Source organism: Desulfomonilaceae bacterium, assembly GCA_041662605.1.
GTDB lineage: Bacteria > Desulfobacterota > Desulfomonilia > Desulfomonilales > Desulfomonilaceae > CAJBEZ01.
The window spans coordinates 57,672-99,817 of record JBAZSD010000014.1; the positions used below are offsets into that span (position 1 = coordinate 57,672).

Annotated in this window: 42 protein-coding genes (1 of these 42 only partly in view); 23 read left to right on the top strand and 19 right to left on the bottom strand. The window is 47.2% G+C overall.

What is annotated here, in order from left to right; translation table 11 throughout:
• The 12 genes from WC647_12160 to WC647_12215 all read right to left on the bottom strand — a co-directional run.
• On the bottom strand, window positions 1-577 hold the 5' end (the start) of the coding sequence (locus WC647_12160; protein MFA6223057.1) for an ATP-binding protein. Its footprint begins 1,133 nt before the window's first position; 577 of the gene's 1,710 nt are visible here — the first part of the coding sequence; the start codon lies at window positions 575-577; the stop codon falls past the left edge of the window.
• Between the two features lie 184 nt (window positions 578-761).
• Window positions 762-1,196, bottom strand: coding sequence for a response regulator (locus WC647_12165; protein ID MFA6223058.1), 435 nt, complete (start codon window positions 1,194-1,196; stop codon window positions 762-764).
• 15 nt (window positions 1,197-1,211) lie between these two features.
• Window positions 1,212-1,712 carry a CBS domain-containing protein gene (locus WC647_12170; protein ID MFA6223059.1) on the bottom strand — a complete coding sequence of 167 codons (501 nt, stop codon included), beginning with the start codon at window positions 1,710-1,712 and terminating at the stop codon, window positions 1,212-1,214.
• Between the two features lie 121 nt (window positions 1,713-1,833).
• Entirely contained in the window at window positions 1,834-2,265 is a 432-nt protein-coding gene (locus WC647_12175; GenBank protein MFA6223060.1) for a response regulator, read from the bottom strand.
• Between the two features lie 49 nt (window positions 2,266-2,314).
• Entirely contained in the window at window positions 2,315-4,054 is a 1,740-nt protein-coding gene (locus tag WC647_12180; GenBank protein ID MFA6223061.1) for an ArsB/NhaD family transporter, read from the bottom strand.
• A 56-nt stretch (window positions 4,055-4,110) separates the two neighbouring features.
• The gene (locus WC647_12185; protein ID MFA6223062.1) at window positions 4,111-5,595 is read right to left on the bottom strand and encodes an SLC13 family permease; all 1,485 of its coding nucleotides are present in this window, start codon (window positions 5,593-5,595) and stop codon (window positions 4,111-4,113) included.
• A gap of 37 nt (window positions 5,596-5,632) precedes the next feature.
• Entirely contained in the window at window positions 5,633-6,190 is a 558-nt protein-coding gene (locus WC647_12190) for a CBS domain-containing protein (GenBank protein ID MFA6223063.1), read from the bottom strand.
• Window positions 6,191-6,257: 67 nt separating this feature from the next.
• Window positions 6,258-6,629 (bottom strand): response regulator, encoded by a 372-nt coding sequence (locus WC647_12195; protein MFA6223064.1) that lies wholly within the window; start codon window positions 6,627-6,629, stop codon window positions 6,258-6,260.
• Between the two features lie 262 nt (window positions 6,630-6,891).
• Window positions 6,892-7,221: a NifB/NifX family molybdenum-iron cluster-binding protein gene (locus tag WC647_12200; protein MFA6223065.1), complete on the bottom strand. Its 330-nt coding sequence runs from the start codon at window positions 7,219-7,221 to the stop codon at window positions 6,892-6,894.
• Between the two features lie 31 nt (window positions 7,222-7,252).
• Window positions 7,253-8,659 carry a sigma 54-interacting transcriptional regulator gene (locus WC647_12205; protein MFA6223066.1) on the bottom strand — a complete coding sequence of 469 codons (1,407 nt, stop codon included), beginning with the start codon at window positions 8,657-8,659 and terminating at the stop codon, window positions 7,253-7,255.
• Between the two features lie 85 nt (window positions 8,660-8,744).
• Window positions 8,745-9,842: a glycosyltransferase gene (locus tag WC647_12210; GenBank protein ID MFA6223067.1), complete on the bottom strand. Its 1,098-nt coding sequence runs from the start codon at window positions 9,840-9,842 to the stop codon at window positions 8,745-8,747.
• A complete protein-coding gene (locus tag WC647_12215; GenBank protein MFA6223068.1) occupies window positions 9,814-11,124 on the bottom strand; it encodes a glycosyltransferase in 1,311 nt (436 codons plus the stop codon). Before WC647_12215 ends, WC647_12210 begins: the two co-directional genes overlap by 29 nt.
• A 220-nt stretch (window positions 11,125-11,344) precedes the next feature.
• Here WC647_12215 and WC647_12220 point away from each other — a divergent pair, with 220 nt between their 5' ends.
• The 13 genes from WC647_12220 (at window position 11,345) to WC647_12280 (ending at window position 22,686) form a co-directional block, all read left to right on the top strand.
• Window positions 11,345-13,063, top strand: coding sequence for a sensor histidine kinase (locus WC647_12220; protein MFA6223069.1), 1,719 nt, complete (start codon window positions 11,345-11,347; stop codon window positions 13,061-13,063).
• Between the two features lies 1 nt (window position 13,064).
• Window positions 13,065-13,445, top strand: a complete 381-nt coding sequence (locus WC647_12225; GenBank protein MFA6223070.1) for a response regulator — start codon at window positions 13,065-13,067, stop codon at window positions 13,443-13,445.
• Window positions 13,446-13,459: 14 nt separating this feature from the next.
• Window positions 13,460-14,101: a hypothetical protein gene (locus WC647_12230; GenBank protein ID MFA6223071.1), complete on the top strand. Its 642-nt coding sequence runs from the start codon at window positions 13,460-13,462 to the stop codon at window positions 14,099-14,101.
• Window positions 14,102-14,221: 120 nt separating this feature from the next.
• Window positions 14,222-14,680, top strand: a complete 459-nt coding sequence (locus WC647_12235) for a response regulator (protein MFA6223072.1) — start codon at window positions 14,222-14,224, stop codon at window positions 14,678-14,680.
• 13 nt (window positions 14,681-14,693) lie between these two features.
• Window positions 14,694-15,122, top strand: coding sequence for a response regulator (locus WC647_12240; GenBank protein MFA6223073.1), 429 nt, complete (start codon window positions 14,694-14,696; stop codon window positions 15,120-15,122).
• 138 nt (window positions 15,123-15,260) lie between these two features.
• Window positions 15,261-16,217 carry a sulfite exporter TauE/SafE family protein gene (locus WC647_12245; protein ID MFA6223074.1) on the top strand — a complete coding sequence of 319 codons (957 nt, stop codon included), beginning with the start codon at window positions 15,261-15,263 and terminating at the stop codon, window positions 16,215-16,217.
• A gap of 69 nt (window positions 16,218-16,286) precedes the next feature.
• Window positions 16,287-16,715, top strand: a complete 429-nt coding sequence (locus tag WC647_12250) for a hypothetical protein (protein ID MFA6223075.1) — start codon at window positions 16,287-16,289, stop codon at window positions 16,713-16,715.
• 79 nt (window positions 16,716-16,794) lie between these two features.
• Complete coding sequence (locus tag WC647_12255; protein ID MFA6223076.1) at window positions 16,795-17,343, top strand: CBS domain-containing protein; 549 nt, start codon at window positions 16,795-16,797, stop codon at window positions 17,341-17,343.
• A gap of 67 nt (window positions 17,344-17,410) precedes the next feature.
• Window positions 17,411-18,016 (top strand): hypothetical protein, encoded by a 606-nt coding sequence (locus tag WC647_12260; protein MFA6223077.1) that lies wholly within the window; start codon window positions 17,411-17,413, stop codon window positions 18,014-18,016.
• A gap of 27 nt (window positions 18,017-18,043) precedes the next feature.
• The gene (locus WC647_12265) at window positions 18,044-18,916 is read left to right on the top strand and encodes a radical SAM protein (GenBank protein MFA6223078.1); all 873 of its coding nucleotides are present in this window, start codon (window positions 18,044-18,046) and stop codon (window positions 18,914-18,916) included.
• 55 nt (window positions 18,917-18,971) lie between these two features.
• Complete coding sequence (locus tag WC647_12270) at window positions 18,972-19,217, top strand: (2Fe-2S) ferredoxin domain-containing protein (protein MFA6223079.1); 246 nt, start codon at window positions 18,972-18,974, stop codon at window positions 19,215-19,217.
• A 14-nt stretch (window positions 19,218-19,231) separates the two neighbouring features.
• The gene (locus WC647_12275) at window positions 19,232-21,532 is read left to right on the top strand and encodes a response regulator (GenBank protein MFA6223080.1); all 2,301 of its coding nucleotides are present in this window, start codon (window positions 19,232-19,234) and stop codon (window positions 21,530-21,532) included.
• On the top strand, window positions 21,529-22,686 hold the full coding sequence (locus WC647_12280) for a SpoIIE family protein phosphatase (protein ID MFA6223081.1): 1,158 nt from the start codon (window positions 21,529-21,531) through the stop codon (window positions 22,684-22,686). Before WC647_12275 ends, WC647_12280 begins: the two co-directional genes overlap by 4 nt.
• A gap of 55 nt (window positions 22,687-22,741) precedes the next feature.
• Here WC647_12280 and WC647_12285 read toward each other — a convergent pair whose 3' ends face one another.
• Together WC647_12285 and WC647_12290 are read right to left on the bottom strand one after the other, a co-directional pair.
• Window positions 22,742-23,242, bottom strand: a complete 501-nt coding sequence (locus tag WC647_12285) for a hypothetical protein (protein MFA6223082.1) — start codon at window positions 23,240-23,242, stop codon at window positions 22,742-22,744.
• 53 nt (window positions 23,243-23,295) lie between these two features.
• Window positions 23,296-24,078 (bottom strand): outer membrane lipoprotein-sorting protein, encoded by a 783-nt coding sequence (locus WC647_12290; protein ID MFA6223083.1) that lies wholly within the window; start codon window positions 24,076-24,078, stop codon window positions 23,296-23,298.
• 327 nt (window positions 24,079-24,405) lie between these two features.
• On the opposite strand from WC647_12290, the gene WC647_12295 reads away from it, so the two are divergent.
• The 6 genes from WC647_12295 (at window position 24,406) to WC647_12320 (ending at window position 30,864) form a co-directional block, all read left to right on the top strand.
• A complete protein-coding gene (locus WC647_12295) occupies window positions 24,406-24,738 on the top strand; it encodes a hypothetical protein (protein ID MFA6223084.1) in 333 nt (110 codons plus the stop codon).
• 59 nt (window positions 24,739-24,797) lie between these two features.
• On the top strand, window positions 24,798-25,874 hold the full coding sequence (locus WC647_12300; GenBank protein MFA6223085.1) for an aspartate-semialdehyde dehydrogenase: 1,077 nt from the start codon (window positions 24,798-24,800) through the stop codon (window positions 25,872-25,874).
• A 14-nt stretch (window positions 25,875-25,888) separates the two neighbouring features.
• Complete coding sequence (locus WC647_12305) at window positions 25,889-27,073, top strand: acetyl-CoA C-acetyltransferase (GenBank protein MFA6223086.1); 1,185 nt, start codon at window positions 25,889-25,891, stop codon at window positions 27,071-27,073.
• A 13-nt stretch (window positions 27,074-27,086) separates the two neighbouring features.
• Window positions 27,087-28,103, top strand: a complete 1,017-nt coding sequence (locus WC647_12310) for a hypothetical protein (protein ID MFA6223087.1) — start codon at window positions 27,087-27,089, stop codon at window positions 28,101-28,103.
• A gap of 45 nt (window positions 28,104-28,148) precedes the next feature.
• Window positions 28,149-28,877, top strand: a complete 729-nt coding sequence (locus WC647_12315; GenBank protein ID MFA6223088.1) for an MBL fold metallo-hydrolase — start codon at window positions 28,149-28,151, stop codon at window positions 28,875-28,877.
• A 64-nt stretch (window positions 28,878-28,941) separates the two neighbouring features.
• On the top strand, window positions 28,942-30,864 hold the full coding sequence (locus WC647_12320; protein ID MFA6223089.1) for an aconitate hydratase: 1,923 nt from the start codon (window positions 28,942-28,944) through the stop codon (window positions 30,862-30,864).
• Window positions 30,865-30,890: 26 nt separating this feature from the next.
• On the opposite strand, the gene WC647_12325 is transcribed toward WC647_12320, so the two are convergent.
• Window positions 30,891-31,349, bottom strand: coding sequence for a hypothetical protein (locus WC647_12325; GenBank protein ID MFA6223090.1), 459 nt, complete (start codon window positions 31,347-31,349; stop codon window positions 30,891-30,893).
• 122 nt (window positions 31,350-31,471) lie between these two features.
• Window positions 31,472-31,864, bottom strand: coding sequence for a hypothetical protein (locus WC647_12330; GenBank protein ID MFA6223091.1), 393 nt, complete (start codon window positions 31,862-31,864; stop codon window positions 31,472-31,474).
• A 249-nt stretch (window positions 31,865-32,113) separates the two neighbouring features.
• Here WC647_12330 and WC647_12335 point away from each other — a divergent pair, with 249 nt between their 5' ends.
• The 3 genes from WC647_12335 to WC647_12345 all read left to right on the top strand — a co-directional run bounded on the left by WC647_12335 (window position 32,114) and on the right by WC647_12345 (window position 36,975).
• Window positions 32,114-34,171: an SUMF1/EgtB/PvdO family nonheme iron enzyme gene (locus tag WC647_12335; GenBank protein MFA6223092.1), complete on the top strand. Its 2,058-nt coding sequence runs from the start codon at window positions 32,114-32,116 to the stop codon at window positions 34,169-34,171.
• A gap of 71 nt (window positions 34,172-34,242) precedes the next feature.
• The gene (locus WC647_12340; GenBank protein MFA6223093.1) at window positions 34,243-35,304 is read left to right on the top strand and encodes a radical SAM protein; all 1,062 of its coding nucleotides are present in this window, start codon (window positions 34,243-34,245) and stop codon (window positions 35,302-35,304) included.
• A gap of 132 nt (window positions 35,305-35,436) precedes the next feature.
• Window positions 35,437-36,975, top strand: coding sequence for a putative sulfate exporter family transporter (locus WC647_12345; GenBank protein ID MFA6223094.1), 1,539 nt, complete (start codon window positions 35,437-35,439; stop codon window positions 36,973-36,975).
• 194 nt (window positions 36,976-37,169) lie between these two features.
• Here the strand turns inward: WC647_12345 and WC647_12350 are convergent, their stop codons facing one another.
• On the bottom strand, window positions 37,170-37,583 hold the full coding sequence (locus WC647_12350; protein MFA6223095.1) for a DUF86 domain-containing protein: 414 nt from the start codon (window positions 37,581-37,583) through the stop codon (window positions 37,170-37,172).
• Window positions 37,558-38,028, bottom strand: coding sequence for a nucleotidyltransferase domain-containing protein (locus WC647_12355; protein MFA6223096.1), 471 nt, complete (start codon window positions 38,026-38,028; stop codon window positions 37,558-37,560). Before WC647_12355 ends, WC647_12350 begins: the two co-directional genes overlap by 26 nt.
• Before the next feature lie 203 nt (window positions 38,029-38,231).
• Here WC647_12355 and WC647_12360 point away from each other — a divergent pair, with 203 nt between their 5' ends.
• Entirely contained in the window at window positions 38,232-40,787 is a 2,556-nt protein-coding gene (locus WC647_12360; GenBank protein MFA6223097.1) for a phage/plasmid primase, P4 family, read from the top strand.
• Window positions 40,788-41,207: 420 nt separating this feature from the next.
• On the opposite strand, the gene WC647_12365 is transcribed toward WC647_12360, so the two are convergent.
• Window positions 41,208-41,735, bottom strand: coding sequence for a hypothetical protein (locus WC647_12365; protein ID MFA6223098.1), 528 nt, complete (start codon window positions 41,733-41,735; stop codon window positions 41,208-41,210).
• Window positions 41,736-42,146: the final 411 nt, after the last annotated feature.

Sequence of the window (42,146 nt, forward strand, 5' to 3'; positions counted from 1 at the left end):
CAACCAGTGAATTGAACTTGTCGAAGTCAACAGTGGCCCTTAGCAACCATTGCCTGCCGTTGTCACTACCCCTGACAGCGACTATAAAATGCGGAATTCCCCGAAGCCCTGGAAAAACATCGCTGATGTAGCTGGGTTGCTGAATCGCTTCCTTGAACCAGGGGGCTTCGGCGTAATGGGCCCGTTTGAGATCGTATGGGCCCGCGTATGCGATCTGAATTCCTTGATCGTTAACTATCCCGAGGTCTACCAATGCGTCACTGGAATTCTTTTGCAGAGACTGGAGTTTTTCTTTCAGGAAATCGTTATTTGCAAGTTGATCAAGGGTGTAGGAGTCTTTCATTACTGTGATATCGGCCAGTCGTTCACGAAGAAAACTATCGATATTTTGTTTATGCTTCTTGTTTAATACCTGAAGATGTTCAATAACCTTGTCCTGGTATGATGTCTGCGAAAAATGCCTTATGGTGAGTGTGATCAAGATTAGAGGAACTACCGAAACACCGACAATTATCAAAACGATATTTCTCGTTAAAGATCTGTAATATGAATCAGTTGTCTTTTCGCTGCTATTCATAAACGGCCTCCGCCGAAAGCGAGAGTGACCCGTAAAAATGTTGATTGATAAGCCCTTAATGGAGAGGGGAGACTTGGGCTTCGAAGGATGCAGTCCGTGATTTTCGGCATTGATTTGATCTCCATCAGTCTTCCCTGATCATGCGGAAGAGTTTAGATATAAAAACTATGATCGGGATCGTGTCTCACCTGGCTCTTTGACCTCGTAACTGTTTCCCTGTGGCCTCCAATATTTTGTCGAGATGTTCCTGATGTCTTTTTCTTGCAGCGTCCAGTTTAGTGGTCAGCTCGTCAATCTCGCAAGGCTTCATCAAGTAGTCAAAAGCTCCCAGTTTCATACCGTCAATCGCCGTTTCGAAGGTGGCGTGTCCAGTGAGCATGATGACTTCCGCGATGGGATGGGCCCCTTTAATAAGCCTAAGCGTTTCTATGCCGTCCATTCCGGGCATTTTTACATCGAGTAAAACCACCTCAATCGAAGGGTCTTCATCGAGTTTATTGAGTCCCTCCTGTCCACTATGGGCGGGGACGACCTCAATGTCTCTAAGAGCGAGTCTCTTTGAGAGCGCAGAGACAAAGCTCTCCTCATCGTCTATCATAAGCAATTTTGTAGTAATCATGGCGGTTTTCCTAAATTACAGGTGAAGTCGTCTCATAAGGATTTCTTTTTGATCGATGATCTCTTTATCAAAAAGAATAGCAGCGACGGCGTTAAATATGTCGGCCAGCTTGACTACCCCTTGCAATTTGTTGTTCTCCAGTACTGGAACAACTGATATCCCGTGTTCCATCATGACGTCCAATGCCTTGATAATAGGGTCTTCGGCCTCAACTGCTCCGGCAAAGGGAGTTACAAGCTCACTCACCGGTCTTGTCGCTCGACTGGTGTCACAGGGAGAGTCGGACGAATCGCACAATGTCCTGACCTCTCTTAGTAGATCAATCAGGTGAACAAATCCTATTACGTTGTAATCATCATCAACTACTAAAGGGGTCGAATGCCCATGCTGCAATTTTTTTTCTTCAGTGCCTATTCGCAGGATTTTAATGGCTGTTTCCACATCGGTTTCAACAGACAGGATCGGCCACTCGCCCGGTTTGATCATCAGCTTAGAGACAGGAACGGAATATGGCATAATTCACCTCACATCCAATGTTGTGTAGCGCCGCACGGCTCGTTTATTCTCAACGTCACTAGGTTGAGTGATCATTAACCAAGTAGTCCGGCGCACGGTATCTGTAATACGAGTCAAAATATCAGTCGCCTCTGCGGTGATATATACTCATAGCCCTAGCTTCGGCAATCTTTGCCTCCTGAGCGGCCTTCTTGTTTTTCGCCTCGCGAACCTTGGCCATGAGGACGTCCATGTCACAGGGCTTCATCAGGTAGTCCAGAGCGCCCACTTTCATGCCGTCTATGGCGGACTCGACCGTAGCGTGCCCGGTCAGCATGATCACTTCGATAAGCGGATATCTTGCTTTTATAGCTTTGAGGGTTTCAATACCGTCCATCCCCGGCATCTTTACGTCGAGCACTACCACGTCCGTTGTGGAGTTCTGCTCCAACTTCTCGAGCGCCTCGGGTCCGCTCAAGGCTATAGCCACCTCTAACTCCCTTAATTTGAGCCGTTTGGCCAGGGCTTCGACAAAAGGCGATTCATCATCCACCAACAAGACCTTTGCTATCATCGTGTATTCTCCTTCATCTTACGGAATCGTAAACTCACGGTTTTTAGTGTCAGTATCTCAGGAGCAGGAAAACGGAAGAGATAATGAGACTGATAAGTGTGATAGGCGCCGCCTCTTTCAGAAATTGCCCAAAGGTTATCTTGTGCCCAGCCTTTTCGGCTATCCCAGTGGTGACAACGTTAGCTGACGCTCCGATTATGGTTCCATTACCTCCAAAACACGCTCCAAGCGCTAGCGCCCACCAGAGTACACCCGACTCCGCTCCTGGAATCTCCTTGTTCAGAAAAGCTACTATTGGGAGCATTGTGGCGGTATAAGGAATATTGTCGATGATTGCGGAAGAGATCCCTGATACCCACAGGATGACAAGCACCGCCAACCATAGCCTTCCCTGACAGACATCCCTTATCCAGTCGGCTATGACCTGCAATATCCCGGTTTGCTCAGCGCCTCCCACGACTATAAACAGCATAATGAAAAAGACTAGGGAGGGCCATTCGATCTCCTTTTCAAGCATCTCGACTATATCCATCTTGCAAAGGAGAACTATGACGGCCGCTCCAAAAAGCGCAGCGACACTGACCTCCATGTGTAAAAAGCCGTGAGCGACAAAAAGGGCGATCACACCTAGAAGCACTGCGCCGCCAAGCGTTAACAGCTTGCTGTCTGTGATCTTGTATTTCTCTTTCAGGAATGCAAGCATCTTAGGTACATCTTCGACCTTCGCCCTGTGATAGTCAGCTCCGTAGACAAATTTGTTGTAAATAATCTGGGCGACCATGACCGCAATGACAACCGGGGTAAGATTGATCACAAAATCATTGAACGTGATCCCCGCGTAAGACCCGATCATAATATTTGGTGGGTCACCAATAAGCGTGGCCGTGCCGCCAAAGTTAGAGGCCAGAATTTCCGGGAGCAGGAAGACAAAAGGTGAGACCTTCAGGACAAGGGCGATCTCCATTGTGACAGGAGTAAGAAGCAGCATTGTCGTGACATTGTCCAGGAAAGCGCTCGTCGTTGCTGTAACAACGCACAGAACTGAGGCCAGGAGGAATATGTTTCCTCGAGCAACCTGGAAGGATTTATACGCCAGCCACTGAAAAACACCTGATCCCTTGAGGACCCCCACGATTATCATCATGCCCATCAAAAGAAAAATCACATTCCAGTCGACGCAGTGAATCGCCTGTTCGTACGTGAGAATATTGTATGCGTCATTGAACGTGCCGAAAGTGTGAGTGATCAAGAGGATTAGGGTGGCTCCTAAAAACGCCGCCAATGTCCTGTGCACTATCTCGAAAGCTATGAGCACATACACGCCGAGAAATACAACCAATGCTATCCAGAATGCGGACCCCTGCATCCTCTTCATTTGAACGGTAGTGTTGGCGACCCACCTGTGGACCCCGTCTTCCGCCACCCCGTCGTCCAGAACCTTCAATGTGAGCAGTTGGGATGGTTTGAAGCTTGGCCGGGTGACTTTTAATTCCCATTTCCCTGACTTGATTTTTTCCTCAGTTGTCGGGACTTCGATCCGGAACAGGCCATTCTTGCCGGTTGCATAGTCCTTTTCTGCTTCAGCTCCGTGACCAGTGGCCAAAAATGGTTTCCCATTAAGATACGGCAAAATATTCGCGTCACTTAGAGCGCTTCCCGATGAATCAAGTATCTTGCCCTGGATTACCAAAACGTCTTTGGCTGGGTCCGTTTTCTCGGCTGAAGTTACGCCTGCGATCGCCATTAACGAGCATATTATTAAAAGGCAAAAAATTAACTTACGCCTCATTTGCGATTCCTCTCTTTTTGAACCTTGTTACATGTCGCCTAACTAAACAATCTGTTTCACATCACTTTCGGGATGGTCGTCGGCATTCCCAGAACCGGCCAGATCACGTAGCAGGCCAGGGCGCAGACTGCCATAAGGATGACGCTGGCGAGGCAGCCGTATCCAAAGAATTCACCACTGGTAAACTGTTTGGAATCATAAGCTATGGCGTTAGGCGCTGCGCCCACCAGCAATATGAATGGCATACCCGCTGTCATCAAACAGGCGTACATAACCACTGTGGGATCGACACCCAGATACTTGGATATTACAAGGGCCACCGGTAAAGCGATCGCGATTGCGGCCACGTTCATAATGAAGTTGGTTAGTATCATGACGAAAAACGCCACGCTCACAACAAATACGAGCCAATGGGCGTTCTTGAACATCGCCAGCCAGTTTACGGCCATCCATTCAGCGGCTCCTGTTTGCCACAAACAATAACCAATGCTCATAGCGCCTGAGAATAACAGGACTATGTTCCAGGGGATCAATTCCAGATCTTCGATGTCGAGGATGTTCAAGACAAAAAATAGCACGGTAGCTACCAGGATGATCGCTGTCTTGTCTATTTTTCTAAGCGCTGGAATGGTTACCTGGAGAGACATGAAGATTATTGCCGCAAATATTATGATGAGACTCAGGATTTCCTTCCTGGTTATTGCCCCTAGGTTGGCGCTCAATTCTTTTACCCGCTCCTTCAATCCTGGAATGTTTGATTTTTCAGGTTTAAAGAAGACTGCAAAAAACACCCAGAGCAGGAACACCATCAACAGGCCAACAGGCGCCATATAATAGGTAAGTGTAAAAAAGGGTGTGTCCACTCCGGTCATTTCCTTGAAAAATCCGAGAGCGACAATGGCCCTTGCCGAGCCTAACAAGGTTATGACACTTCCAGCCCCGCACACATAAGCCATGCCCATAAAAAGGCCCTTACCGAACTTTGTAGGTTTGTCTCCTTCTCCGTAAAGGCTTACAACAGCGAGCAGCAGGGGATAAATGGTCGCGGCTACCGCTGTGTGGGCCATTATTAATGTCAATGCTGTGATAAGCAAATATATACCAAGATAAATAGTGGTTGTCTTCTCGCCGATGGCTCCAAGCATCTTGTAAGCCAGACGTTTGGTAAGACCGGTCTTTGTGAAAACCAGACCGATGACAAGGCAACTGAAAATGAACAGGACGGCCGGGTCCATAAAATCGTTAAACGCCTCTTTAGCGGGCCGGATCATGAACAGGGCCTGGGTTATGCCTATCACCAGACTGGTGACACCAATCGGGACCACCTCAAAAACCCACCACACACCGGCAAGCATAAAAACCGCTATTGCCCCCTTACCTTGAACGGATAATGGGAAAGGCTTGCCGGCCGGATCAATCGCGTCCGGCCACTGGGGTGAATAGTAGATCACTATAAACAGACCTACGCCTGTGAATAGCGCAATTAAGCGGGTCCAGTTAATCCTCATTCCACTGGTAAGAGTAGCAGCTTCCGCGCTCATAGAAGGAATCCTCCTGAATTCTCAAGCTTCAAAATGATTATTGATTTTTGCAGAACTTTATCCGCTTTGTTATTTCGTCGAAGACGTCCACCAAACGTAAAATGCCAACTACCTTGGAGCCGGATGTCACCAGCAACGACTGGTGATGCCCAAGAATGATCTGATGAACCGCTCTGTTCAAAGTCGCGTCAACGTCCACCGTTTCTCCTTCGAGAGGGGAGGCCACGATGGCGCCCACGTTGAGAGCGCCGGCTTTTCGACAAAGATCATCAAGAGGAGTTTCCCAAAGTTCAAACTTGTCCATTACCGATTTGAGAAACTCTGCGCTCAAACCAAAACCTGACACTTTTCTCAGTTCTCCCAGTTCGGTGTATTTTGGTTCAAGGCTTCTTAGAACATCGATCTTGCCCATCTTGCCGATTACTTCACCGGAACTGCCTTTAACGAGCAAAGCTCTGTGAGGGCATTTCCCGGCTTCATAGTCTCGCTCAGACTCCTCGAGTTTGAGGACAGCGTCATAGAGTGTCGCTGTGTCGGCAATGGTTGAATATTTCTCCACTGGAATCATCAAATCCCTGACTCGAATACTTTCCATTAGGGTCGCCTCCTGAATGCATTCCATTATAAGTTCGCGTGAATCCTTATGTTTACGTGCGCCTGATTCACAAGGGCTTTCCAGTTCCAACCTCCCGCAACCGATCAATAAGGTCGCCAATGTTCGTCGGTTTTGGGAGACAATCGTAAATCCCCATTTTCATGGCCTTAATTGCGTAATCTGAAGAAACATGAGCCGTCAGTATGATAACGGCCAGTTCAGGGCGTAATCTCTTGATCTCTCCGAGCAGGCCCAGGAAATTGCTTCCATCATCCGGATCTCCAAGGATCAGCGCCTGTACTTCCGGGTTCTCAATTGAAACAAGGGCTTCCGCTGCGTCCGTTAGGATTTGGACCGGAAAACCTGCGTTTTCCAATCGCTTGGCCAGGGCCTGCAAGAATTTCTCCTCCTGGTCCACCAGAAGAATGCGTGAAGCCATACTGCCGACTCCGAAAAAATCGGGACTTTAAATTAAAACTATCTTGGAAAATGGGGGTTCGTGAGTTCCAGCAGGAACACGAAACTTAAGCAGGAATATAGGCAAACATTGTGCCAAATGAATATTAGTTGAAAAAGCAGTGGGTTAGCTTATTAGGGTGGGTTGTAATGATACAGGCGTGAAACGTATCACGAAACAATATGAGACAAAGTGGGACATATCAAGACATCATGGAATGGCAGCGTTACAGGGACCGCTGAAATCACATCAAAATGGCCCCGGAAACCAGATCCCCCATTCTGAAGCAATCTATTATTCTTTCACAGCTTCCTACGACCGAATCTATTACGCGTACTTTTTTCCAGGACAAATACTGGTAAAATTCTTCCTCTATGCCACAACAAATAACCACATCTACCTTTTCTCTCAGGATCAATTCACACAAGGATTCAGGAGAGGCGTGCGCCATAACCATCAGCCTCTGCTCACCTATCGATCCGTCATCCTGTATATTGAATATCGTAACTTCAGGCGCAAGATCGAACCGAGGCGCTATTTCGTCCCCTTTAAGGGGTATGAGAACTATTTTCATGTGTTTTACCGAATACCGGCCTTTGGCGTTCTTATGGGACCATTGAATAGGTCTTCATTTTTCTCCACAACGTGCTACGTCCCAGCCCAAGCAATTTGGCGGCTTTGGCCCTGTTTCCGCGTGCCTTCACTAAAGCGTCCATTATCATTTGTCTTTCAACATCAGGCCAATCGAGATTCCGGCTCTCAGAAGAAGGGTCAATAACAAATTCCTGTTTTTCCATGGATATTGATGGTTGGACTTCCACGGTCTCTACCACCGGCGATTTAACATAAGTGGGAATGTGGTCCGACTGAATTTGGTCCCCTTCACAGAGATTTACAGCAAACTCCACGATATTTCTCAATTCCCGAACATTGCCGGGGAAGCTGTAATTCAGGAGGCTTTTCCGAGCCGCCACGCTAAATCCTGATATCTTTTTCCTGAAACGTGAATTGAAGTGATGGAGGAAATGGTCCATGAGCATGTTTATGTCGTCTCCACGTTGCGAAAGAGGAGGCAACTGGAGTCTTATTACATTGAGTCGAAACAGGAGATCTTCCCGAAACCTCCCTTGTCGGGTCATGCCTTCAAGGTCTCGATGGGTAGCCGCAATTATTCTCACGTCAACGTGAATTCCTCTGGAGCCTCCTAGTGGATAGATGACCTGGTCATCCAGGAAAGACAGGAGCTTAACTTGTAGATTTAGTGGGAGGTCTCCAATTTCAGTAAGATAAAGAGTCCCATTGTGGGCGAGTCTGAATCGGCCAGGCTTGTTTTCAATGGCGCCGGTGAACGCTCCTTTTTGATGGCCGAATAATTCGGATTCGAGCAGACTTTCCGGTAATGCTCCGCAATTGACCTTTACAAATGGGCCTCGAGATCTCTGGGAAGCGTTATGAATGGCCTCAGCTACAAAATCTTTACCAGTTCCTGTTTGACCTGTGATTAAAACTGAGGAATCCGTTTGGGCGATAGCGGGGAGCAGCCTGAAAACCCTTAACATTTCGGGGCTGTTTCCGATCAATTTCCCGAAAAAGAACCTACCTCCGTGATCGTCGGTCTTTTGCAGATAACGCATGTCCTCAACGGACTTGATATAGCCGAGGATTTGACCTTGATCTCCTATGAGAGGGGCTGTTGTGACACGGATCGGAATCTTTTCCCTGTTTCGATTGATGATGTTCGCTTCCAGGCAAACCGAACCGCCTTGGGGACTGAGGCTTCTGGCCGGACATCCATCGAGGCATAAGTTGGTCCTCAAAGCGAAGCAACAGGGTATGCCGCTAACCTCCTGATTCACAAAACCCGTAAGCGCTTCCAGCGCCCGATTCATTAGAACAACTTTCAGGCCTGGATCAACGACCAAAATACCGATTGGCGCTTCATTGATAAACTGGGATAAAGCGATCGGTTGGTCAAGCAGGCCATGAACTTTGGCCGTTCGAAATTTTCCCATGTCCTAAATCGCCTTGTTAGGTTCGTAATCTTGTTGATTATGTCACATTAGCGCCGGATGCGCCTCTGATCAAGGCCGGAAACATTCATCCGGAGCATTGTTTTTTTCTCACCGTGTCAAGGATAATTTCCTCAGTGATCTTAACTACATGTTCGAGCGAAAAACATTCGGCCGAGGTTTCGCGCGCCCTTTGGCTCATTAAATCCCGAGTTTTATCGTCCAGTAAAAGGCTTGCCATGGATGTCGCCAATGCCTCTGGCGATCCAGGAGCGACCAGCAGGCCGTTTACCCCATGTTCTATAATTTCCGGAATCCCTCCTACAGACGTGGCTACAACCGGCAAACCACTTGACATGGCTTCGAGTATAACCTGCGGGAAACCTTCTGAAACCGATGACAGCGCAAATATCCATGAACGCCTGAGGAAAGGCCGCACATCTCTTACGCCTGGAACGAACTCTATGAGATCTGACAGCCCACCGGCGCAAATTTTTTCCTGAACCTTCGAATCCAGATATCCCTGTCCAATCATTATCACGTGAACGTTTTCGACGAGTGTTCGGAGACGACTGAAAGCTTCGATCAATGTGAAGGGGTCTTTTTCCTTGACCAACCTTCCAACAAAAACAACCGTAGGTCGAGACTCCCGACAGGACAAATCCGGCGTAAAAAAATCGGTGTCAACTCCGTTTGGAGCTACCGCCACTCGCTTTGGATCAACTCCGTGTCTCTTGATAACAAACTCTCGCAGGGCGTTGGCGTTGCATATCAGTTTGTCGGTTAATCGCCACAAAATGGATTCAAACTGTTGTTCTTTCCTCCCTCTCCAACTCGAGATTACAACAGAATCCGTAGCCACGGCAGCGAAAATACGTCCCCATATATTTGGGACCGCAGTCATCGTGTAGAGCACATCGGGTTTGTGACGCCTCAGTCTCCAGAAAAAATTCCATAGCGCTCGCGGAGTTACCCATGAATTCCTGCAAAGATATTTTACCGGCACACCCGAAGCCTCTGCCATAGGTAGCATTTCTTCTCCGCCCCTTAGCACCCAGAGTTCCAAATCGAAAAGATCCCGGTTCAAATGGTTGAGCAGGTGTAGGGCGTACCTTTGAGTGCCCCCGAATTCCAGGTCCTGTACGGTAATGACCGTTCTATAAGGTGGTTTGAGATTGGTTTCCATGAATTTGGTCAATAAACAGATCAAATATTTTCGTGTGGTTCTTTTCCTGATCGAATTCCCGCAGGACAAGTTCTCTGCCCTTGGCAGCCATGCTGAGCGCATTGTCGCGATCATGTACCATTGCCAGAATTGCGTCAGCCAGAGATTGCGGGTCATTTTGACCCACCAGTAAACCGGTTTCCCCGTTATGTATCACTTCCGGAATGCCGCAAACATCGGTCGCGACAACGGGAAGTCTATGAGCCAGAGCTTCCATTATGACTGTAGGCAGACCGTCCCTGTCACCACTGCTATGGACAGCGCTCGACATCACAAACACGTCGGCTGAGCAAAACAAATCAGAGACAAAATTGTAAGGGACAAACCCCGGAAAACTTATATAATCCGTCAATCCCAACTTGCGAGCAAGATGTTTGAGTTGTAGCCTTCGCGGCCCGTCCCCGGCAAGAGTCAACCTGAAGCTAAGGCCTGAGTCCTTTAGTATCTTACAGGCGTGCAGTAGTATATGAAACGCCTTGATTCTGTCGAATCGGCCCAAAGCGAGAATCTTGTACGGGGGCGTCATCAGGACGGGCGCCTCAGCGGCTTTCTCCAGAGGGACGCCGTTGTAGATACCGAAGATCTTACCTTTCGACGAAGGGGCGATTTGTTCCAGGTACGGCACGTTTGTCATATTGTCTGAGATAACAAACTTGGCCGCTTCAATCTTTTCTTTTAGAGCCCCATCAGGCGGATATATGTCTCCGGCCCTGGCAGTAAAACTGTAGGGAATTCCAGTCAATTCGGAAGCCACCCAGGCTGCTGTCGCAGGCCCCATAGCCCATGCAGCGTGGATGTGATCAAAACCTTGTTCCTGAAATTGCCTTGCGAGAATAAAACCGCACAAAAAACCGAAGATATTTTCTCCCCCAAATTCGATTGATTTCCAGCGCCTAAATGGGATGGTTCTTATCAAGCGCTTTGTTAACTTGTTGTTTTTGTGGAACCAATAGGCGAGATCCACTGGAAGTTTTTTCAACGCGGGTATCCCTAAATGCTCGACCTGGTCTGTCGGGACTGATTTCATTTCTGGAGAAAGTTGGGTCCTAAGTTCTCCATAAAGCGTAAAGACCTTTAGTGATAGACCCATTTTCCATAGATTCAGAACCTCTCGGAAAATGAAGGTTTCTGATGGTTTTGGGAACCAGAGAGCAAGATAGGCTATTCGCGGTGAGTTCAACTTTCGGTCACTCTCATTCAAAGCGTAATTTATAATTATAACTCCTACGTAAACTACTTTCAAACTCTTATTGCCGGACTCAAAAAAATTAAAATTTGTAAGCTTCTAGCTTCAACTTTGACCGCTGTTATGATAAATTCGCAATGCCATCATTATGCTTGATGGTCAAGAATCACGTTTATTCCTGATATAAATTCTACCGATAAGAACTGATTGATCGTTTGCAACACAAGTCTGCCCTATATGGACGGATGTCTTGGCATTGAGCCGCATGAGACCGCTTATGAGACCATTGAGAGACATATTTGCGCATTTGTTGGATATCCCTGATGAACAGTCATCACCTCGGAGATATCAAATTGTTAGACGCAACATGGCCATTCTGATGCTTATGATCACCCTTGTGCCACTGGCCTTGATGAGCGCAATAAACTACGTTGAATACAGGGCGGCTCTCCGAAACGAAATAATGACGCCACTGAAAACCCTGGTCAATAAAGCCAAGCATTCGATCGAACTGTTTTTGGCAAACAGACTATCCACCGTAAATTTTATAGCTTCCGCATATACCTATGAAGAACTAGCGGATGAAAAGAATCTCAACAGAATTTTCAAAGTCTTAAAGAAAGAATTCGAAGGGTTTGTCGATCTTGGATTGATTGATTCCAAGGGAACCCAGATCAGCTATGTGGGTCCATATGAGCTTCAAGGCAAGAACTACGCAGGCCAAAGCTGGTTCGAACACGTCAAAGTTAACGGAGTATATATAAGTGACGTGTTCAAAGGGTACAGAAAGTTTCCACATCTCGTTATAGCCGTTCAGCATATCGCTGATAGTGGAAAGGTATGGATTGTCAGGGCTACAATAAACACCGGCAAACTTGACGACCTTATTTCCTCAATGGGATTGGACGCGGAAAGCGACGCCTTCCTCATTAACCGACAGGGGATTTTCCAGACCAAGTCAAAGTTTTATGGAGATGTTCTGGATCACTGCCCGGATGTGCCTCCAAAGAGTTTCGAGCCGACGGTGATTGAAAAAAGGGATCCATTGGGGAGAGATGTGTTTATGTCGTACGCATATTTTAACCAGATGGATTTTATCTTCATGTTGGTAAAACCGCGCTCTGATGTGATGAAAGTGTGGTACTCATTACGCGGTGATCTACTGATAATATTGATTGTTGGTATAATTGCGATAGTCGCGTTCGTGCTGAAACTGACCGACCTCATGATCAGGAGAATGAAAGAAAGTGATGACAAGAGACAGCTTGCTCTTAGAGAAATGGAGCATTCCCACAAGTTGTCCTCTATTGGCAGGCTGGCAGCCGGGGTCGCTCATGAAGTCAACAATCCGCTCGCGGTAATCAATGAAAAAGCCGGTTTGATGAAGGATGTGATAGAATTTACCCAGGACTTTCCCGATAAGGAAAAATTTCTGAATCTGGTGAGGGCAATCATTCAATCTGTTGAAAGATGCCGGGCAATTACGCATCGTCTTCTTGGATTTGCGAGAAGGATGGATGTAGAAGTTCAACTTCTGGATGTGAATGACGTGATCAAGGAAACCCTGGGTTTTCTGGAAAAGGAAGCTCTCTACCGAAATATCAAATTAAATCTTGAGCTTGCTCAAGGATTGCCTAAAATCGCCTCGGATCGGGGGCAGTTACAACAGATTTTTCTAAATATATTGAATAATGCCCTGGCGGCTACGGATAAAGGGGGAACCATTTCACTGGTCAGTTTTGAACGGGATTCCGAGACGGTAGGAGTCACGATTCAGGACACCGGACATGGAATGAGCGATGAGACTCTTAAGCATGTATTCGAGCCGTTTTTTACCACAAAAAAGGCTGGTCAGGGCACTGGTTTGGGCCTATCCATAACCTATGGAATTGTTAAAAGATTAGGTGGAGACATTGAAGTGCAAAGCAAAGTAGGAACAGGGACTCGCTTCACCGTGTATCTTCCCAAGAAAACAGATGCACAACCGGGGACATAAAATGAAAGACTGGAAAGTCCTTCTAGTTGATGATGAAGAGGAATTCGTGGTGACCCTTGCGGAAAGGCTGAGGATGCGCGGAATCCAGGCTGAAACTGAACTGGACGGCGCAGCGGCGCTTAATAAACTTGAGACTTACACACCGCAAGTAGTGGTGCTGGACCTTATGATGCCGGGAATGACCGGGTTGACCGTTCTGGAGCGAATAAAGCAGCTTTATCCGAAAATGGAAGTCATTTTGCTAACAGGTATCGGATCTACCTCGGAAGGTGTTGCGGGCATGAGGCTAGGAGCCTTCGATTATTTGATGAAGCCTTTGCAAATAGAAGAGTTGATTGAAAAAATCGGATTGGCCGTCAACAGGAATCTCAGGACACCATAACATCAGGAACGATGATGAAAGAATCGCTTTTCATGGGTAAAGTCACCGCCTCAATGACGCATGAAATAAAGAATGTTCTTGCAATCATTAGAGAATCAGCCGGTTTGGCCCAAGACTTACTAACCGTAGCAAAAGAATCGGATTTTCCACATAAAGAAAAACTTTTTGGGATAATGGGCAAGATCGACAACCAAATTGAGAGAGGGGCGGACATCGTCTCCCGATTGAATGCTTTTGCGCATGCGCCGGACCGGGAAACCAGCCATGAAGATCTGAATACCGTCCTGGATCAAATGGTCCACTTGTCGCATAAATTAGGCCGATCAAACGGGGTAAGCTTCATTGGGGAAAGAAGCGCCGACGCCATCATGTTGGACGGAAACCCCATGAAGACACGAATGATTATTTACCAGGCCCTTGAGTTTTTGGCGCCGCTAATTGGCAAAGGAGCTGAAATTAAGCTCAAGCCGATGAAAAACTCGAACGGAAGCGCCGCTATCGAAATTTTCATCAAAGCAGCCGGATCAGTTGAATCCAGCATTGAAAAAATAGTGGGTTACCCCGGTTGGGATTCCATGGGCGCCGAACTCAAGTCTGAAAACGCGTCGATAGGACTATCCACAGGCAAGAACTCATTACTGATACGCTTTGGGTAGGAATCGGAAGTTTTACGCTTCGATTCCCCTGGCGCAATTCAGTGGGATTAAAGTTTCGACCGGCCGGAGCCGGGTTTTAGGAGCGTCTGAAAACAGGCCTTTGCTATCTGGAGGAACTTAATGAAAGAATTCAAAGTATTGATGGTGGATGACGAAGAAGATTTCGTTCGCACACTCGATGAGCGAATGCAAATGAGGAACGTTGACACATCCGTGGCCCTGAGTGGCGAGGAGGCCATGAAAAAGCTCGCGGAGGAAACTCCTGATGTGCTTCTTGTAGATTTGAAGATGCCGGGCATGGATGGAATGGAAGTGTTAAAGAGAGCCAGGGAAGCTTATCCGGGTGTTCAGGTCGTCATGCTAACGGGTCACGGCTCCGAAGCTGATGAAGCCGAGGCTAGACGACTGGGAGTCTTCGAATATTTGCGAAAGCCGGTTCCTCTGGAACAGCTCATGCGAACCCTTAAAGGGGCTTACAAGAAGAAAATAGAGGACGCCATGGTGGCCGCCTCTTTTGCTGAAGAAGGGGATTTTGAATCCGCCAGACAGATTATGGATCAAGGCAAGAAAAAGAAATAACAGGAGCGAATCCATGATGATCAAGGTCCTTTTGGTTGATGATGAAAAGGAATTTACCGAACTGCTTTCCGAGCGTCTTGAAGTAAGAGGATTTAGAACCAGGGTGGCTAATGATGGAGATGAGGCTATTTCCAAACTAAAGGAAGAAAGCGCGGATGTGGTATTGCTGGATGTCATGATGCCAGGCAAGAGCGGGATAGAAACCCTTAAGGAAATTAAGCAGTTGTGGCCTCTGATAGAGGTCATCATGTTGACAGGTCACGGCACTGTCGAGACAGCCATAGAAGGAATGAAAGTAGGGGCATATGACTATCTTCTGAAGCCGACCGGAACAGAAGATCTTTCGGAAAAGATCAAAAACTCGTACCAGAGAAAAGCTGAGCATGAGGAAAGAATTCGGCAAGCGGAAATAAACAAGATAATTGAACATAAAGGATGGTGAAGGTTAAATAGGACTGAAACTCTTATTTAATTCCATCTATTTCTGGAAACCGTTCTCAATCGTAAGGTTTTTGTGGTTGGGGCAGGTCTTGTTGAGGGAAGACCTTTTTCTAAAATTTGGCTAATCAAGAGGTGCAATATGACAAGGACCGGTAAACCAGGCGCGTTTTGTCTGGCGCTCCTATTGTCGGTTACCGTTTTTGCCGGCGCCGTTTTCGCCGGCGCCGATGTAATGGCGGCTGATAACGCGTCATCAGCTCCATGGTGGATGTGGCCCCTTGTTCTTTTGGTGGTCACGTTTGTCATGGGGATTGCGGCTGTCCTAGGGGGAGTTGGCGGTGGCGTTTTGTTCGTTCCTATAATAAGTGGCTTTTTCCCGTTCCACTTGGATTTTGTCCGTGGAGCCGGTTTGTTGGTTGCCTTGGCGGGCGCTCTTGCGGCTGGTCCTGGGCTGTTGAAGATGAATCTGGCCAGTTTAAGGCTTGCTGTGCCTGTAGCTCTGATAGCCAGTTCTTTTGCGATTATCGGAGCCATGGTAGGCCTGGCTCTGCCCACTCAAGTTGTTCAGATCGCATTAGGGGTGACAATCCTTGGGATTTGCATTCTAATGCTCACAGCGAAAAAATCCACGGTGCCTGATGTCCCCAAGGCGGATCGAATATCGTCTATATTGAGAATTTATGGGGTTTATCAAGAAGCCAGCACAGGTGAAATAATAGATTGGAAAATTCACAGGACGTGGCAGGGGCTCGTCCTGTTTGTGGTCATCGGGATCATGGCGGGTATGTTTGGACTTGGCGCTGGCTGGGCCAATGTGCCTGTGCTGAATCTACTCATGGGAGCCCCATTGAAAATAAGCGTGGCCACCAGTAAATTCTTGTTATCCATTACCGACACATCAGCGGCCTGGATTTATCTGAACCAGGGATGCGTCATTCCGATGATCGTAGTTCCTTCCCTGATCGGGATCATGGGCGGCTCTTTTGTAGGGGTGCGTTTGTTGAGAGTAGCCAAGCCGGGTCTGGTCAGATGGATTGTTATAGGCATGCTGGGTTTTGCCGGTCTCAAAGCCCTGACTAAAGGGTTGGGTTTTTAAACCGGACTTCAAGTTTTATTCGCCGGACATAGAATTACGGCTGGAATACTAATTTTAGGAGTGATCTAAATGTCAATCGATCCTCACAAATCTTTGCAGGCTTCGCCTGAACAGTTAGCTTACGCCGCGGTTTTGGAAAAGGGCATGTATATAGGGCTGCTACTGCTTTTCGTGACTTACGCCATTTATCTGCTTGGGATTATGAAGCCATATATACCAGTCTCAGAAATATCAAATTATTGGTCAATGAGCGTCGGAGAATATCTAGATAAGACTCATATCCATCCGGGATGGTGGTGGACCGGCATGCTGGGATATGGAGACTTCCTGAATTTTATAGGAATAGCCCTGTTGGCCGGTGTTACGATAGCTTGCTTCCTCATCATTGTGCCGCTTCTCTGGAAAAACAATGATAAACTATACGCTGTGCTTTCGGTGCTCGAAGCCGTTATCCTGGGCGTGGCGGCAAGTGGTATCTTAGGTACAGGCGGACATTAAAAACATTATCACAGACCCGAGACCATTTTGACTACACGAGATTGTTGACGCGTTCAGCGCCTTATATGAGGTAATGACAATGCCATTAACAAGAAAAGTTGCAGACCTGATAGTGCCGATAGGCGATTATGCAGTGGTTAATCAAGATAGCCCCCTGTCAGAAGCGATCTTGGCTTTAAGAAAAGTGTATTGTCAGGTGGAGACTGGAAAGTGCACTGAAGCGGGGCACCGAAACATATTGGTGTTGGATTCTTCAAAAAAACTGGTGGGAATCCTGGATTTCAGGACTATTTTGCAAGTTATGATCCCTGAAATAACCGGTGGATTGACGGACCGACTCGAGGCTCTTGGTGTTACAATGGCTTTTGCGCAAGCGGACAGTCTCGAACTGGACGAATCAAGATTGAGTTTTCGCGCAAGAGTAATCAAGAATGCCGACACCAAGATAAAACATGTGATGTTAAAGGTTAGAGGTGTAATCCAGGCGCAAGACGATCTCCTAAACGCTATGCAACTGATGTACGCTAACAAGATCACGGTGTTGCCGGTTTATGACGGAGCCGAATTGATTGGAGTGTTAAGAGAGTCAGATCTTTTCTTAACCGTAGCGGAAATAATAACCGAGTAAAAGGTTTGCCACCCCGGCTGGAAATTGGTAGCGTTGAAACAAACCCGGTTTCAGGCCGTGACAACGAATGTTTACCATTTTAAGGTTTTTTTTAGTCATCATTTCCACGGGGATCGTTGCAGTCCTTACGCAGAGCTGTTTCGGCCCCGTAGGAATGGCTGAAATCAAATATAAACCGCTCCCCTTAATTGATGAAAACAGCCGTTTCGTTAAGTATGAAGACTCTGGCGACGATGTCTCCATCGAGCTTCGGAAAGCCCCCGTTTCCAAGTCGGTAGAGAATCTGGCAATTCACTATCCTTCCCTTTTTCCCGATGGAGAGACAATACATCCGGGAGATAGGGAAGAATATGTTACCGTTAATGGGAAAACAGCGTATAAGGTAATTTTTAACACAAAATACATCAGAAAAAGAAAGCGTCTCAAGACAAAATCCGGAAAATCCCCAGAAGACATACCTTCGGGTTGGTCTGAATCAATATGGGACGATCCTGTTTCCGGGGTTAAGACCCCGATTTTGGTCGGTCCGGTAATTCCGGAAAGAAAAATACTCTATCTGATTCCCGGTTCGGAAAACGTCTACTATGTGTTACTAAAGGTTGATGGACCTGACTATGAAGACGCCATCAAGAAATTCGACAAATTTGTAAAAGAGGGTATTGATTACCGCTAAATTGCGCAGATACGGAGGAATCCCTTATTGAGATACATTGGAAGCGTTTACAGACCGCCAAGCGAGGCGGAAAGCCTTATAATCCAGGTGACGCTAGGCTGCAGTCACAACAAATGCTCCTTTTGCGGAAGTTACCTGGAAAAACCATTTTCCATCAGAAACATCAAAGAGATAACCGAGGACCTCGCCGACTCAATGAGTATGGGTCCTGTCAGCCGAATTTTTCTGGCCGATGGCGACGCTCTGTGTATTCCGCAAAAGCGTCTTATAGAAATTCTTGAATTAGTGAATCGTTTTCATCCGGAAGCGGAGCGGATAGGGGTCTATTCTAACGCCAAGGACATTTTACGGAAATCAGTGGATGAACTTAAACGGCTTAAAGAGTTAAAGGTTGGGATCATATACCTGGGCGTAGAAACCGGGGACGAGAAGCTTTTGAAGAAGATTTGTAAGGGAGCTGATTACAAACAACTCGTAGAGGCTGCTCATAGGGTCAAGGAAGCCGGCATAACCCTCTCTGTTACTGTTCTCCTGGGAATAGGCGGTGTTGAGGGAAGTTCTGATCATGCCAGAGCGACAGCGGCGATACTAACTGATATGGATCCTGATTACGTTGGAGCGCTCAGTGTGATATTGGTTCCTGGGACCCCCCTGCATAGCGAGTTTACAACAGGCGAATTCAAACTTCCTGATCCTTTCGGGCTTATCGAGGAACTCAGGACGATCATAGCAGAGTCTTCGTTCACAAACTGCGTCTTCAGATCCAATCACGCTTCCAACTATTTGCCTGTTAAAGCTACTCTTCCCCGGGACAAAAAAAAGATCCTGGATGCCATAGACGCTATACTCAGTTCTAAAGATTCACGAGCGCTCCGGCCGGAGTTCTTGAGAGCATTGTGATTTCTTGAATTGTAATCTTCCTGTCCACCATAGTTAGCGAAAGGAGTTGTCCCTTATGCGTGTCATTACTGTATGCGTGGGAAGCGCATGCCATCTTAAAGGCTCTCACGATATTATAAATTATTTCAAAGACGCGATAAAAGACGCCGAACTTGAGAATAAAGTCGAGTTAAAGGGGTCGTTTTGCATGGATCATTGTACCGACGGCGCTAATCTGTTGGTAGATGATGTGTTGTTTCACGCCAATACAGTTGACGACGCCAAGGCGATTTTCAAACAGGAGATTCTAGACAAAATCTGAGAGGGTAGCGGGACATGGAACAAAAACAGACCATTCGCGTGCCTTGGAAAAGCTGGGATAACTTCACAGGTTGGGCTCAGGATTTTTCATTAAAAAAGAAAGTTTTAGGGGCGTTTCTAGGAGTGGCCGTGTTTGTCGGCCTGCTTACCATGATCCTTGGCATGCGCCTTGCCCGACACACGATCATTGAAGAGGCTCAGAAAAAGGTCTCGAGCGATCTCGCGACAGCGGCGTTTATTATACATAGCTACAGGGAGAACCTTGAACTCAGGATAAGGATGATTGGGGGATCGGACAAGATAAAAGAATACCTCCAGAGCGGCAACATTTCAGCGATTAGAAATCGCCTCGCGATGATGAATCTGGAAAACGATCTCGATTTCCTTTCTATCTTGAATCCGGAAGGTAACCTGGTCGCTAGAGCCTTTCAACTCGAGTCAACAAACGAAAATTTGGCGGTCAACCCGATAATCGAGGCAGCCGTATCCGGGAAAGGCGCTTCAGGTTTTAGAATCACCAACATTCAAAAGTTGGTTGAAGATAACCCAACTTTGGCTCAGAGGTTGGGCACGAAGCTTCCTAAAGAAGGCCTTACCCTGGAAGCCGCATATCCTATCTTTCAGGATTCCAAATTAATAGGGGTAGCATACGGGGGGATCCTGATAAACAACAACCATTCCATGGTTGAACAAATTTCCCAGCGCCTGTTTAAAGATGTGGCTTATGCGGAAAAGGAAAAGGGATTCGTGGCCATTTTTCAGGATGATGTGGCTATTAGCTCCTCCCTGCGTGGCCCCGACAAAATCCCGACGGTTGGTTTTCAAATGAATCCAAGTCTTCGGGATCAGGTTCTGAAAAGAGGGGAAATAGTCGTCAGGCCTGAAAGAGAGTTTGAGGACGACTACTTGACGGCTACAGAGCCGATTAAGGACTACACGGGCCAAGTGATAGGCGCCATTCAGGTGGCTAGCCTGGAGCAACCGATTCTTTCAGTTGTTGATCGCCTTGTCGGCGCTTTTTTGATCATCGCTCTTTGCGGGGTAATACTAATGGGCGCCATATCGTATTTCCTCGTGAACTGGATCAACAGACCACTTGAACAGATGCTCAACGCAGCTAAGGGGGCCGCCGAAGGAGATTTGACCCACGAAGTGCCCGTAGTCGCCAGGGACGAAGTCGGCCAGCTTGCGGCGACATTTAATCTGATGATCAGAAATCTCGCTGAATCAAGAAAAAAGTTGGAAGAATGGGGCACTCAGCTCGCTTCAAAAGTCGCGGAGCAGACCGGACAGTTAGACCAGGCCAGAGAACAGGTCGAAAGAGTCAAGAAACTGGCCTCCCTCGAGAAGATGGCCGATGGTATGGCCCACATCATGGCTCACATCTCAGATCCTTTGGTGCCTGTTGGGACTTCGGACGAGGGGAGCCTCGCTGATTCCAGGATTCTGGTAATAGACACCGATGATCAGGTTCTCGAAATCTGCAAACGTATACTGGAAAATGACGGATTTGAGGTGATAACAAACCAGTCCGTGCCTGGCGCCCTCGCTGAGCTGGAGAGAGAAATTTACGATGTCGTAATTACAGATATAGAAATGCCTGAAATGACGGGACAAGCGCTGCTCAAAGAGATTAAAATCAGGCAGCCGGATGTTTTGGTTATCTTGACCGCCTCGTTCAAGGCGACTCAAGATGCGGTTGAAACCGTCAAACTGGGAGCCTATGACTATATTCCGAAACCTTTTGGACCTCACCAGATACTACTGATGGTTTATACCGCGTTACAGACCCGGTCAATGTTGGCAAAGACAAGGCGAGAGCACGCAGCGCAGAGAGCGGAGACCATTTTTCAGCGCTTGCCAGTGGCCATAGCCCTTGCTGATGACGCTCACAGGGTAGTGTACAACAACCGGGCCTTTCTCGATTTAACAGCTAAAGACTCTGAGGAAGATGTCAAAGGACAAAGCTTCAAGGACTTGTTTGGAGTAGATCCTTTGGATAACGCTGAAGAATCGGGTGGATCCAAGTGGCTGAAACTTGAAAAGCTGGGCAGGACGGCCAAGCTGTACAATTTCAACTTGCCGGAAGAGGATCTGAGGGTTCTCATGTTGCTGGACGTGACGGAAACAGTCATGAAAGACCAGCAGGCGGATGTTTTTAAGACGGAAACTATCAACAGGGCTCAGCAGGTTATCCATCAACAGATGCGAGTGGCCCAGGAAATCGCCGGTTTGCTTGGTGAGACCACGGCAGAGACGAAGGCGGCCCTTTTTGAGCTTATAAAATTCGCTGAAAACGTTGGAGCAATCAGATGAGTCAACCTCTCTACATTGAATCGGGTGGCGCATCTATTTGCAAATACGGAGAGATTCTCTGTGGAGATTCTCTTTCCGTAGCATCCATTGGTGACGGGAAACTCATGGTGTTGTCGGATGGTCTTGGGAGTGGCGTGAAAGCGAATATCCTTGCGACCCTGACTACAAAGATAGCTACTCGTCTTATGGAAAGAGGGCTCCCGCTCGAAGAAGTCGTAGAAACTCTGACTGACACCTTACCGGAATGTAAAGTAAGAAAAATTGCCTACAGCACATTTACCTTGTTGAAAGTTAAAGACGATGGAAGGGTATACCTCGCGGAATTTGACAATCCTCCGACTTTCTATCTGAAACGCGGGTACATAAGTAAACTCAATTACAAGGACAAGACCCTGGGTTCCAGAAAAATAAGGGAAGCCCACGTTCACGCTGAAGCTGGAGACTGGTTGATAACCGTGAGCGATGGAGAGATTCACGCCGGAATAGGTGGTTTGCTGAATTTGGGCTGGGACTGGGAAAAGATAGCGAAATTCCTGGAAACCCAGGTCTACGAAGATGTTTCAGCGCAGAAGGTGGCGCAGGTCCTTGTTGATCAGGCGAAGCAACTCTACGAGGATCGTCCTGGGGATGATACTACAGTAGGTGTTCTCAAAATCAGGCATAAGAGATTCGGCGCGTTCATGATCGGTCCACCGGTAAGACGTGAGGACGACATGGATGTAGTTAAACGCTTCCTTGAGTTGCCGGGGCGGAAGATAGTGAGTGGAGGCACCACTGCGGGCATTCTTGCAAAAATCCTGGAAAAAGACGTAACAGTTGATCTATCGACCATGACCAACAAGATTCCACCTACCGGTAAGATGGAAGGGATTGATCTCGTCACGGAAGGGGTCCATACGGTCAACCATTCTCTTGAAATTCTTCAGAAAATTAAGGAAACGGACGAACTCTCGGGATTGCGTGATGGGGCCAGTTTGCTTACGAGGGAGTTCTTGCTCGCTGATTGCATTTACATTTTTTTGGGACAGGCCATAAATCCGGCTCATCTGAATCCGAATCTTCCCCAGGAAATGGGATTCAAGAGTCGTAGTGTCCAGTCAATCGCCGCAATGTTGAAGGAAAAGGGAAAAGAAGTCCACCTGGAAATTCACTGAGACCTGTGAATCCTACCCCACGGATGCCCCACATTTAATGATTAGGAACGCCTAATCATGGAGAAGTCTTGTTCGTCCTGTTTGAAATGGCCTGCAACTGAGATTCAAGTCTCCCTAGCCTTTCGAGAATGGTGGAATTGATTCGTTCCTGATTTTTCTGAGGCGGCTCTGAAGATCGGGCCTGGGCGGAAGGCTGCTTGAGGTTGGACAGTTCCTCTTTGATCCCCTGCAAATTCTTGATGATCGCTCTATCATTATCGATAAAAGTCTGAGCGTAATTTTGTACGGCTCTTTCCGTAGAAACACCTTTCTTCTGGAAATCGTTCATCATCCCTTCGGACTTTCGTTGCAATCCCTCAGCCGTATCGGCCATTCGCTTTGTGCTGAACGCCATTTGAGGCATGGACGAGGCTACCACTCCCATATAATACGTCATTTGTTCCATGCTGTTTTGCATTCTGTTGATCGTGGACAATCCGCAACCCGACAATGCTCCGGCCAACAAAACGATAATCAGCGACATTCTCAAGGATTGAAAGAGTCCGGTTCTTGACATTTTTATAGAACACCTGTCACTTTTATAGTCCGGTCTGCAACCGCCAGAGTTTGCTAGTTTTTCCACTTGTAGGTCCCAAATTGTTGCGGATCGAACAATTTACCTGAAAGTTCAATTCCGAAAACAGCGTTCTCCTGCCTGACCAAAATACGGGAATTTTTCTTTGGATCAGTGATTTCTTCTTCCCGTGGGAATTCTTTTCCGTCTTCGGTTTTGAAGAACTCAATTACACGGTAGGTTCTTGTGATTTTCTTGTCGTTATCCAGATCTTGAGACTTTACGGTAATAAAATTGTTTTTCTGAACCCAGAGGAGACGTTCACCCTTGTTGTCGGGCCTCACAATCTTGATAATCCAACAATCCTGCCCATTCAGTTTCTCTTCTCCGGAAATTGAGTATTTCTCTCCGGATTTTGGAACAAAACCCAGGATGTCATCGATATGCAATCCCGTGCCTCCAATGTCCGACGAGGGATGGTCGGTCACTACGGGTAAAGTCTTTCCAGTCGCGGGCAAGTACATAAAAATCTTGGGCTGTTCGTCCGGCTTGGTTAACAGCAAAAAGCGTAACCCTTTTGATTCCTTGGGTTCATCGAAATCAAAAAAGAAGTCGGCCTGACCATTTTTCAGTCTGCCCGAGACCCATAGCGCCTGGGTAGACGATTTTTTTTGGCCTTTGAACGTCTGAATCGTGAGCGCTATTCTAAAAGTGTCTTTAAAGCCCTGCTCAGCGCTTTTCGTAAGGATTTCCTCAGCGGTCATTTCGCAAAACGCGGGAGTAAGGCAGTATGCGCAAACAGCCCACAAGGTGACGAAGGATAAAAAACTTTTTCTCATAATGTTATCAACTTATCTTTTAAAACCGCTTCATAAAAGTTAAAGTCACGTCTTTAAAAGTTGAATAAATGTCTATGATTAAATTATAAAAATCTTATTTAGCGCAACAAGGATAGCACAAAAGCGCCCGGCTGGTCAAGTGTCAGAATTCGTAACCAGGAAACGTTGGAGTATTATGTAAATCAATGAATATAGCTTTTCGCCAGGTCTAAGGGAGTCGGGCACGGCCGATAGTGGCCAATGTTTTTCTAATTCCTCAATTCGCCTTTGACGCTAAGGGCTATGATGAGTATAACTAAACAAAAATGGTAATATGCGAGGACCAACATGACCAAGACCGCGTTTTTCCTGTTGCTGGTTTTCTTAGCCCCTCCCACATTCCTGGACATGGCGGCTTACGGTCAGTGGCCCTTGGGCAAGGATTTATCCGCAGGTACCGTGAAATCAGGCGAGGCCTCCGGATATCTTGTCGGCTCCGGACGATTTCAGGTTTTTGTCTCACCAAACGTCAAAGGCCACACGTTCATGTTGGATACGGAAACCGGAAGGATTTGGATTTTTAAAAAAGACACGACTTCCGGGGACTTATCATTGCAGAGGATCCCGGTGGATCAGCTTAACGAAATTCAGACCCCTGGAGCTACTCGTTCCGGAAAATAGACTTCTCATCGGGATCGATGGCGTAAGCTAAAAAAAAATATCTTTGTTTGAGGTACATGATGAAAAAGGATGGTTACACTGTTGCAGTAGTCGGGGCTACCGGCGCTGTGGGCAATATGATGATCAAGGTTCTCGAACGACGCTCTTTCCCTGTTAAGGATTTAGTTCTGCTGGCTTCCGGCAGGTCATCCGGAAGGAAGCTTGAATTTAACGGAAAGGAATATCCGGTCCAGGAGCTTAAAGAATCATCGTTTGAAGGGGTAGATATAGGCCTTTTTTCAGCCGGAGGATCAATAAGCGCGAAATTTGCCCCATGCGCGGCGCAGGCTGGATGTGTAGTGGTGGACAATACGGCCCATTTCAGGATGGATCCGGATGTGCCCCTCGTTGTTCCAGAGGTAAATCCCGAACAAATAGCCAATTACACCGTAAAGAACATAATCGCCAACCCGAATTGTTCTACAATTCAAATGCTGGTGGCTTTGAAACCGATCCATGACGCCGCAAGAATAAAACGAATCGTAGTTTCAACATATCAATCAGTTTCGGGAACCGGCAAGGACGCATTGGAGGAAATGCTGCTACAATCCCGCAGCATGGCGAACGCTATCGACTGGACCAAAGATGATAGCTTGAATATACTCTGGGCCGGATTAAAACCGTTTCGTCAGGTCGAAACCAGTGTTTACCCTCATCGCATAGCCTTCGAATGTTTACCTCACATAGATGTCTTTCTTCCTAATAATTACACAAAGGAAGAAATGAAGATGGTCTGGGAGACGGGGAAAATTCTGGATCCCGCTATAAAGGTGACCGCCACGACAGTCAGAGTCCCCACGTTTTTTGGACACTCTGAATCCGTGAACATAGAAACGGAAACAAAGCTTACGGCTGAACAGGCAAGGGATGCTCTTCGCAAAGCGCCCGGGATTAAGGTTCTGGATGATCCTTCCAAAAATGAATACCCTCTGACAGCTCTGGCCGCTGGAGAGGATTTTACCCTAGTCGGGAGAATCAGAGAGGATGAGTCTATAGACAACGGTCTGAATATTTGGGTTGTTTCAGATAACATTCTAAAAGGGGCAGCGTTGAACGCTGTGCAAATAGCCGAAATACTTATAGACAAATATCTCTAGGAAAGGAATTGTGTATGAAATCGGTACGTGAAGCAGTTGTTGTAAGCGCTACTCGAACACCTTTAGCAGGTTTCAACGGTACTCTGGGCGGCATAGGCGCAACTACGCTGGGTGGGCTGGTTATTGCAGAAGCAGTAAAGCGTTCAGGATTAGACAAGTCTGAGATTGATGAAGTAATTATGGGGCAGGTCCTCCCGTGCGGCTATGGCCAGAATCCGGCCAGGCAAGCCTGTATTAAGGCCGGGCTTCCCTATGAAACCCAATGCTTTACACTAAATAAGGTGTGCGGATCAGGCCTTAAAGCCGTAATGCTGGCAGCCCAGGCCATTCAGTTAGGCGACGCGGACATTGTCGTGGCGGGCGGAATGGAAAACATGAGCGCTGCGCCATACTATCTTGAAAAGGCCAGATTTGGTTTCAGGATGAATAATGGAACTCTCTTTGACCACATGGTTCATGATGGTCTTTGGGATATAGTCAATGATTTTCACATGGGAATAAGCAACGACCTCTGTAGCGAGAAGTACAACATTTCGAGAGAAGACCAGGATAGATACGCCGCTTTAAGTTATGAACGGGCGTTAGGAGCTATAAAAGACGGAAAATTCAGGCAGGAGATAATGCCGGTCATGATTCCCCAGAGAAAGGGGGATCCGAAAGTCTTTGACACTGACGAATGCCCGAGAGAAACCTCTTATGAACTATTGAGCAAAATGAAGCCGGCTTTTCAAAAAAACGGAGTCGCTACAGCCGGAAACGCATCCGTCATATCGGATGGCGCAAGCGCCCTATGTATCGTGGCTGAAGACATCGCCAAGAGAAAGGGACTTGAAATCCTTGCGAGAGTGGGGGCTCAAGGAAGCGCCGGTCTGGATATGAAATACGTGTTGATGGCCCCCATGCTTTCCATCCCGAAGGTAGCCGCGAAAGAAGGTGTTGATTGCAAGTCCATCGATCTCATGGAGATCAACGAGGCTTTTGCGGGTTCTACCGTGGGAGTGATGAGAGAACTGGATTTGGACGTTCAAAAATGTAACGTAAATGGTGGATCAGTCGCCCTTGGTCACCCGATCGGCGCGAGTGGAGCTAGAGTATTGACGACATTGATCTATGCCATGCGCGAGCGTAACGCCAAGACAGGGATGGCGTCACTATGTCTGGGCGGTGGTGAAGCGGTGTCACTATTTATTGATAGATAGACGGCCCCGAGCCATGACCGACCGACAGGGACCGAGCTTGACTGAGCTACTGGCCCCTGTTTTATTTCAATTATCGTTTAGACAGGGTTGGAAAATGTTGTTAAAAGACAATCCCCATTCATTTCTTACCGGTAATGACCCATTCATGCCGGTTGATTTTCAAAGTGGTTCTGATGGGAAATTCGCTACTGCAATTCAATTCGATTTTAAACATGAAGGTTTTGTGGGAATTCCCCATGGTGGCATAGGTATGGGGCTGTGTCTGGATGCGTGGCGAAATCTCGGAAAGCCATTTTATCCGGTTACCGTGAATTTCAAATTCGGAGGAACCGGGATATTCATCGGTGACCAGGCTATTTTTGAAGTAGGAAAACTGAACTCGTCCTCGGATGGCCTGGATATCAAGATTACAAAATCCGGCGATAAAAAGCCATATCTGCGGGCTGAAATAGCTCATGCGGAAATTGTCGACCCTCAAACGCCGACAGCGTTCCTGAATTATGACAACTTTCGAGCGCTGCCATACTACAGGAACTGCTTTGTCTGCGGTCACGCCAGACAGGATCCCGGTCTACAACGAAGATTCAGGGTTCACCAAGGCGATTCGGTGGTGCAGGTTACCGTTCCGTGGGGAGACCACCCGGATGATTTTGACAGGGCAAAGTATTTTCTTATTGCCAAAGAAGAGTTGCATCCAGCGGCCCTGATCTCAATATTTGACGAAAATACGGCCTGGGCCGGATTCATGTTGACCAAATCAGCAGGATTGTCAGTCAGGCTCGAGTTTACTCTGCTCAGACCTGTAGGAAGAACCGAGAAACTCTTGTTCGTTGGAGAACCGACAGGAATTAGAGGCAATCCAGCGGCGCCCAGATTTTTCACCGCAAGTGGAACGATATTCTCGCGGAGCGGTTCAAACTTTGAGCCGGTAGCTTATGGCAAGGGTGAGTGGATAATCATGTCACAGTACACCAACCAGATAAAAAAGAACCTCATTCCTGAAAATGACTGGGAATGGATATTCGCCTAAACATTATGTTTATGCGCCGGCCTAACGAATTTTATGGAGCGAAAATTGGCAGATAAAGTTGCTGACGGAATCCTGTGGATAGCTGGACGAGACAAATTTATGCCCGATTCTCACATTTATGTTTTGGGAGAAATCGGCTCTTCGGATCTGACCATAGTAGATTGTGGAATCGTAGAGATGGGGGAATATAAGATCAGTGAACTGGAAGGCTGCGGGATCTCTTTGGACCAGGTCAAGAGAATCATAATGACGCACACGCATCTGGATCACATAGGGTGTCTGCGCGAATTCCTCGATAGAGGTCCCCATCTGGAAGTCTGGGTTCATGAGGATGAAGCCCGGTATCTCGAACGTGGGGACGACAGACTGGTATTTGGAAACAAGATGTTTGAGTCCATGATAAGATCCCAATATTCAGTCCCGGAAAGGTTTTTTGAATTTAAGGTAGACAAGAAACTCAAGGGTGGAGAAATCCTGGAGATTGATGGAAACAAATTCAAAATAATCCATGTTCCGGGTCACAGCGTTGGAAGCATTGGCCTGTACGACGAATCCAGGAAAATTTTCCTGTCAGGAGATACAATTTACGCTGACGGGGCCATCGGCAGATATGACCTGTTTTCAGCCGATCCGGAGAGCTTGAAGAAATCTCTGGAACTAATTTCGAACTTGAATATCGACATGCTGTTACCGTGCCACAATCGGATCGTAAAAGGCGGCGCGAATCAGATGATCAAGAATACTGTCCAGTATTGGCTTCCAACATTAGGTTGAGATAGATCCAATAGGTCTTCAAATTATGATGGCGGAATTTGTTAGTTACTAAAGGAAATGGAAAATGGGTAAAACTGTAGCGGAAAAGATCATAGAAGGGCGGCTCGTCAAAGGTAAAATGGAGCCGGGATCCGAAATAGCTATAAGAATAGATCATACTCTGACTCAGGACGCCACGGGGACAATGGTCTTCCTTGAATTCATGGCCATGAAGATACCCCGTGTGAAAACCGAACTCTCAGTAAGCTATGTAGATCATAATCTCCTTCAGGCTGATTTCAAAAACGCGGACGATCATCGATTCCTGCGAACAGCGGCGGCCAAATTTGGTGTGATATTCAGCAGGCCGGGCAACGGAGTCTCTCATCAGGTTCATATGGAACGATTCAGCGTTCCTGGGAAGACCTTGTTGGGTTCCGACAGCCACACCACTACAAATGGAGGGATGTCAATGCTGGCCATTGGCGCGGGTGGATTAGACGTTGCCATGGCAATGGCCGGCGAGCCGTTTTTTCTGAATATGCCCAAAATAATCGGTGTGAAACTTTCTGGTCGTTTGCAGCCTTGGGTGTCGGCAAAGGATGTTATTCTTGAACTTCTCAGACGCCAGTCGGTCAAGGGCGGGGTCGGCAAGATTTATGAGTATTGTGGTTCAGGTGTAGAAACCCTGTCGGCTACCGACCGCTCGGTCATAGGAAACATGGGGGCTGAACTGGGGGCAACTACAAGTATTTTCCCCTCGGACGAGAGGACCAAAGAATTCCTGGAAAGCCAGGGAAGAGGGGCTGTCTGGACAGAGATAAAAGCGGACCCTGAGGCTCATTACCATGAAATAATTGAAATGGATCTGTCCCAGATAGAACCCATGATCGCTACTCCCAGTTCCCCGGACAACGTCAAGAAAGTATCTGAAATCGAAGGAATTCCTGTCAACCAGGTGATTGTAGGATCATCAGCCAATTCTTCATTCCGTGATCTGATGATCACCGCCAAAGCTATGGAAGGTAAACATTGTCATCCGGATGTGAGCTTTGAGATCAATCCTGGTAGCAATCAGGCTCTGCTCAATGTGACGACATTCGGTGGTCTCACGAATCTGATAACAGGCGGAGCGAGAATACATCAGTCCGGCTGCCTTGGCTGTATAGGTATGGGGCAGGCGCCCGGAACCGGCAGTGTTTCACTGAGAACCTTTCCGAGAAATTTCCTGGGTCGTAGTGGAAGCTTTCCGGACAGTGTCTATCTCTGCTCACCGGAAACCGCTGTCGCCTCGGCGATTTTCGGAAAAATCACGGATCCAAGAAGGTTGGGAGAATATCCCGAGGTTTCAAATCCAAAGAGTTACGTCATAAACGATGAGAACCTGATTTATCCACCGGATCCCGGAGAACCCGTTGAGTTAATTATGGGACCAAATATCATGCCATTTCCAGAATTTGGACCACTGGAAGAGGATCTTGAAGGACTCGTAGCCCTGAAAGTTAACGACAACATCACGACGGATCACATTATGCCGGCAGGGAGCAAGGTGCTTCCGTTGAGAAGCAACATACCCGCGATCAGTGAATTTGTTTTTAACAACATAGATCCGGATTTCCCGAATCGTTCCAAGGAGTTGGGATCTACGTTTATTGTGGCCGGTGAAAACTACGGCCAAGGCTCCTCTCGGGAACATGCCGCTATTGCCCCTCGGTTCCTTGGGGTAAGAGCAAAATTCGCCAAGAGTTTTGCCCGAATACACAAGGCCAATTTGATAAATTTTGGGATATTGCCCCTGCGGTTTGAAAATCCCGATGACTATGAATTCCTCAAAGCGGGTTGTCGTTTGAAAATCTCCGGGATAAGAAAGAACATAGAAGACGGACTGGAAACACTTGAAGCTGTTGAAACCGAGTCCGGGCGACTAATCATTGTAAAACTGGAAGTCACAGCTCGAGAACGGAAAATTCTGTTGGCGGGGGGCCTGATCAACCTGGCCAGACACTGAAAAGGCGACGGGAAACGCGAAGATTCCTAGCGGGTCGGGCCTTTTTCCTGTTGGGTCTTCTGAAAAATTTCATCAGGTTCCTGATCAGTCATAGGCGTCATTTCTCTCCCGTGATGAACACGTATCCTGTCGGGGTTCAACACGCTGATTAACAATGGGACGGTTCTTCCTGAATCCCAGTGCAACGACATCAATGGAGAGTTATAGGAGTAGGCTCCCTTACCCGCGGCTACCCACGCCTGTTTTGGCTCGCCTTTAAAACTTGCGTGAAAAGTTCCGTCTTTTCTAAACACCAGTTTTATTACGCGGTCATTGGCAGGCTGTTCTTGTCCATCGACAATGCGAGCGGCGAGGACCCAAGTCCCTAACAGTTCTGAAGGAACTTGTGTCGTTGTGCTAGGCGCTTTACGCTCCTGGCACGAACTGAACAGGCCAAGACAAACCAGCAATAATAGCCCAAGGGATAGGATTTTCGTTGTTTTCATAATCTTAAAAATGGTCCCATGCTGGGACAAATAAAAAAAGCGATCCTTGAGTAAAAGATCGCTTTTTTCCACTAAGCTTTTTAGGTCAAAAAGCTATAATTAGTCCTTATCAAAAATTGATCTTAGAACCAGCCGCTTGAAGAGCTGCTCGCAGGATAGTAACCGCTGCTTGAGGAGCTAGCCGGCCAGTAATAGCCACTGCTGCTGCTTGAAGCCGGGGCGCAACAATACGCTACGGTTCCACTGCTGCTTGAAGAGGCAGTCGGCCAATAGCCGCCGCTGCTGCTGCTTGAAGCCGGGGCGCAGCAATATGCTACGGTTCCGCTGCTGCTTGAAGAGGCAGCCGGCCAATAGCCGCTGCTGGATGAACTGGCTGTATAGTTTCCGCTGCTGCTACTGCTGGATGATGCATTGCCCCATGATGAATAGGGAGCCCAAGCATAGAATCCGAAGCCGTATGAAGCGAACAACATAACCATACCTACAACCGCGAGCGTCACTGCAAATCTTCTCATTGAAATCGTTACCTCCTCATTAAACGAGAATACATTCGCTGTCTTCTAATCGAAAACAGTTGCTCCCTTAAGAATATCCAAAAAAACATTTCTTAATCGGTACCATGTTTAGTCAATGTTGTCAATCTTTTTCTAATTTACATTTGATACCGACTGTAACAGGGCTCAGGTCCTAAGTCCTTACTTGACTCACCCCTGTTCTCTGCTACAATTCCCTCGATTATATTTTTTTGTCAAGGAAATTTTACTATGATTAAATTAATTTTTGAAACCAATTTATTAAGAAAAATAGTCAATGTTAATTATAATGAATCTATAATATATTTTAGACCTAAAAACAGGTATCTCACTAATGTTAAACAGCTATTATTGTCATTTTTGTTTAAGGTCTACAATTGTTTAAACGGCTTTCTGCCCTGGCGGAGTTCGGTAAAAAAAACCTACTATACTCCAATTGTTCTCCCGGCGCTCGCTCTCCTCGCAGCTTTGATTTTGTTCTGGCCGGCGTCAGTTTGCTCCGCCTCCGAAGAAATTGCTCAAAAAATCCAAAAGGCCGGTGAACTTTCCCTGGAGGGTGACAAAGGTCGCGCAGTGGAAATATTTCGGCAGGCCCTCAAGGAATGCGAGCGAACCCAGGGGGACAGCAATGACTGTTCCGCGTGGCTTAGGCCGTTACAAGGCCTGAACATGTTGCTGGAGTCCCCGAAAAAGCAAACCGTCTACAAAAATTCGATCGGCATGACTCTGGTAAGGATACCAGCCGGGGAATACATGATGGGAAGTCCAAAGCAGGAACTTGACTGGCTCAGGCTTACGTTTAAAAAAGTATGGCGGGAAGGCCACAAACAATGGTTTCAGGACGAAACCCCTTTGCATCCGGTCCGGATAACGAAGCCGTTTTATATGGGCGCGTATGAGGTAACAGTCAAGCAGTTCAGGGATTTTGTGAACGACACCAAGTATAAGACGGATGCGCAGAAATCGGATGGCGGGATGGATTTCAGCAATAAGGAAAACAGATGGGTTCCCCAGAAAAACAGGAAGTGGGATTCGTGCCCCTGGAAGCTTGCGGACGATCAGCCGGTTGTATACATCTCATGGAATGACGCGCAGGCTTTTTGCAAGTGGTTGAGTGGCAAAGAAAAACGCAAATACAGGCTGCCAACGGAAGCGGAATGGGAGATGTGCTGTCGAGGCGGCTCCGTATGGTCTAGATACCCTTGGGGGGACAAGCTTCCGGGTGACCGGGACACAAATTTTGCGGATGGTAATCCAAAATTACCAGACAGCATGACTACTGTGAACGATGGCTACGAGACCGTGGCGCCGGTAGGGACCTATCCTCCAAATCGGTTCGGACTTTACGACATGGAAGGAAACGTCATGGAGTGGGTTCAGGACCATTATGACCGGAACTACTATGAGACATCGCCAATTAATGATCCTCAAGGGCCCTCGACTGGAACATCGAGAATGAACAAAGGTGGTAACTGGTTCGCCAGTCCCGCTGATTGCCGGTGCGCCTTCAGGGGCTTTTCCGGAGAAACCATGAGCTTCTGGAATCTTGGATTCCGTGTCGTGCTCGAAGACGACACCCGGGGAGTTCAATCGACAACCGCTCAAAATGATTCGGAAAGCGCCTCGTCCTCAAGGGGATCATCAGCTTCGGCCGCCATGCCGCCGAGTGAAGAAGACGGTATCAGGCTTTTCCAACAAGCCATGTTCGCAGCTCAGCAACAACAGTGGGACAATGCGATAGAGAACCTTGAAAAGGCGTTGAAGCTTTACGAACGGCGGGAAGATCCAAAATGGATAGCGCGAGTGAAGGCGACAATTGCGGGAATATACGCTGAACGTAACAGAACATTTAAGGCTAAGGAACTCTACACGGATGCTCTCTCAGAATTTCGTAAAATGGGGGATACCATAAACGCCCGTATTATCCTGTCACGGTTGCAGGAACTGGAAACTTCCCCAGGAGTAAAGGTGGTGGAAGTTCAAAAAGGGGGCATAGCGGACCGGGTCGGCATAGTTCCCGGTGACGTTCTGGTGGAATACGCCGGGGAGACCGGCTTAAGAGTAGCAAGCGTCAAAAAGCTTGTCGAAGAATACACAAGGACTCCCCAGGTAACATTGAGTGTGATGAATAATGGCGAAATAACAACCACTGTCGTCACGGGAGGGCCACTAGGCATCGCGCTTGAGGATATGAAACGTCCTCCCAGACCAGCCAGGCCGCCTCAACAGCAACAAAACCAGAACCAGCGGGAAAGAAGACCCCAAAGAGACCGCGGTAACAGGCGATGATTTCCAGCGACACCGTAAAGTGATTAGGCTTTGGCCCAACTCACTCACCCAATGCGCACGGATACAAAGTCATGAAGAGACGAAATTTCCGGCTGTTTCAAATTGAACCGACAACCCGATGTAACCTTCGGTGTGTAATGTGTCCCTGGGAACATCTTCACCGTTCTGGAAGGGACATGGACTTGGATCTTTACAAGTCGTTGTCTAAAGATTTTAGTAGCGTTGAAGAAATCGATCTCACCGGATCCGGTGAACCTCTGATGAATAAGAACCTCGATCAAATGGTCCGGATTGCCAAGGATTCCGGTTGTAGGGTGGGATTCAGCACTAATGGCGTGTTATTGAGTCCAAACAGGTTCGACGAGTTGCTTGACGCCGGTCTCGACTGGGTAGCTTTTTCAATAGACGCCGCTACATCGGGAACGTACCAAAAAATCAGGATCGGCGCTTCTTTTGAGGATACGCTGGATAATCTCGAATACATCAGGAGTGTCAGAAATAGACGAAATGACATGCGCCCATCCCTAATGATTTTCTTCGTAATGATGAAAGCGAATTATTTCGAACTACCTGATATGATTGACCTGGCAAGCAGTTTTGGGGTCAATTTCGTGGTTGCGAAAAATCTGGATGTTATTGTCAATTCCAAAAATGACTCTGACCGTGTATTTGGAATCCCCGTTGAAGACGACATGGCTACAGACATTTCCAGGGTTATTGAAGAAGCTAAAAAACGAGCCGCCAAACTGAAATTAAATTTCAGGGTTTATGAATTAACCGCGTCGGAGAGCCCAATTTGTGAACAGAATCCCTTGAAGACACTTTTTGTATCTGTCGATGGTTTTGTGTCGCCCTGTATAAGTTTGGCTTACATGAATCACAGGTACTTCGATGGCCAGAAAATAGAAACCCCTGTCTATCGGTTTGGCAATATTAAGGAAACTAGTCTCAGGGATATTATCGAATCAAGAGACTATGTGGACTTTCGCAAATTGTTCGAGAACCGATTGTCAGTAAGTGTTATTGAGTCAATCAAGTCTTTCTTGCTCGATCCGAATGGTTTTCCCAGGTCCAGGAATTTTCCGTTACCTCCCATTGGTTGCAGGAGTTGTTATTACCTTTACGGAATTTAGTGTAAAGCGAATAAATTGCTTGAAAAAGTCCACGGTTTTGTCATGATCAACATGGGGCCCGGTTAATGCCGGGCGCCGAGTGATACAAAGCGCTGTAACTCATCAAATTTTTTTTTCACAGGAGGTCGGGAGATGCCTGAGAAGCAATCGCAGTGGTCGGCGCTAATCAGAAGTGAAGATTGGCTGGCCGTTTGGTTGGGATTCTTGATCATTGCTCTGGTCGTAGCAGGTCTGACAATCAAAATTCCCAAGTTCAAATGGGCTACTGACGGAGAGTTCAAGACCTTTGTCGCTGAAGCGATACCATCGGTTGATAAGCTGGCCAAGACCGCCGGTGATCAGGGAGAAACGGCGTTTCAAACCCAGGCTCTAGCGCTCAAGGCGGCCATGGAAAAGGGAGACCGCAAAGCAGTAGCGGACGCGGCCAAGAAATTCCAGGACGCGGCCAAAGGACTGAAAGACGCTTCATTCAAAAAGAAATCCTCAAAAATTGGAAAGGCAATTGGAGATAGCGCTTCAAACCTCATTGACAAGGTGTTTTCGTCCGACAACATTATAAACTCCATTTACATCGCGTTGGGGATTCTAATTCTGAGCGCTATTGCCCTGGCTTTGCTCTCGGTAAACATTGGCAAATTCGCCATTGGTTTCCCTATTGTGTTCATTCTGGCGTGGCTGTCGATGTTCATCGCCGGCAACCAGACCGTGAATTACTATGGTCTCGAATACGTCCTTTGGTGTTTGGCGTTGGGGCTTTTTATAAGTAATGTCATAGGCGTTCCCAAGTGGCTTGAAATGGCGGTGAGAACTGAGTTCTATATCAAAACAGGACTGGTGATATTAGGCGCCAACATACTTTTCGGGGAGATTATGGAGGCCGGAGCCCTGGGTATGATTCAGGGAGTGCTTGTTGTAGCCGTAATTTGGTACACCTGTTACTGGATATGCATGAAGTTCAAGATAGACGAAGAATTTGCCGCCATCCTTTCAAGCGCAGTATCTATTTGTGGAGTTTCAGCCGCAATCGCGACTTCCGGGGCTATAAAGGGTGACCCGAAGAAACTTAGTTATACTACGTCCCTGGTCCTTATTTGCGCTGTGCCGATGTTGGTTCTACAGCCGTTAATTTCCAAGTGGTGTGGAATACCGGACGCTGTTGCCGGAGCATGGCTCGGCGGGACGCTGGACACCAGTGGGTCAGTCGTAGCGGCCGGCTCTCTGATCAGTGAGACCGCAATGAAAGTGGGCGTCATCGTGAAAATGTCACAGAACGTCCTTATTGGAGTTGCGGCTTTTATTCTAGCTGTTGTCTGGACCTTCAAGAAGGCGGAGCAAAATCCCGGTGGGGAAAAACCAGGATTAATAGAAATCTGGATAAGATTCCCGAAATTTGTCTTGGGGTTTATGGCGATGTCAATCCTCTTTTCTTTTATACTCAGCCCGGAAACCGTCAACGCCACAAAAGGTACCCTTGGCGGCATTCGAACAATGTGGTTCGCTCTTGCGTTTACTTCCATCGGACTGGAAACAAACTTCCGTGAAATCTCGACCATGGGAGGAGGCAAGCCCGCTGCGGCCTTCGTTTTAGCTCAGGGTATCAATATCCTCTGGACACTTCTACTCGCCTATTTAATATTTGGTGGCTATTTGTTCGCCGTGCCCAAATTCTAGGAGTTAGTTCAGGCGCAACACTTTGTTCAAATCGAAATGATGGCCCACTTGAAGAACTGGTTTCATGCAAGCGGGCCATCGTTGTCTTTCGAGCCGAATCAAGATGTCTTTCTGTATCAAATACCTCGCATGTGTGTTAATTTTATGGATATCTCGATCGGACTCTCGCAGCCTTACAATATTCTTCTGATTCCCTAAATCCATCCCGCCAAGGCTGCCATCAGTTCCCTAAAGTCTCGCAGGTTGTTGTGCAGCGTATCATAAACAAGCTCACGGTCTATACTCAGGTATTCATGAACCAATACGTTTCTGAACCCAATCATTTTGATCCACTTATCCCTGAGTTCTTCCGACAGTTGGCCTTTTTCGAAAAGAATTCGGGGAATATCACTTTGCCAGTTAACATCACCCAAATTCAGGTCTGCAATTATATGGTTTCCTAGGTCGTTGATCGCCTCTATAGACAAATGTAAAAATCGCTCGGCGCTTCCGTATCGTTCAGGTTCTTCAAGAAATTCGTCACGACTAAATCTTCTGAGCCGGTCTAGAATACCGAGATATTCCTCAATCTTACCAAGCCTTTTATGTAAAATTTCTTTGTTGACCATCAAGGATTCTCCTCTTGAAGGCTTCACGCTGGACCTTCAAATAAGGAAGGAAATCAAAATACATACGTAGAACCTTGGAATAATATTCCCCGCTGTCGAAATCGTTCGTTCGATATATGACTTTGTTATGCTTGACTATCTCGAATCTTATAACAATGTCCTTGACATCCAGGAAAACAAGGTCTACTTCGCAGAATCCGACTGAAGCCAAGTCTGTGAGGATATCCAGTTTTTTGGCGTGAAGCGAAGAGTTTTTTGGTAACACGCCAATGTCCAGGTCGCTTGCGGCGTCTGCCTTACCGGTAGCGGCTGAGCCAAACAGATACACTGCCAGTATTCCGGGATATTTCTTAAAAACAGTCGAAAGCAGATCAAGTTCAGGGAATGGGGCTTTGGTGGTTTTGCCTGAATCATTATCAAGGATTTTTTCGCCGCCGCATTTCATTTTCTGGAGTTCCAATTCATGAAGCCCACAATTTTAATTAGCCCTTGACCCGGTGGAACCCCCCTTTTTACAATGTTCTTAGCGCATAGTGATACTTTCCAATCCGCTGGCGCAAGAGAATTCAGACGGGATGTAACCTTCCAAACAACCGGCGCCAAAACCAGTTTAATCAACAACCACCCGGAAATCAAGGAGATAAAAGTATGCGATTTGCCGCCGCATGCGGAACTCAAGTAGCGTCACACGACAGTTTGACGGATGATCCTTACAAGAATTCGATGCCATTGCGCACAATAGTTGAGAGATTTGGAGCGCGAACATGTCGTGATGGAAAAATATCCTGCCCACTTCATCAGGATAAGCGCCCCAGTTTGCATGTTTACGATGATCACGCCTATTGTTTCTCATGCAATACACGTTTTGACAGCTACGGTCTGGTGGGCGCATTTTTGCTTGGCAATCCAAACCCGAGGGGAGAATCCTTCATTTCAGTCAAGAATTGGCTGGCCGAACAAACCGGTTTACCAAGGGTAATCGCCAGATCTCCCAAAGGTGGCCGGGATACTTGTTCCAGGATAGAAGACCCTTATGAAGAAGTATGGCAAGACGCCCTCAGAGACCCGGGTCCCGCTTACACCTATCTGGAATCACGCTCAATATCGCGAAAAACATGTCGGGGGTTGGTGGGATATCTGCCGCCGGATTACGAATTCCGCAACTGCGAGACAGCTTCAAACGCCGGTTTGCTGAGCAAACGCGGAAGGTTCCTGTTTGCAGGTAGGGCGATTTTCGCCGTGCGCCGTAACGGTCGTATCGTAAGCTTCTACGGCCGCGCAATTCACGAATCAGCCAAACCCAGACACGCGAACTGCGGACTTACGGATCCGCCTCAACCAAGGGCAATATTCAACATCGACCAATGTCGTAATCTAAAAGATGTCTATCTGACGGAAAGCGTGATTGACCTACTGACACTCATCGACCGGGGAGTGTCAAACGCTATAGCCCTATTTGGCGTCCAGGGCCTGACACCTGACAGAATCGAGTTATTGAAAGAAACCAACATCAAGACGATTACCCTTTGTTTCGACTCTGATAAAAACGGTACCGGACAAAGATCAGCAATAGAACAGGGACTCAGACTTTTTCAGCATGGTTTTGGAGTCTCAATCAAGACATTGCCGCTGGAAGATGATTCCCCCAAGGTCGACATCAACTCTTTCCTCTCAAGTCGGGAAATCACAAAGTTTCATGACATTGAGGCTCAACAATTTCTTGAACTCTATTTGAGTCATGAACGAAGCGATCCTGAAGCCGTCGCGGACAAACTCGAAAAGCTCTACGAGGCGATTGCCAACAAAGGCCCCTTAATCGCGGACTATTATCTGGACAGGATAAAATCCGTAACAGGCTTTAAAAAGCGCAGACTACTCGCTGAGTTGAAGAAAAAAACTTCTGTAGAAGAAGGTTACGAAAAAACTGGAGGATTTCATCCTCTTGATTATGTTGATCTTATCATTCAGGAAACACCGACGATTTATGTTGATGGAACCTTCTATCAATACAGCGACGGATATTATCGCCAAACTTATGAAGAAGAGATCTGCCGGGAGGCCATGCGACTGATTGGATCGGAGGCTCAGGCCTATCAAGTCAAAGCTGTATCGGAGCTATTGAGTATCACGTGCTTCACAAGGACTGATGACATTAACCCGCCGGGCCTGTTAAATATCAGCAATGGAATAATCAACATTGAGAACGGGGATTTTCTGGATCATAACCCGGATTTCAAGTTCACATTTCAGAATCCCATAACGCTGGAAGAAACGGCCCAGTGCCCAGTATGGCTCGAAACGGTCAAAGATATAATTCCGGACGAGGACGCCCGCTCCATTCTGCAGGAACTTTTCGGCTTTTGTCTTACACCGGATGTGTGGCCGCAAAAGGCTTTTTTGTTTTATGGTCAGGGCTCAAACGGCAAATCCGTGATCCTGGATGTTCTTGAAAAGCTGGTTGGCGGCGAAAATGTGAGCGCAGTGCATCTAGCCAGACTGGGAGACAGATTCAAGCTCTCAGAGCTTCAAAACAAACTCGTCAATATCAGTCCCGAAGTAAGCTCAAAAGAGCTGGTCAATGATTCGATATTCAAGGCGCTCGTGACCGGCGACCCGGTTACCGCGGAACGAAAATTCATGAAACCTTTCAAATTCCGCAATTTCGCAAAATTGATAACAGCGGGAAACAACCTGCCTCCGTCTACCGATGATAGCTACGGGTACTTGCGACGCTGGATAATTATTCCTTTCCCGAAGCGTTTCGGCAAGGACGATTCAGATCCCCAGAGGGCTAGTCGGATTATCGCCAATGAGATAAGCGGAGTTCTCAAATGGGCGCTTGAAGGGCTGAACCGGCTTCGGAAGAACCAGCGCTTTTCGACCTCCGATATTTGTGACGCCGCCGTTCAGGATTACCAGAGAAACCTTGAGCCGATAGTCGAGTTTATTGCAGACCGTAATGTCAGGGTCCTGCCGGGAGAAGGAAATTTCCGCCATCTCGTGAGGCTGAATGAACTTTACGCCGCATATCAGGAATGGGCTCAACGATGCGGGTACAGACCGCTGGGACGGAACAAGTTTTCCAGGGCAATTGAGAAACATCTGGATGTAAAGCCTGAGAGAGACCGGAATGGAATGTTTTTTCGGAAATTGGGTATAGATAGATTTGCTCCCCGTTTTTCAGAGACTGGCGCTCTTTTGTAAAACCGTGTAGTTTTGTGAAATTTTTGGGAAGAGTTAACTCTTCGGCATAATTATATAAAACTCTTATTTATGCATTTTTATTACTCTTTATTATTACGCGAAAGAGAATATTTTATTGTCAAAAAGAATAATAATTTAAATTTACTTTCTATTATTGAAGAAAAGCCGGAAAACCTTCCAAAACTACACATATTGCCAATTAAGCCATAAATATTAATTAGTTGCCGATTATAATACTTTCACAAAAACCACGCCAAACTTCACCTCCCTCTAATGATTTGCATATACTGGTCGCCAGGAAGACAAGAAAACAGGCTCAGTGTCCGCTATGTGAGAAAGTCATGGGAACGGCTCCCTTAACCGCTGCAAAACCATAGGAGCGATGCGGAAGCGCAGGGCCGGCCCGTTCCCATAATTTCATCAGTCCATATCGACCTTGAACGTGTCGAAAATTATGTTGGTCCCCACCATCCTTGCCCCATGGGCCACTGCTTCGAAGATGTCCCTATCATCCCACCCCAAAGCTCTCAAACGGTCCAAATCCTCAGCGGTCGCCGAATGCGGGTTGTCGCAAGCCTTTAATACGAAGAGTAGCAGAGCCTTCTGCTTATCGTCCAGAGGCGCTTGGCTCGGATCATCCTGCATGGCCGCTATTTGCTCTTTGGTGAACCCTGCCTTGCTCAGTAATCCCGTGTTCAGATTCTGACAGTAGGGGGATTTGCATGCCTTTGATACAAGCATGCGTATCATGGCCAGAAGCGGCGCGCTCAGGGTGGGATGTCCCATATAGTACCCCATGAGCTGAATTTGATTGTCGAGGATCTCTGGGCTGACCCCAAGCATCCGTACGTTGTTTGGAACCATCCCGAAAAGCTGCTCAACTTCAGCGTAAAGCTCTGCGAGCTTTCCCTCAGCCTTTTCCGGTGGCGTGGTTTGAATGAGCGACATGTTGTTGCCTCCTGTCTCTGTGTTTTGCGTTCTGTGTAGCGTCAACCCTAAAGATCATTTCTCATAAATGATGTTCTGTTTGGTATAGCCACAAGTTGCGGCATATTTGCAATCCTGACCCTTGCGTCTAAACTTCACAATTACAACATATTGAAATGATAGCGGTTAATTGTGTTGGGCCAACCCAATACGCCTATTATTCCGACATGTTACACAGCCTGTCAATCTGCTTGTGTACGACCTCTCTTGTGAGGTTCGCTCTCATTGTGAAGCAACCTTCAGTATTTACCGGTGTCTATCTGCCAACAGTTCAGCGCTATGTCTCGGCGGATCACCTCTGACGAGCCTCTTACAAGATATAAATTCAAAAATACAAGTAGTTAGTTGTCGTCATTATAATATCAGTAACTT

Bases quoted from the DNA above. Each gene is read 5' to 3' on its own strand.
- WC647_12165 (MFA6223058.1), bottom strand. From the start codon at position 1,196: ATGATTACTACAAAATTGCTTATGATAGACGATGAGGAGAGCTTTGTC.
- WC647_12170 (MFA6223059.1), bottom strand. From the start codon at position 1,712: ATGCCATATTCCGTTCCTGTCTCTAAGCTGATGATCAAACCGGGCGAG.
- WC647_12175 (MFA6223060.1), bottom strand. From the start codon at position 2,265: ATGATAGCAAAGGTCTTGTTGGTGGATGATGAATCGCCTTTTGTCGAA.
- WC647_12180 (MFA6223061.1), bottom strand. From the start codon at position 4,054: ATGAGGCGTAAGTTAATTTTTTGCCTTTTAATAATATGCTCGTTAATG.
- WC647_12185 (MFA6223062.1), bottom strand. From the start codon at position 5,595: ATGAGCGCGGAAGCTGCTACTCTTACCAGTGGAATGAGGATTAACTGG.
- WC647_12190 (MFA6223063.1), bottom strand. From the start codon at position 6,190: ATGGAAAGTATTCGAGTCAGGGATTTGATGATTCCAGTGGAGAAATAT.
- WC647_12195 (MFA6223064.1), bottom strand. From the start codon at position 6,629: ATGGCTTCACGCATTCTTCTGGTGGACCAGGAGGAGAAATTCTTGCAG.
- WC647_12200 (MFA6223065.1), bottom strand. From the start codon at position 7,221: ATGAAAATAGTTCTCATACCCCTTAAAGGGGACGAAATAGCGCCTCGG.
- WC647_12205 (MFA6223066.1), bottom strand. From the start codon at position 8,659: ATGGGAAAATTTCGAACGGCCAAAGTTCATGGCCTGCTTGACCAACCG.
- WC647_12210 (MFA6223067.1), bottom strand. From the start codon at position 9,842: ATGGAAACCAATCTCAAACCACCTTATAGAACGGTCATTACCGTACAG.
- WC647_12220 (MFA6223069.1), top strand. From the start codon at position 11,345: ATGAGACCATTGAGAGACATATTTGCGCATTTGTTGGATATCCCTGAT.
- WC647_12225 (MFA6223070.1), top strand. From the start codon at position 13,065: ATGAAAGACTGGAAAGTCCTTCTAGTTGATGATGAAGAGGAATTCGTG.
- WC647_12230 (MFA6223071.1), top strand. From the start codon at position 13,460: ATGAAAGAATCGCTTTTCATGGGTAAAGTCACCGCCTCAATGACGCAT.
- WC647_12235 (MFA6223072.1), top strand. From the start codon at position 14,222: ATGAAAGAATTCAAAGTATTGATGGTGGATGACGAAGAAGATTTCGTT.
- WC647_12240 (MFA6223073.1), top strand. From the start codon at position 14,694: ATGATGATCAAGGTCCTTTTGGTTGATGATGAAAAGGAATTTACCGAA.
- WC647_12245 (MFA6223074.1), top strand. From the start codon at position 15,261: ATGACAAGGACCGGTAAACCAGGCGCGTTTTGTCTGGCGCTCCTATTG.
- WC647_12250 (MFA6223075.1), top strand. From the start codon at position 16,287: ATGTCAATCGATCCTCACAAATCTTTGCAGGCTTCGCCTGAACAGTTA.
- WC647_12255 (MFA6223076.1), top strand. From the start codon at position 16,795: ATGCCATTAACAAGAAAAGTTGCAGACCTGATAGTGCCGATAGGCGAT.
- WC647_12260 (MFA6223077.1), top strand. From the start codon at position 17,411: ATGTTTACCATTTTAAGGTTTTTTTTAGTCATCATTTCCACGGGGATC.
- WC647_12270 (MFA6223079.1), top strand. From the start codon at position 18,972: ATGCGTGTCATTACTGTATGCGTGGGAAGCGCATGCCATCTTAAAGGC.
- WC647_12275 (MFA6223080.1), top strand. From the start codon at position 19,232: ATGGAACAAAAACAGACCATTCGCGTGCCTTGGAAAAGCTGGGATAAC.
- WC647_12280 (MFA6223081.1), top strand. From the start codon at position 21,529: ATGAGTCAACCTCTCTACATTGAATCGGGTGGCGCATCTATTTGCAAA.
- WC647_12285 (MFA6223082.1), bottom strand. From the start codon at position 23,242: ATGTCAAGAACCGGACTCTTTCAATCCTTGAGAATGTCGCTGATTATC.
- WC647_12290 (MFA6223083.1), bottom strand. From the start codon at position 24,078: ATGAGAAAAAGTTTTTTATCCTTCGTCACCTTGTGGGCTGTTTGCGCA.
- WC647_12295 (MFA6223084.1), top strand. From the start codon at position 24,406: ATGACCAAGACCGCGTTTTTCCTGTTGCTGGTTTTCTTAGCCCCTCCC.
- WC647_12300 (MFA6223085.1), top strand. From the start codon at position 24,798: ATGAAAAAGGATGGTTACACTGTTGCAGTAGTCGGGGCTACCGGCGCT.
- WC647_12305 (MFA6223086.1), top strand. From the start codon at position 25,889: ATGAAATCGGTACGTGAAGCAGTTGTTGTAAGCGCTACTCGAACACCT.
- WC647_12310 (MFA6223087.1), top strand. From the start codon at position 27,087: ATGACCGACCGACAGGGACCGAGCTTGACTGAGCTACTGGCCCCTGTT.
- WC647_12320 (MFA6223089.1), top strand. From the start codon at position 28,942: ATGGGTAAAACTGTAGCGGAAAAGATCATAGAAGGGCGGCTCGTCAAA.
- WC647_12325 (MFA6223090.1), bottom strand. From the start codon at position 31,349: ATGAAAACAACGAAAATCCTATCCCTTGGGCTATTATTGCTGGTTTGT.
- WC647_12330 (MFA6223091.1), bottom strand. From the start codon at position 31,864: ATGAGAAGATTTGCAGTGACGCTCGCGGTTGTAGGTATGGTTATGTTG.
- WC647_12335 (MFA6223092.1), top strand. From the start codon at position 32,114: ATGATTAAATTAATTTTTGAAACCAATTTATTAAGAAAAATAGTCAAT.
- WC647_12340 (MFA6223093.1), top strand. From the start codon at position 34,243: ATGAAGAGACGAAATTTCCGGCTGTTTCAAATTGAACCGACAACCCGA.
- WC647_12345 (MFA6223094.1), top strand. From the start codon at position 35,437: ATGCCTGAGAAGCAATCGCAGTGGTCGGCGCTAATCAGAAGTGAAGAT.
- WC647_12350 (MFA6223095.1), bottom strand. From the start codon at position 37,583: ATGGTCAACAAAGAAATTTTACATAAAAGGCTTGGTAAGATTGAGGAA.
- WC647_12355 (MFA6223096.1), bottom strand. From the start codon at position 38,028: ATGAAATGCGGCGGCGAAAAAATCCTTGATAATGATTCAGGCAAAACC.
- WC647_12360 (MFA6223097.1), top strand. From the start codon at position 38,232: ATGCGATTTGCCGCCGCATGCGGAACTCAAGTAGCGTCACACGACAGT.
- WC647_12365 (MFA6223098.1), bottom strand. From the start codon at position 41,735: ATGTCGCTCATTCAAACCACGCCACCGGAAAAGGCTGAGGGAAAGCTC.